This is a genomic window from Novosphingobium resinovorum (assembly GCF_001742225.1).
Taxonomy (GTDB): Bacteria; Pseudomonadota; Alphaproteobacteria; order Sphingomonadales; family Sphingomonadaceae; genus Novosphingobium; species Novosphingobium resinovorum_A.
This window is the reverse complement of record NZ_CP017075.1, coordinates 392443-449912: the sequence shown is the minus strand read 5'-3', so window position 1 is coordinate 449912 and position 57470 is coordinate 392443. Positions and strand designations below refer to the sequence as shown.

49 protein-coding genes and 2 pseudogenes (2 of these 51 only partly in view) are annotated in these 57470 nt (G+C 65.9%); 24 read left to right on the top strand and 27 right to left on the bottom strand.

Features of this window, described 5'->3' with window-relative positions:
* From BES08_RS02025 to BES08_RS02010, 4 genes are all read left to right on the top strand, one after another.
* Nucleotides 1-667, top strand: the 3' portion of a protein-coding gene (locus BES08_RS02025; RefSeq protein WP_008828843.1) for a DUF2490 domain-containing protein. The gene continues 14 nt to the left of window position 1, outside the view; only the last 667 of its 681 coding nucleotides appear in the window; its start codon lies beyond the left edge, outside the window; the stop codon is at nucleotides 665-667.
* Between the two features lie 217 nt (nucleotides 668-884).
* Complete coding sequence (locus BES08_RS02020) at nucleotides 885-1853, top strand: threonine ammonia-lyase (protein WP_069707564.1); 969 nt, start codon at nucleotides 885-887, stop codon at nucleotides 1851-1853.
* Between the two features lie 101 nt (nucleotides 1854-1954).
* The gene (locus BES08_RS02015; RefSeq protein WP_231958133.1) at nucleotides 1955-2167 is read left to right on the top strand and encodes a hypothetical protein; all 213 of its coding nucleotides are present in this window, start codon (nucleotides 1955-1957) and stop codon (nucleotides 2165-2167) included.
* 20 nt (nucleotides 2168-2187) lie between these two features.
* The gene (locus BES08_RS02010; protein WP_008828846.1) at nucleotides 2188-2448 is read left to right on the top strand and encodes a hypothetical protein; all 261 of its coding nucleotides are present in this window, start codon (nucleotides 2188-2190) and stop codon (nucleotides 2446-2448) included.
* On the opposite strand, the gene BES08_RS02005 is transcribed toward BES08_RS02010, so the two are convergent.
* From BES08_RS02005 to BES08_RS01975, 7 genes are all read right to left on the bottom strand, one after another.
* Nucleotides 2445-3704 (bottom strand): class I SAM-dependent RNA methyltransferase, encoded by a 1260-nt coding sequence (locus tag BES08_RS02005; protein ID WP_008828847.1) that lies wholly within the window; start codon nucleotides 3702-3704, stop codon nucleotides 2445-2447. The genes BES08_RS02010 and BES08_RS02005 overlap by 4 nt on opposite strands.
* A 145-nt stretch (nucleotides 3705-3849) precedes the next feature.
* Entirely contained in the window at nucleotides 3850-5247 is a 1398-nt protein-coding gene (locus BES08_RS02000) for a bifunctional ADP-dependent NAD(P)H-hydrate dehydratase/NAD(P)H-hydrate epimerase (protein WP_069707563.1), read from the bottom strand.
* Entirely contained in the window at nucleotides 5234-5599 is a 366-nt protein-coding gene (locus tag BES08_RS01995) for a hypothetical protein (protein ID WP_037518184.1), read from the bottom strand. Before BES08_RS01995 ends, BES08_RS02000 begins: the two co-directional genes overlap by 14 nt.
* A 417-nt stretch (nucleotides 5600-6016) precedes the next feature.
* Nucleotides 6017-7873, bottom strand: a complete 1857-nt coding sequence (gene ilvD, locus BES08_RS01990; protein WP_008832346.1) for a dihydroxy-acid dehydratase — start codon at nucleotides 7871-7873, stop codon at nucleotides 6017-6019.
* Between the two features lie 118 nt (nucleotides 7874-7991).
* Nucleotides 7992-8735, bottom strand: coding sequence for an N-formylglutamate amidohydrolase (locus BES08_RS01985; protein ID WP_008832347.1), 744 nt, complete (start codon nucleotides 8733-8735; stop codon nucleotides 7992-7994).
* 30 nt (nucleotides 8736-8765) lie between these two features.
* Nucleotides 8766-9575: a 4-(cytidine 5'-diphospho)-2-C-methyl-D-erythritol kinase gene (locus BES08_RS01980; protein WP_069709119.1), complete on the bottom strand. Its 810-nt coding sequence runs from the start codon at nucleotides 9573-9575 to the stop codon at nucleotides 8766-8768.
* A gap of 93 nt (nucleotides 9576-9668) precedes the next feature.
* Nucleotides 9669-11315 carry an electron transfer flavoprotein-ubiquinone oxidoreductase gene (locus tag BES08_RS01975; protein WP_069707562.1) on the bottom strand — a complete coding sequence of 549 codons (1647 nt, stop codon included), beginning with the start codon at nucleotides 11313-11315 and terminating at the stop codon, nucleotides 9669-9671.
* Nucleotides 11316-11406: 91 nt separating this feature from the next.
* On the opposite strand from BES08_RS01975, the gene BES08_RS01970 reads away from it, so the two are divergent.
* From BES08_RS01970 to moaB, 3 genes are read left to right on the top strand one after another with little or no spacing between them, the layout of a single operon-like run.
* Complete coding sequence (locus BES08_RS01970) at nucleotides 11407-12153, top strand: uracil-DNA glycosylase family protein (RefSeq protein WP_069707561.1); 747 nt, start codon at nucleotides 11407-11409, stop codon at nucleotides 12151-12153.
* Between the two features lie 59 nt (nucleotides 12154-12212).
* Entirely contained in the window at nucleotides 12213-14000 is a 1788-nt protein-coding gene (locus BES08_RS01965) for a lytic transglycosylase domain-containing protein (protein ID WP_231958132.1), read from the top strand.
* Nucleotides 13984-14511 carry a molybdenum cofactor biosynthesis protein B gene (gene moaB / locus BES08_RS01960; RefSeq protein ID WP_069707560.1) on the top strand — a complete coding sequence of 176 codons (528 nt, stop codon included), beginning with the start codon at nucleotides 13984-13986 and terminating at the stop codon, nucleotides 14509-14511. Before BES08_RS01965 ends, moaB begins: the two co-directional genes overlap by 17 nt.
* A 27-nt stretch (nucleotides 14512-14538) precedes the next feature.
* Here the strand turns inward: moaB and BES08_RS01955 are convergent, their stop codons facing one another.
* Nucleotides 14539-15387, bottom strand: a complete 849-nt coding sequence (locus BES08_RS01955; RefSeq protein ID WP_008830949.1) for an arylamine N-acetyltransferase family protein — start codon at nucleotides 15385-15387, stop codon at nucleotides 14539-14541.
* Between the two features lie 152 nt (nucleotides 15388-15539).
* Here BES08_RS01955 and BES08_RS01950 point away from each other — a divergent pair, with 152 nt between their 5' ends.
* Both BES08_RS01950 and malQ read left to right on the top strand, forming a co-directional pair.
* The gene (locus BES08_RS01950) at nucleotides 15540-16766 is read left to right on the top strand and encodes a glycosyltransferase family 87 protein (RefSeq protein WP_069707559.1); all 1227 of its coding nucleotides are present in this window, start codon (nucleotides 15540-15542) and stop codon (nucleotides 16764-16766) included.
* 33 nt (nucleotides 16767-16799) lie between these two features.
* Entirely contained in the window at nucleotides 16800-18788 is a 1989-nt protein-coding gene (malQ, locus tag BES08_RS01945; RefSeq protein ID WP_069707558.1) for a 4-alpha-glucanotransferase, read from the top strand.
* Here malQ and BES08_RS01940 read toward each other — a convergent pair.
* The 3 genes from BES08_RS01940 to BES08_RS01930 all read right to left on the bottom strand — a co-directional run bounded on the left by BES08_RS01940 (nucleotide 18785) and on the right by BES08_RS01930 (nucleotide 23156).
* Nucleotides 18785-19951, bottom strand: a complete 1167-nt coding sequence (locus BES08_RS01940) for an alpha-hydroxy acid oxidase (RefSeq protein WP_069707557.1) — start codon at nucleotides 19949-19951, stop codon at nucleotides 18785-18787. The genes malQ and BES08_RS01940 overlap by 4 nt on opposite strands.
* Nucleotides 19951-21255, bottom strand: coding sequence for an NtaA/DmoA family FMN-dependent monooxygenase (locus BES08_RS01935; RefSeq protein ID WP_069707556.1), 1305 nt, complete (start codon nucleotides 21253-21255; stop codon nucleotides 19951-19953). The genes BES08_RS01940 and BES08_RS01935 overlap by 1 nt, the downstream gene beginning before the upstream one ends.
* 266 nt (nucleotides 21256-21521) lie before the next feature.
* The gene (locus BES08_RS01930; RefSeq protein WP_069709117.1) at nucleotides 21522-23156 is read right to left on the bottom strand and encodes an alpha-D-glucose phosphate-specific phosphoglucomutase; all 1635 of its coding nucleotides are present in this window, start codon (nucleotides 23154-23156) and stop codon (nucleotides 21522-21524) included.
* A 218-nt stretch (nucleotides 23157-23374) separates the two neighbouring features.
* Between BES08_RS01930 and BES08_RS01925 the strand changes: the two genes are divergently transcribed.
* Nucleotides 23375-24355: a sensor domain-containing diguanylate cyclase gene (locus tag BES08_RS01925; protein WP_069707555.1), complete on the top strand. Its 981-nt coding sequence runs from the start codon at nucleotides 23375-23377 to the stop codon at nucleotides 24353-24355.
* A gap of 4 nt (nucleotides 24356-24359) precedes the next feature.
* On the opposite strand, the gene BES08_RS01920 is transcribed toward BES08_RS01925, so the two are convergent.
* Both BES08_RS01920 and BES08_RS01915 read right to left on the bottom strand, forming a co-directional pair.
* Entirely contained in the window at nucleotides 24360-25319 is a 960-nt protein-coding gene (locus BES08_RS01920; RefSeq protein ID WP_069707554.1) for a cytochrome-c peroxidase, read from the bottom strand.
* Entirely contained in the window at nucleotides 25316-25861 is a 546-nt protein-coding gene (locus BES08_RS01915; RefSeq protein WP_036523320.1) for a hypothetical protein, read from the bottom strand. Before BES08_RS01915 ends, BES08_RS01920 begins: the two co-directional genes overlap by 4 nt.
* Before the next feature lie 125 nt (nucleotides 25862-25986).
* Between BES08_RS01915 and BES08_RS01910 the strand changes: the two genes are divergently transcribed.
* Nucleotides 25987-28020: a TonB-dependent receptor plug domain-containing protein gene (locus tag BES08_RS01910; RefSeq protein ID WP_069707553.1), complete on the top strand. Its 2034-nt coding sequence runs from the start codon at nucleotides 25987-25989 to the stop codon at nucleotides 28018-28020.
* Here the strand turns inward: BES08_RS01910 and BES08_RS01905 are convergent.
* From BES08_RS01905 to BES08_RS01880, 6 genes are all read right to left on the bottom strand, one after another.
* A complete protein-coding gene (locus BES08_RS01905) occupies nucleotides 28017-28490 on the bottom strand; it encodes a JAB domain-containing protein (RefSeq protein ID WP_008830959.1) in 474 nt (157 codons plus the stop codon). The genes BES08_RS01910 and BES08_RS01905 overlap by 4 nt on opposite strands.
* 62 nt (nucleotides 28491-28552) lie before the next feature.
* The gene (locus tag BES08_RS01900) at nucleotides 28553-29083 is read right to left on the bottom strand and encodes a hypothetical protein (protein WP_069707552.1); all 531 of its coding nucleotides are present in this window, start codon (nucleotides 29081-29083) and stop codon (nucleotides 28553-28555) included.
* 36 nt (nucleotides 29084-29119) lie between these two features.
* Nucleotides 29120-29458, bottom strand: a complete 339-nt coding sequence (locus tag BES08_RS01895; protein ID WP_008830961.1) for a hypothetical protein — start codon at nucleotides 29456-29458, stop codon at nucleotides 29120-29122.
* 84 nt (nucleotides 29459-29542) lie between these two features.
* Nucleotides 29543-30118: a helix-turn-helix transcriptional regulator gene (locus BES08_RS01890; RefSeq protein WP_231958131.1), complete on the bottom strand. Its 576-nt coding sequence runs from the start codon at nucleotides 30116-30118 to the stop codon at nucleotides 29543-29545.
* A gap of 169 nt (nucleotides 30119-30287) precedes the next feature.
* Complete coding sequence (gene lepA / locus BES08_RS01885; protein ID WP_069707550.1) at nucleotides 30288-32090, bottom strand: translation elongation factor 4; 1803 nt, start codon at nucleotides 32088-32090, stop codon at nucleotides 30288-30290.
* A gap of 77 nt (nucleotides 32091-32167) precedes the next feature.
* The gene (locus BES08_RS01880; RefSeq protein WP_231958130.1) at nucleotides 32168-34891 is read right to left on the bottom strand and encodes an EAL domain-containing protein; all 2724 of its coding nucleotides are present in this window, start codon (nucleotides 34889-34891) and stop codon (nucleotides 32168-32170) included.
* A 170-nt stretch (nucleotides 34892-35061) separates the two neighbouring features.
* On the opposite strand from BES08_RS01880, the gene BES08_RS01875 reads away from it, so the two are divergent.
* Complete coding sequence (locus BES08_RS01875; RefSeq protein ID WP_069707548.1) at nucleotides 35062-36366, top strand: FAD-dependent oxidoreductase; 1305 nt, start codon at nucleotides 35062-35064, stop codon at nucleotides 36364-36366.
* Between the two features lie 70 nt (nucleotides 36367-36436).
* On the opposite strand, the gene dnaN is transcribed toward BES08_RS01875, so the two are convergent.
* From dnaN to BES08_RS01850, 5 genes are all read right to left on the bottom strand, one after another.
* Nucleotides 36437-37555: a DNA polymerase III subunit beta gene (gene dnaN, locus BES08_RS01870; RefSeq protein ID WP_008830966.1), complete on the bottom strand. Its 1119-nt coding sequence runs from the start codon at nucleotides 37553-37555 to the stop codon at nucleotides 36437-36439.
* Nucleotides 37556-37849: 294 nt separating this feature from the next.
* The gene (gene fabG / locus BES08_RS01865) at nucleotides 37850-38614 is read right to left on the bottom strand and encodes a 3-oxoacyl-[acyl-carrier-protein] reductase (RefSeq protein ID WP_008830968.1); all 765 of its coding nucleotides are present in this window, start codon (nucleotides 38612-38614) and stop codon (nucleotides 37850-37852) included.
* Nucleotides 38615-38697: 83 nt separating this feature from the next.
* A complete protein-coding gene (gene fabD, locus BES08_RS01860) occupies nucleotides 38698-39633 on the bottom strand; it encodes an ACP S-malonyltransferase (RefSeq protein WP_036523317.1) in 936 nt (311 codons plus the stop codon).
* 117 nt (nucleotides 39634-39750) lie between these two features.
* Nucleotides 39751-40278, bottom strand: a complete 528-nt coding sequence (locus tag BES08_RS01855) for a VOC family protein (protein ID WP_069707547.1) — start codon at nucleotides 40276-40278, stop codon at nucleotides 39751-39753.
* A 42-nt stretch (nucleotides 40279-40320) separates the two neighbouring features.
* Nucleotides 40321-41130, bottom strand: a complete 810-nt coding sequence (locus tag BES08_RS01850; RefSeq protein ID WP_036523314.1) for an LD-carboxypeptidase — start codon at nucleotides 41128-41130, stop codon at nucleotides 40321-40323.
* Nucleotides 41131-41188: 58 nt separating this feature from the next.
* Here BES08_RS01850 and BES08_RS01845 point away from each other — a divergent pair, with 58 nt between their 5' ends.
* Nucleotides 41189-42613, top strand: a complete 1425-nt coding sequence (locus BES08_RS01845) for a glutamate ligase domain-containing protein (protein ID WP_069707546.1) — start codon at nucleotides 41189-41191, stop codon at nucleotides 42611-42613.
* A 138-nt stretch (nucleotides 42614-42751) separates the two neighbouring features.
* On the opposite strand, the gene BES08_RS01840 is transcribed toward BES08_RS01845, so the two are convergent.
* Nucleotides 42752-43696, bottom strand: coding sequence for a DUF808 domain-containing protein (locus BES08_RS01840; protein WP_069707545.1), 945 nt, complete (start codon nucleotides 43694-43696; stop codon nucleotides 42752-42754).
* A 173-nt stretch (nucleotides 43697-43869) separates the two neighbouring features.
* Between BES08_RS01840 and BES08_RS01835 the strand changes: the two genes are divergently transcribed.
* Both BES08_RS01835 and BES08_RS01830 read left to right on the top strand, forming a co-directional pair.
* Nucleotides 43870-44694: a flagellin N-terminal helical domain-containing protein gene (locus BES08_RS01835; protein WP_069707544.1), complete on the top strand. Its 825-nt coding sequence runs from the start codon at nucleotides 43870-43872 to the stop codon at nucleotides 44692-44694.
* A gap of 357 nt (nucleotides 44695-45051) precedes the next feature.
* Nucleotides 45052-45381: a DMT family transporter gene (locus BES08_RS01830; protein ID WP_069707543.1), complete on the top strand. Its 330-nt coding sequence runs from the start codon at nucleotides 45052-45054 to the stop codon at nucleotides 45379-45381.
* Between the two features lie 28 nt (nucleotides 45382-45409).
* Here BES08_RS01830 and BES08_RS01825 read toward each other — a convergent pair whose 3' ends face one another.
* Nucleotides 45410-46084, bottom strand: a complete 675-nt coding sequence (locus BES08_RS01825; protein WP_231958129.1) for a glutathione S-transferase — start codon at nucleotides 46082-46084, stop codon at nucleotides 45410-45412.
* Between the two features lie 95 nt (nucleotides 46085-46179).
* Here BES08_RS01825 and phaZ point away from each other — a divergent pair.
* The 3 genes and pseudogenes from phaZ to BES08_RS01810 all read left to right on the top strand — a co-directional run.
* Nucleotides 46180-47166, top strand: a pseudogene (gene phaZ / locus BES08_RS01820) (polyhydroxyalkanoate depolymerase); the annotation flags it as partial.
* A gap of 186 nt (nucleotides 47167-47352) precedes the next feature.
* Nucleotides 47353-48687, top strand: a complete 1335-nt coding sequence (locus tag BES08_RS01815; protein WP_069707542.1) for an IS5 family transposase — start codon at nucleotides 47353-47355, stop codon at nucleotides 48685-48687.
* A 90-nt stretch (nucleotides 48688-48777) separates the two neighbouring features.
* Nucleotides 48778-49035: pseudogene (locus tag BES08_RS01810) on the top strand (polyhydroxyalkanoate depolymerase); the annotation flags it as partial.
* 143 nt (nucleotides 49036-49178) lie between these two features.
* Here the strand turns inward: BES08_RS01810 and BES08_RS01805 are convergent.
* Nucleotides 49179-51833, bottom strand: coding sequence for a M1 family metallopeptidase (locus BES08_RS01805; protein WP_069707540.1), 2655 nt, complete (start codon nucleotides 51831-51833; stop codon nucleotides 49179-49181).
* Nucleotides 51834-52213: 380 nt separating this feature from the next.
* On the opposite strand from BES08_RS01805, the gene rpsF reads away from it, so the two are divergent.
* The 6 genes from rpsF to BES08_RS01775 form a co-directional block, all read left to right on the top strand.
* Nucleotides 52214-52576 carry a 30S ribosomal protein S6 gene (gene rpsF / locus BES08_RS01800; protein WP_008832807.1) on the top strand — a complete coding sequence of 121 codons (363 nt, stop codon included), beginning with the start codon at nucleotides 52214-52216 and terminating at the stop codon, nucleotides 52574-52576.
* Nucleotides 52577-52581: 5 nt separating this feature from the next.
* The gene (gene rpsR, locus BES08_RS01795) at nucleotides 52582-52806 is read left to right on the top strand and encodes a 30S ribosomal protein S18 (RefSeq protein ID WP_007686754.1); all 225 of its coding nucleotides are present in this window, start codon (nucleotides 52582-52584) and stop codon (nucleotides 52804-52806) included.
* Between the two features lie 15 nt (nucleotides 52807-52821).
* A complete protein-coding gene (gene rplI, locus BES08_RS01790) occupies nucleotides 52822-53418 on the top strand; it encodes a 50S ribosomal protein L9 (RefSeq protein ID WP_008832808.1) in 597 nt (198 codons plus the stop codon).
* A gap of 307 nt (nucleotides 53419-53725) precedes the next feature.
* Entirely contained in the window at nucleotides 53726-54232 is a 507-nt protein-coding gene (locus BES08_RS01785) for a GNAT family N-acetyltransferase (protein ID WP_069709115.1), read from the top strand.
* 167 nt (nucleotides 54233-54399) lie between these two features.
* The gene (locus BES08_RS01780) at nucleotides 54400-55830 is read left to right on the top strand and encodes an AMP nucleosidase (protein WP_036523308.1); all 1431 of its coding nucleotides are present in this window, start codon (nucleotides 54400-54402) and stop codon (nucleotides 55828-55830) included.
* Between the two features lie 563 nt (nucleotides 55831-56393).
* Nucleotides 56394-57470: the 5' end (the start) of a TonB-dependent receptor gene (locus BES08_RS01775; RefSeq protein ID WP_231958128.1), read on the top strand. 1707 nt of this gene lie beyond the right edge of the window; 1077 of the gene's 2784 nt are visible here — the first part of the coding sequence; it begins with the start codon at nucleotides 56394-56396; the stop codon falls past the right edge of the window.

Here is a 57470-nt window from a genome sequence, read left to right as displayed (position 1 = left end):
CCATGGCCTATGCACGCTCGCGGTGGTCTTCATCGCCGCGCCCGCCTGCGCATCGGAGGATGAGCAGCTTTGGCTGGGCAGCACCGCGACGGTAAAGCTAGGCGACAAGTGGCGCTTTTCACAGGAAGTGATCGGGCGCTTCAGCGACGATCGCGACGGGCTCTACGAAGTCGAATCGAACTCCCTGATCGGCTACAGGGTGGCCGACAAGGTGACCGTGTGGGTCGGCTATACCCACGATCCGAACTACGAAGCCGGCCACTTCTCGGTGATGGAACACCGCGGCCGCCAGCAGGTGACCTTCGATAACATCGTGAAGATCGGCCCCGGGCAGCTGAGCGCCCGCCTGCGCGTCGAGGAACGCTGGCGCGAAGGCATCGGCGGCACCGCCTACCGGCTGCGCCCTTACGTCAAATATGTCCTGCCCTTCCGCAAGGACAGCAAGACCGCGCTTGTACTCAGCCACGAGAGCTTCATCGACCTCAACGAAACGAACTTCCAGCGCGTCCAGGGCGAGGAGCGTATGCGCAACATGATCGCCGTGACGACCCCGCTGGCGAAGAATGTGAACCTCGAGGTCGGCTATCTCCACCAGCATGGCTTCCGGCCCGATGCCGACGACAGCAACGACAATGTCGCCTCGGTTTCACTGGGGTTCAATTTCTGAAACGGGAGACGTGATGGAAAGATGCGGCCTTATCCTCCCTGTTCGAAGGAATGGGGAGGTGGCAGCCCACAGGGCTGACGGAGGGGTTTCTCCCCTTCCACCACCCGCTACGCGTGCGGTCCCCCTCCCCATTCCTGCGGAACAGGGAGGATAAGGTCCGTGCCTCAAGCTACCCCAAGCCCTTGCGCCCGGCGCCCCGCAGGCTAACACCCGCGCCATGACCCAGCGCACGCCCACGCCCGAAGGCATCGCCCTCGCCGCCCGCAAAGTGGCCGAAATCCTGCCCCGCACGCCGCTGCTCCCGCTCGAGGTTGATGGCCGGACGATCTGGTGCAAGGCCGAGAGCCTGCAGCCGGTCGGAGCCTTCAAGATCCGCGGCGCCTGGTACCGTCTGTCCGCGCTGAACGACGAGGAACGCGCATGCGGCGTCGTCGGCGTCTCCAGCGGCAATCACGCGCAGGGCGTCGCCTGGGCCGCGCGGCGCCTCGGCATCAGGGCGGCGATCGTAATGCCGGTGGACGCGCCCGAGGTGAAACTGTCCAACACGCGCGCGCTCGGCGCCGAAGTCGTGCTCTACGACCGCCCCGGCGGGGAGGACCGCGACGAAGTCTCGCAAGCCCTCTGCGCCGAGCGCGGCGCCACGCTGGTCCACGCCTATGCCGACCCGTGGGTGATCGAGGGACAGGGCAGCACGGGCCTCGAGATCGCGGCGCAACTGGCCGAGCAGGGCCTTGCCGGGCCGGACCTGATCGTCGCGCCTTGCGGCGGCGGCGGGCTGACGGCGGGGCTCGCCCTCGCCTGCCCCGATGCCCGGATCGTGCCGGTGGAGCCCGAAGGCTGGGACGACGTGTGCCGCAGCCTCGCCGCCGGAACCATCGTGCCGGTCGGCCCCGATGCGCCGCCCACCGCCTGCGACGCCCTGCAGACGCCCGCCACATGGCCGATCAACTTCGCGATCCTCAAGGACCGTTGCCCGTTCGGCCTGGTGGCGACGCCTGCCGAAGTCCGCGCGGCCCAGCGTCTCGCCTTCGCGAAGCTGCGCCTCGTCCTCGAACCGGGCGGCGCGGCGGCGCTGGCGGCGGTGCTGGCGGGCAAGGTGGAGTTGGGGGAGCGCAGCGCCGTCATCCTCTCGGGCGGAAATACCGATGCGGCGGCCTTCGCCAAAGTCCTTTCGTCCCGGGATTGAACGCCCGGTGCCGCAAACTCCCGATGGAACCGGCAACGGTTGCGCGATATATTCCCGATACAAGGATAAGAAACTTCGGGAGTATAGCCATGGAAAAGGGAATGCCCGTCCCTGCCTTGAAGCCGTTCAAGATCGTCTTCATCGGCGTGGAACTGTTCTTCATCGGCATCACGCTGGCAGCGCTGGCGGACGTCGTTCTCGGCGAAAACTGGGGACTGGGCTGGAGCGTGTTCTTCATAGGCTTCATCGCCAGTGCCTGGGGCGCGGTCGCCTATCCGGTGTTCTGCGGGTGCTGCGGCTGGAACCGCAGCTGAACCCCTGCTAGTACGGCACCATGGATTTCGACGACCAGCTGCGCCGCTACTTCGCCACCGAAGACCTCTCCACCGTCACCCCCGCCGCAATCGAGGCCGGGGTGGAGCGGATGAAGGTCGATTTCGGCATGGAGCAGGACAAGGGCCGCCGCTTCGCGCTCTGGACCTTCATGTACATCCTCGGCTCCGCGCCCGACCTCGACGTCGCGTTCGAGACCGAGGACGAACGCAACGCCGCGCGCGATTTCATGGACATGATGGCGCAAATGGGCGCGGATTAACCGCGCTCGAAATAGCTCGCCAGTTCTACGTGAGTGGACCAGCGGAACTGGCCGACCGGACGCAGTTCCACCAGCCGGAAGCCCGCTTCGACCAGCCGCGCCGCATCGCGCGACCAGCTTGACGGGTTGCAGCTGACATAGACCACGCGGCCAACGGTGGAATCGGCGATGCAGTCCACCTGCTCGCGCGCGCCGGCACGCGGCGGATCGAGAACGACGGCGGCGAAGCGGCTCAGTTCGTCGGGCTGCAGCGGATTGCGGAACAAGTCGCGGTGGACGCTGAACACCGGCAACTGCGCGCGGTCGGCGCCCGCCTTGCAGGCATAGTGCACCTCGCGCGCGGCTTCGGCTGCCAGCACCTTGGTTTCCGGTCCCGCCAGCGCGAAGGCGAAGGTGCCGAGCCCCGAGAACAGGTCCGCCACCGTCGGTGCACCCGCCAGCCATTCACGCGCGGCGCTCACCAGTGCCTCCTCGCCGTCGAGCGTCGCCTGCAGGAATGTGCCCGGGGGAAACGGCACTTTGACGCCGCCGAGCGTCACCGTGACGGGCACCGGCTCCCACACCGTCTCGAAGCCATAGCCGCCGTCCATCGTCAGGCGCGCCAGCTTGTGCTCGCGCGCGAAATCCAGCATCGCCTCGGTGGCCGCAAGGCCCTCGGCGGTGAGGCCCTTGACGCCGAGGTCGATGCCTTGGTCAACCAGCGTCATCTCGATGTCGGCGGCCATGCGCGCCTGCACCTTGCCAGGCGCGGGCCTGCCATGGCGCCCCTTCTTGACGGGCGCGGCCTTGCCCATGGTGATGAGCAGCTTGCGCAGCGGCCCCAGCAACGCGACGATCTCGGGCACGAGGACGTGGCATTCCTGCACTTCGACCAGCCGGTGCGACTTCGCCTCGCGGAAGCCGATCACCACGCGCCCGCCCGAGCTTTCCGCGCGCAGCGAGGCCCGGCGGCGCGACGACGGCGGCGAAAGATGCGGCGCGGCGAGCGCCTGCGTCCCCAATTCCTGCGAGGCGGCGGCATTGGCCACCCGCGCCTCGACGAAGGCCGTCAGGCTTTCTTCGTCGAGCTGCTGCAGCTGACACCCGCCGCACTGGCCGAAGTGCCGACAAGGCGGCTCGACGTGGTGTGGCCCCCATTCGAGCGTGTCGTCGATGCGCAGCTTGTCGCCGGGCGCGGCGCCCCAGGCGAAACGGCCGGACGCGGTGACGCCGTCGCCCTTGGAGGCGATGCGCAGGATCTCTTCGGATTCGGTCATGGTTCCCGCGCGTATGCCCACCCCCAGCCCCTCCCGCAAGCGGGAGGGGAGAATATGGGGCAGCCCCTCCCGCAAGCAGGAGGAGAGAAAGAGCGCGCTACCTGCTCCCCTCCCGCTTGCGGGAGGGGCCAGGGGTGGGCCTGTCCTACAGGCACGCCGCAAGCGCCAGCGGCACCGCCTCGGCCAGTTGCCCCGCCGTGAACGCAGGCGGGCAAAGCCTCGCCGCCTCGCCGTGTAGCCAGACGCCCTCGCAGGCAGCGTCGAACGGCTCGATCCCTGTAGCGAGGCGGCTGGCGATCACCCCTGCCAGCACATCTCCGGTGCCCGCAGTTGAGAGCCACGAGCTTGCCCGCACCGCGCAGGCGAGCCTGCCGTCGGGCGCGGCGATCACCGTATCCGGCCCCTTGGCCACGACCACCATCCCGCTCGCCTCCGCCAGCGCGAGAGCACGCTCGGGCCGCGTCCCCGCACCGTCGAGATCGAAAGCCCGCTCCAGCGCGACGAGTTCGCCTTCGTGCGGCGTGGCGATGACGGAGGCCTCGCGCCCTGCGAGGTGACGCGGCGCCAGCAGAACCAGCGCATCGGCATCGACCACCACCGGCACCCCATCCGCCAGAGCCACCGCCAGCCGTTCGCGCGCGGTCGCATCGCGCCCCAGGCCCGGCCCGACCAGCACCGCCGTGTTGCGATCGTCGGCCAACACCTCGCTCAGCGCACCCTGATCGACGACGAGGTCGGCAGGCACATTGCGCTTGCTCTCGGCGAAGAGCTTCACGTAGCCCGCCCCTGCCCGCTGCGCCGCGATTCCTGCGAGCACCGCCGCGCCGGGCATCGCCCCGCCGACGACCGCCAGCAGCCCGCGCCGGTACTTGTGCGCATCCGGTGCCGGAGCGCGCAACTGCGGTCGCGCGACTGCGAGGGCAGCCCCCCGCACCGCGTCGACGCCGATCGGCACGTGCTGGAGCCGCCCCATCCGGGCGCTAGAAGGCATCAGGAAATGCGCGAATTTCCATGCGCCGAGCGCGATGGTCAGGTCGTAGGCGGGCAAACCCTCACCCAGCAGCATGCCCGAATCGGACTGTACCCCACTCGGCATGTCCACCGCCACACAGCGCGGATGCGTTTCGGCCAGCCGCGTGAGCAAGGCGAGGTGCTCCTGAGACAACGGCCGCGTCAGTCCGGTGCCGAAAAGGCAATCGACCAGCACTTCGCCCTTCGCCTCGGAATCGGTCTCGACCACGTCTCCGCCGAACAGGGCGCGCGCCTTGCGGCAGGCGTCGGTGGCAGGCTCGGCCGCCGCGACGACGACGGCATGGCCACCCCGCTCGCGAATGGCCTCGGCAATGACGTAGCCGTCGCCGCCGTTGTTGCCCGGGCCGCAGAGCACCGTCACCTTGTGCCGCCCCACCATGCGCCAGATCCATTCGGCAGCGCCACGCCCCGCCACCTGCATCAGCGCATCGACGCTGGTGCCCGCGTCGATCAACGCCTGCTCCGCAGCACGCATCTGCGCGGCCGTAAGGATCTGCCTATCGCGGGGCATCGTGCTTCACCGTCGCGGGAAAGAGGTAGCGATCGGTGCCCACGGTAACGTCGAGCCGGTCGCCGGCAAGGCGCACCTTCGGCGGCGTGGCGCTGTCCTTGGTGGTCACTCCCGCACCGCCCTTCGCGACCGCGAACCGGCGATAACCACCATCGGGATGGTGCACGACAAGCGTGAGCGCACCGTCCTTCTCGACCCGCTCCACCGAGCAGGCGGGCTTGAGTTCGGGCTCTCCTCCCACGGCGCAGTCGATGTGCTCGAGCGCTACGGCAACGGGAGCGGGCTCGTCACTGCGCGAGCAGGCGGCGAGAAGGAGGACGGCACAGGCCAGCGGCGGGAGCTTGGCGGTCATGGCATAAATCATAACGCCCGAAACGCTCGGGGCAATGTCAGGCTGCGAGATCACCACATCGTCATTGCACAGCCGGCTCAGACATCCCGAACAAGCTCCCTGGCAAGCCCTTTCGTCCGCCATCCTCAATGCTGAGCCGAAACCGGCCTTTCCGGATGCGCCCCGTTGCGGGCCTTGTTGCATCCTCCCTGTTGCGAAGCAATGGGGAGGGGGACCGCTCGCGCAGCGAGTGGTGGAGGGGGGAAACCCCTCCGTCAGCCCTGCGGGCTGCCACCTCCCCATCGCTGCGCGACAGGGAGGATATATGGCAACTTTCTACCCATTCCTGCCATCGGGGTCATCGTTCGCACGCCCCGATAACCACAAACGGTCCAACCCCAAAATGTCCCCGCGCACCAGGCACGGGGCGCCGCGACCTCAGCCCCGCTTGAGCTGCGTCACGTCGCGCACCGCGCCCTTCGAGGCGCTGGTGGTCATCGCCGCGTAAGCCTGTAGCGCCGCCGAAACCTTGCGCGGGCGCGGGTGCACCGGCGACCATGCATCGGCGCCGCGCGCCTCCTGCTGCGAACGGCGGTGCGCCATGACCTCGTCCGAGATCATCAGGTTGATGGTGCGGCCGGGGATGTCGATCTCGATCGTGTCGCCGTTCTCGACCAGCCCGATCTCGCCGCCTTCCGCCGCTTCGGGCGAGGCGTGGCCGATCGAGAGGCCCGAAGTGCCGCCCGAGAAGCGCCCGTCCGTCAGCAGCGCACACGCCTTCCCAAGTCCCTTCGACTTGAGGTAGCTGGTGGGGTAGAGCATTTCCTGCATGCCCGGCCCGCCGCGCGGTCCTTCGTAGCGGATGACCACGACGGTTTCCGCCACGACTTCGCCGCCAAGAATGCCCGCGACCGCTGCGTCCTGCGATTCGTAGACGCGCGCGGTGCCGGTGAACTTGAGGATGCTGTCGTCCACGCCCGCCGTCTTCACGATGCAGCCGTCGCGCGCGATGTTACCGTAGAGCACCGCGATGCCGCCGTCCTGGCTGAAGGCGTGCTCCTTGGAGCGGATGACGCCGTTCTCGCGGTCGAGGTCGAGTTCCTTCCAGCGCGCCGACTGGCTGAAGGCGGTCTGCGTCGGCACGCCGCCGGGCGCGGCCTTGTAGAATTCCTGGACCGAAGCCTCGGTCGTACGGCTGGTGTCCCAGCGCTCGATCGCCTCGCCCAGCGTGCGGGTGTGGACGGTCGGCAGGTCGGTGTGCAGCAGGCCCGCCCGCTCCAGCTGGCCGAGGATCGCGTAGATGCCGCCGGCGCGGTGGACGTCCTCCATGTGGACGTCGGCCTTGGCCGGAGCGACCTTCGACAGGCACGGAACCTGACGGCTCAGGCGGTCGATGTCGGCCATGGTGAAGTCCACGCCCGCCTCGTGCGCGGCAGCCAGCAGGTGCAGCACGGTGTTGGTCGAGCCGCCCATCGCAATGTCGAGGCTCATGGCGTTCTCGAACGCCTCGAAGCTGGCGATGTTGCGCGGCAGCACGGAGGCATCGTCCTGCTCATAATAGCGCTGGCACATGTCCACCGCGACGCGGCCCGCCTCCAGGAACAGGCGCTCGCGGTCCGAGTGAGTCGCCAGCGTCGAACCGTTGCCCGGCAGCGACAGGCCCAGCGCTTCGGTCAGGCAGTTCATCGAATTCGCAGTGAACATGCCCGAGCACGAGCCGCAGGTCGGGCAGGCCGAGCGCTCGATCGTCTTCACTTCCTCGTCGGTGTAGCTCTCGTCGGCGGCGGCGACCATCGCGTCGACCAGATCGAGCGCATGTTCCTTGCCGCGCAGCACGACCTTGCCCGCCTCCATCGGCCCGCCCGAAACGAACACGGCGGGGATGTTGAGGCGCATCGCGGCCATCAGCATGCCCGGCGTGATCTTGTCGCAGTTGGAGATGCAGACCATCGCGTCGGCGCAGTGAGCGTTGACCATGTACTCGACGCTGTCGGCGATGAGGTCGCGGCTGGGCAGCGAATAGAGCATGCCGTCATGGCCCATGGCGATGCCGTCATCGACCGCGATGGTGTTGAATTCCTTGGCAACGCCGCCCGCCGCCTCGATCTCGCGCGCGACCAACTGGCCCAAATCCTTGAGGTGGACATGGCCGGGGACGAACTGGGTGAACGAGTTCACCACCGCGACGATCGGCTTGCCGAAGTCCCCGTCCTTCATGCCAGTCGCGCGCCAGAGCCCGCGCGCACCCGCCATGTTGCGGCCGTGAGTCGAGGTGCGTGAACGAAGGGCGGGCATTGTCGGAACTCCGATTGGTCATGGGCGCGGGTTTTCGCGCTGTGTTGGAGCCGCCCCTACACGGTGATTGATTTCAATTCAACGTGAGTTTTTGCAATTATATTTCTTCGAACATTCGTCATCCCAGCGAAGGCTGGGATGACGGGAGTTGGCCGACTACCGCCGCGCAGAGCCGCGTCATCACGTCGGCCCACTCCGCCTGTCCCGCTTCCTCGGCGATGAGGTCCTGCCGGATTTCGATGCTGAGATAAGGCAGCCCGTTAGGCTCGGCGTGGCGGTTCATCGATGCGTTGAGCAGCTTGCCCGAATACGGCTCCTGATCGCCGGTGACAAAGCCCTGCGCCTCCAGCCAGGGAATGGCGATGCGCGCGGCGCGCTCGTCCTGGTTGTAGAGGACGCCGACCTGCCATGGGCGCGGCTTTGTGCAGGTGGCGAGGCCCGGCGTGAAGCTGTGCAGCGACAGGATCAGCGCCGGAGGCGTCTCCCGCAACTGCGCCGCGAGTGCGTGGTGGTAGGGGTCGAACAGCCGGTCAACCCGGGCTTGGCGCTCCTCCTTCGTGAGGACGTTGCCGGGGATGAGGTAGCCGTCGCTGATTTCAGGCATCATGCCGGGGACGTCATGAGTGCGGTTGAAGTCGCAGACGAGGCGGCTGACGTTGCCGAGCCAAGCGGCGGTACCGGCTTCGACCATGCGTTCGGCGATGGCGGCGACGCCGATGTCGATAGCGATATGCTCGTCGAGCAGCGCGTCCTCTATGCCGAGGTCGATGTCATCCGGCACGCGGTTGGAGGCATGGTCCGATACGACCAGGACGCCGCCCGAAACGGGCGTGCCGAGCAGGCGGTGGTATTCGGTTTCCAAGTCTGCCTCCGAAGGTTGCGCGCCGCGACCTTACCGCAACTTGCCCGCCATTTTCCACCAGTGGGGTTGAGTTTCGGCCAGCTTATCCCACGCCGCCTGCAATTGCGCCTCGCTGTCGTAAAGCGCAAAGCATGTCGCGCCCGAGCCCGACATGCGGGCGAGGAACGGCTCGGTCGCCCGCAAAGCTGCCAGCATATCGGCCACGACGGGGCAGATCGCGATGGCCGGAGCCTCTAGATCGTTGCGGCCTTCCAGTGCAATCCGGCGGACGGAGCCGATGGGCATCTCGCCGCGATCGACGCCGTCCCAGGCCTTGAACACCGGCCCGGTAGGCACGCCCACGCGCGGGTTCACGAGCAGGACCGGGGTGCCGGTGAGGTCACTCTCGACGGGCTGGAGATCGGTGCCGGTGCCGGTGCCGATGCAGGTGGTGGACAGGACGCAGGCGGGCACGTCGGCGCCCAGCCTCGCAGCGCGCGTCTGCCAGTCGCCTGGAAGGCCCGCGCTGCGCTCCACCATGCGGAACACCGCGCCTGCATCCGCCGATCCGCCGCCGAGACCCGCCGCGACGGGGAGGCGCTTTTCGAGATCGACGGCCCAGCCTTTGCCATGAGGCAAGGTGGACAGCGCCTTGGCGACGATGTTGCCGAACGGGTCGTCGATCTTGGCGGCGAACTCGCCATGGGTGGAGAGGCTGTCGGCGTCGGCGAGGGAGCCGCTCAGCCGGTCGCCGTCATCGACGAAGGCGAACAGCGTTTCGAGTTCGTGATACCCGTCCTCACGGCGACGACGAACATGCAGCGCGAGGTTGATCTTGGCATAGGCGGTTTCGGTCAGCATCGCCCCTTCCATGGCGCGGCGGGGGGCAGGAGGCAAGGGATGCTACGCCCCGTCGTCCCGGACTTGATCCGGGACGACGCCAGCCTGACAACCTCACATATTCGGGTAGTTCGGGCCGCCGCCGCCTTCGGGCGTGACCCATTCGATATTCTGCGTGGGATCCTTGATGTCGCAGGTCTTGCAGTGGACGCAGTTCTGCGCGTTGATCTGCAGCTTGGGACCATCGCCCGCGTCGAGGAACTCGTAGACCCCCGCCGGGCAGTAACGCGCCTCAGGCCCCGCATAGACCGGCAGGTTCACCGCAGTCGGGATGCTCGGGTCCTTCAGCTTGAGGTGGACCGGCTGATCCTCCTCATGGTTGGTGAAGGAGTACGACACGCTGGTCAGGCGATCGAAGCTGATGACGCCGTCGGGCTTGGGATAGGCGATCGGCTTGTACAGGTCCGCGCGCTGGGTTTCCGACGCATCGGTGTGATGCTTCATCGGCTTGGCGAGGCCGAAGCCGAACAGCGTGCGCAGCCACATGTCGGCGCCCGCGAGGATCGTGCCCAGCTCGCCGCCCCACTTCGCCACCATCGGCTCGGCGTTCTGGACGAGCTTGAGTTCCTTGGCGATCCAGCTTTCGCGAACGGCGGTATCGTAGTCCTGCAGGGTGTCCTGCTCACGGCCCGCCTTGATGGCGGCGGCGATGGACTCGGCCGCCAGCATGCCGCTCTTCATCGCGGTGTGGGTGCCCTTGATGCGCGGCACGTTGACGAAGCCCGCCGAGCAGCCCGCCAGCACGCCACCGGGGAACGCGAGGCTAGGCACCGACTGCCAGCCGCCCTCGTTGATCGCGCGCGCACCGTAAGCGACGCGCTTGCCGCCTTCCAGGATCGCGCGGATTTCCGGGTGCTGCTTCCAGCGCTGGAATTCCTCGAACGGGTAGATGTACGGGTTCTTGTAGTCGAGCGCGGTCACGAAGCCGAGCGCCACCTGGTTGTTGGCCTGGTGGTAGAGGAAGCCGCCGCCCCAGGCGTCGTTCTCGCTCATCGGCCAGCCCTGGGTGTGGATCACGCGGCCGGGGACGTGCTTGTCCGCCGGGATGTCCCACAGTTCCTTGATGCCGATGCCGTAGATTTGCGGCTCGCAATTGGCTTCGAGGTCGTACTTGGTTTTGAGGCGCTTGGTCAGGTGGCCGCGTGCGCCTTCGCAGAACACGGTGTACTTGCCCAGCAGGTTCATGCCCGGCTGGTAGTCCCCCTTGGGATTACCCTCGCGGTCGACGCCCATGTCGCCAGTCTGCACGCCGATCACGGCGCCGGCATCGTCATAGAGTATCTCGGCGGCGGGGAAGCCCGGGAAGATCTCGATCTCCAGCGCTTCGGCCTGCTCGGCCAGCCAGCGGCACAAGTTGCCCAGCGAGCCGGTGTAGTTGCCCTTGTTCGACATGAAGGGCGGCTGGATGATGTGCGGAAGGGAGAACTTGCCCTTCTTCGTCAGGTGCCAGTGCCAGTTGTCCGTCACCGGCGTTTCGGCCAGCGGGCAGCCGTCCTCGCGCCAGGTCGGCAGCAGTTCGTCAAGCGCCTTGGGGTCGATCGTCGCGCCCGAAAGGATGTGCGCGCCGATCTCCGAGCCCTTCTCCAGCACGCAGACCTGCAGTTCCGGGTCCACCTGCTTGAGGCGGATCGCGGTCGCCAGACCGGCAGGTCCACCGCCGACGACGACAACGTCGTAAGGCATCTCTTCGCGTTCGATCATGGTAGCCCCGTGCATTCTTTTCGTGTTTAGTCGAGCGATTAAATTCACGAATGCCTTGATTGCTCCCGCGCATAAGGTCAAGACCCGCGCGATGGATCAACCGCCAAATCCGCAATTTCTGGACGATATCACAGGTGCGCTCGACTGGTGGCGGGACGCAGGGGTGGACTGCGACTTTCTCGACGAGCCGGTCGAATGGCTCGCCCCGCCCGAACTGGAAGGCGCCCTGCCGCCGCGCCGCCGCCCGGATCCAAAGCCCGATCCGGATGCCCCGCCGCCGCCCGCCAAGCTCGATCCCGCCAGCCTGCCCGCCGACCTCGCGGCTTTCGCACCGTGGTGGCTGAGCGAACCGCTGCTGTGCGAAGGCGGCCCCGCCGCGCGCGTCGCGCCGCAGGGCAAGGCCGGTGCCGAACTGATGATCGTCATCGAGGAACCCGAGGCCGAGGACAGCGAAACACTGCTCTCCGGCCAGCAAGGCAAGCTGCTGGACGCCATCCTTACCGCGTTCGGCACCGGGCGCGAGGACGTTTACCTTGCCAGCGCCCTGCCCCGCCATACGCCGGGCGCAGACTGGGCGGCAATGAGCGAGCGCGGAATCGGGCAGGTTCTGCGGCATCACGTCGCTCTGGTGGCTCCGAAGAGGCTGTTTGTCCTTGGTGGAAACGTCCTGCCGCTAATCGGCCACGAATCGCCGCATCGTCCTGCCATGTTAAGGACTTTCGATCATGAAGGGGGATCGATACCCCTGCTCGCCTCCTGGGCGCTGCCTGCTTTGCTCGCGCAGCCGCGTGCAAAGCCGGTGCTCTGGAGGGCCTGGCTGGATTGGACCGCGTCCTGAGAGATGCGGCCATCGGTCAGCCGGAGCAGGCGAATCGCACAGGATCGCGGGGAATACCTTTGAAACGATTTATCAGGGCCGGACTGTTTGCGGGCGCGTGTATCGCCGCCTGCGCATCGGCAGCACCGGCCTTCGCCAACAGCGCTGCTGTGGACTACTTCCGCACCCGCGCCGACCGTACCGCCGTCCCTTCGCTGCTCAGCCAGGACGATCGGACCTATTACAAGTCGATGTTCGACGCGATCGACGCGAAGGACTGGGCCACCGTTCAGAAGATGCTGGCCGACCGCCCCGATGGCCCGCTCCACCAGCAGGCCCGCGCAGAATACTACCTCGCTTCCGGATCGCCCAAGATCCAGCTGAACGACCTGCAGACATGGCTTTCGCAGGGCACCGAACTGCCCGGCGCCGACCAGATCAGCCGCCTCGCGCTCAAGCGCGGCGCTGTCGGCCTCCCCTCGCTCCCAGCCGAACAGAGCTTCGCGCGCCTGCCGACCATCGCCAAGCGGGTTCGCCCCTCCTCGATCGACGACGGCACGATGCCCGCCGGGATCGCGAACGGCATCAACGACCGCATCAAGAACGACGATCCGATGGGCGCGCGCCTGCTGCTCGACGGGATCGACGCCAACCTCTCGCCCTCCTCGCAGGCCGAGTGGCGCCAGAAGGTGGCGTGGAGCTTCTACATCGAGAACCAGGATGCCAATGCCTACCAGATGGCGCAGATCGCCGCGCTGGGGCAAGGCCCGTGGGTGGGCGAGGCATGGTGGACTGCCGGGCTCGCCGCATGGCGTCTGGGCGACTGCGACGGTGCTGCCGATGCTTTCACCAAGGCCGCACGCTCGTCCGACAATGCCGAACTGACCGCCGCCTCGCATTACTGGAACAGCCGATCGCTGGTGCGCTGCCGCAAGCCCGAGCAGGCGAGCGCCGCGCTGCGCCTTGCCGCCGCGCGCGACGAGACGCTATACGGGATGCTGGCCGCCGAGCAGCTCGGCCTCAAGCTGCCCGAGCAGCACGCCGCCGCTGACTTTACGCAGGCCGACTGGCAGGCCCTGCGCGCCAGCCCCAATGTCCGCACCGCCGTCGAACTGGCGGAGATCGGCAAGGACGGCCTTGCCGACGAAGTGCTGCGCCATCAGGCCCGCATCGGCGATGCCTCGCAATATGCCCCACTGACCCGCCTCGCGCGCGATCTCGGCCTGCCCGGCACCCAGCTGTGGATGGCCTACAACGCGCCGTACGGCGGCAAGCCGGAACCCGCGACGCGCTTCCCCACGCCCAAGTGGACCCCGGTGGGCGGCTGGAAGGTCGACCCTGCGCTGGTCTATGCGCACACGCTGCAGGAATCGGTGTTCCGCGCCGGAGCCGTCAGCCCCGCAGGCGCGCGCGGCCTGATGCAGATCATGCCCGCCGCCGCGCAGGATCACGCCGGATCTCTGGGCTACAACGGCAATGCCTCCGATCTCAACAAACCCGAGGTCAACCTCGCCTTCGGCCAGCGCCACCTCGAAACGCTGAAAAACGATCCGGGCACGCAGGGCCTGCTGCCCAAGGTCATGGCCGCCTACAACGCCGGGCCGGTGCCGGTGCGCCGCTGGGCCACCGAAGTGAACTGCCAGGGCGACCCGCTGCTGTGGATCGAATCGCTGCCCTATTGGGAAACGCGCGGCTACGTGAACATTGTGATGCGCAATTACTGGATGTACGAGCGTCAGGCGGGCGGCGCTTCGGAGAGCCGCATGGAACTGGTGCAGGGCATGTGGCCGACCTTCCCCGGCCTCGCTGGATCGGAAGGCGTGCGGATGAACCCCAATGGAGCGATCGTGCGTGGCCATCGACCCTGAGCGTACTTTCAAGCCGATCAATATCGCCCTGCTGACCGTTTCCGATACCCGTACTGCCGAAAACGACACCTCGGGCGATATCCTTGCCGCACGCATCGTCGGCGCGGGCCACGCGCTGACCCGCCGCGCGATCGAGCGCGACGATGCGCAGGGAATCGCGGCGCTGCTGAACACATGGATCGACGACCCGGAAGTGGACGCGATCATCTCCACCGGCGGCACCGGCCTGACGGGCCGCGACGTGACCCCTGAGGCGCTCGGCAAATTGGGCGGGCGCGAAATCCCCGGCTTCGGCGAGCTGTTCCGCTGGCTCAGCTACAAGACCATCGGCACGTCCACCGTGCAGAGCCGCGCGATGGCGGTCGTGGCGCGCGGCACCTACCTGTTCGCCCTGCCCGGCTCGAACGGTGCGGTGAAGGACGGCTGGGACGGCATTCTCGCCGAGCAACTCGACAGCCGCAACCGCCCCTGCAACTTCGTCGAACTGATGCCGCGCCTGCTGGAAAGCTAGAGGGCGCTCGGTCAGAGCCGAACTGCATCAGTTGAACAAGGGGAGTCTCGCAGCTTCCTTCTCGCTCAGCGCAATACCGAAGAGTTCGCGCAAGGCCACCGCGTAGTCGGCGGCGTCGATGATCTCACGCGTATCCGTCGTCCCGCCGCGATGGACGCGCAAAGTCCGCTCGCTCAGCGCCGCGAAACCGTCAGGCAGTACCACGCTCGCGACGTGCAGCGTGGTGAATCGCGTGCCGGGCCGGGTGGAAGTCCAGTGGTTGGCCATCTCCAGGTCGTCCGAAACCACTTCGGCAAGGTCGAAAACATACTGCGGCTGCCATTCGCCGTGCGGTGCCGGGCGGCCGTCGGTCGCCTCGACCGGCCCGGCGCGTTCGAGCAGCCATTCGCCGCCCTCTGCCCCTATCGTCCCGATCCGCCGCAAGCGGTGCGCCGCGCCGTCGCTCGTCTGCGCCTCGGCGCCGTCCTCCAGCGGGAGAGGCGGCACGAAGCTGCCTCCAAACCCCGCATCGGCAATCCACGCCCGCCCCGGCTCGGCCCGGACGAGCAGTAGCACATGCGTACGCGGCGGCAGAGGCGCATCTTCGGCCAGCCCCATGCGCACGCGCGCAAGAAGCGGCCGGTTCACCATGCCCAGAGCCATCAGCGCATCGCCATAGAGCCGGTTCTGCTCGAAACAGTAGCCACCGCGCCGCTGCACCACGAGCTTGTCGAACACGCTGCCGGAATCGATGCGAATGCCGTTCCCTAGCGGAATATCGAGGTTCTCGAAGCCGATCGCCTGCCGATGCGCGCGCTGCATCGCGGCGAGTCCTTCCGGATCCGCCGAAGGTACGTGGGCAAGGCCGATGCGGGCGAGGTAGCGATCGATATCCATGGCGCCGCCCTACCCGCTCTCGCCGGACGTGGGCAAGCCTGTGGATAAAGGCGGGATACCATGCTTAGAACCTGAGGATGAAGCGGGACAAGTTCTCTTCACCTCGGTAACCACCCGTCGCTATTCCGCTTTCAGACCATGGAGGAGGTGACGTGAACGAGACCGGCGCAAGATTGCCCGCCCAATGGCTCCCCCTCGGGCTGATCGCGCTGAGCGGACTGCTTATCGCCCATCATGTGATGGAGTTCGCCGCGGTGCTGCGCGAAGGTGCCGGCAAGGCGGCCCTGACGCTTGATTTCCGAACCTACATGTGTGGCGCGGCCAACCTCTCGACACCTTATGACATCTGCCACAATGGCGAGTTCGTCAGCGGCTTCGTCTATCCGCCGCCCTCGCTGATCTACTTCAACCTGCTCTCACGCCTGCCGATCGACACGGCGTTCCTCATCCACACCGCGCTGTGTCTCACGGTACTGGCGATGGCCGCGTGGATGGCGGTGCGGCTGGCTGGCGGCCCGCGTCTTGCCATTGGAGCCGCGCTTCTCGGCGCGCTGGCGATCGCCCCGATCGGGACTTCGCTGGCGGCGGGGCAAGTCAACATCCTGCTGATGGGGGCGGCAGTCGCGGGCATGTACTGCGCCGCGCGCGGACGTGCCTCAGGCGCAGGTATCGCCATCGCCCTGGGGTTCTGGCTCAAGATCTACCCCGGCCTCGTCCCTGCGCTGTTCCTGACGCCGCGCAAGTGGCGCGCCGCCCTCGCCACCGTGATCGCCAGCGCGGCAATCGCCTTGCTGGGGCTGCTCTGGGCCGCGCCGGGGCTCTACGCGCAGTATTTCCTGGAACTCCTGCCTCATGCGCAGGGCTACACGATGCCCGGTGTTGCGCAGTCGCTGGCCGGCATCGCCACGCATATCGAGGCGGGCGGAGGACAGCCGGTGCTGCATTTCGTACCGATCCCTCAGACCATTCAGCTTGCCTCCAAGGCGCTGCTGGCCTTCGGCATCCTTGCGGCCATGGCGCATCAAGCGATCACGCGCGAAAGCCGTCCGCTGGACAGCCTGAACCTGCTGCTCTGCGCCTCGCTGGTCGCTGCGCCCAATGCCTGGGGCTATCACTATGCGCTGATCTTCCCGGTGATCCTCGCCGCCGTCGCGCAGACGCTGGGCGACCCTCACCCGCTGCGCACACCGATGGTGCTCGCCTGCTGGATGGCGCTGGTGATCCCGGCTTGGACCGACCCGCCGCACCTGCTGGCACAATACCCGATCCTTAACGTTCCCTTCCGTGGCCGCTACGCCCTCGTCGCGGTCGTGCTGGCGGCGCTGATCGCATGGGACGCGCGCAAAGGCGAGATTGCCGCCGCCCCGCGCAGGCGCTAGCCTTCGCCCCATCAGCGAGGAGCCTCCCGACGGATGCAGGAATTGCACGCACTTGCCGAAGCGATCGGACTGCAGCGTATCTGGTGGGACGTCGACGGCAGGGAGCAGGTCGTAACCGACGCCTCGCTGCGCACGATAGCCCTGGCGCTCGGCTTCCCGGCGGCAACGCCCGAGCAGATCGCCGCCAGCCTCGCCCGGGTCGAAGCCGAGATGACAGCACCTCCGGCGATGATCGTCACCGACGTCGGCAAGGAAACGTCGTTGCCGACAAGCCTCGCCGGTGCTCAACTCACCCTGCCGGACGGCACGACGCGGCCTCTGGACACCGCGCGCTGGACGCTTCCTGCGATCGACACGCCGGGCTACTACCCGCTGACCGTGAACGGCCATGCCCTGACGCTGGCGGTCGCGCCGACGTCGTGCCCGACGGTCGCATCGCTGGGCAAGGGACGCATATGGGGTCCAGCCATCCAGATCCCGGCCCTGCGCGGCAAGCAGCCCCGTGCTTTCGGCACCTTTGGGGAACTGGCCGAAGCCGCCGAAGTCTTCGCCGCACGCGGGGCCGACGCCATCGCGATCAACCCGGTCCATGCACTGTTCGCAGGCTACGGGCACGATTTCAGCCCCTATTCGCCCTCGAGCCGCCTCTATCTGAACGGTGCCATGGGTGATCCCGCGCTGCTGGGGCTACCGCCGCTGCCCGACGATGCCGGTGGCGACGGCCCGCTGATCGACTGGGAAGCGGCGCTGCCCGCCCGCCTCGCCCGGATGCGTGCGGCTTTTGCCGGTCTCGACGCGCCGACCCGCGAGCGGATCGCTCACGACAACGCGCCCCATGGCGAGGGCCTGCGGCGACAGGCGCTCTACGATGCGCTCGACGTGCATTTCCGCAGCAAGGGCGCGAAAGGCTGGCAGGACTGGCCGCCCGCATTCCACGATCCCGACGGCGAGGCCGTGGCCGTTTTCGCTCGAGACAATGCGGCCGAAGTGGAATTCCACCTCTTCACCCAGTGGCTGGCGCGCGAAAGCCTTGGCGAAGTGCAGCGCCGCGCGCGAGCTGCGGGCATGGCGGTGGGATTGCTGGCGGACCTTGCTGTCGGCGTCCATACCGGCGGCGCGGATGCCTGGTCCATGGGCGACACCTTGCTGCAGGGCCTGACCATCGGCGCGCCGCCCGATCCGCTGGGGCCGCTGGGGCAGAACTGGATGCTCACCGGCTTCTCGCCGCGCGGGCTGGCGCGCAGCGGCTATGCGCCGTGGATCGCGACGATCCGCGCAGCGCTTTCCACGGCTGGCGCGCTGCGAATCGACCACGCGTTCGGTCTCGCCCGGCTATGGGTCGTGCCGGAAGGTCAGCCGTCCAGCGCGGGGGCCTACCTGCATTACCCCTTCGCCGACCTCATCCGCCTCGTCGCGCTGGAGGCGCATCTGGCGGGCGCGCTCATCGTCGCGGAGGATCTGGGTACGATGCCGCATGGCTTCGGCCCGGCGATCACCGAGCGCGGGATGCTGGGCATGCGCGTCCTGTGGTTCGAACGCGCGGCCGACGACGGCTTCATCGGCGCGGCGGACTACGATGCGCAGGCCGCCGCGATGACCGGCACGCACGATACGCCCACCGTCGCAGGCTGGTGGAGCGGGCGCGATCTGCAATGGGCGCAGCGCCTCGGCCGCCTGCCCGAAGACACCACCGTGGATGAAGCCGAAGCCCGTCGCGCGTGGGATCGCGGGTTGCTCTGGGCTTCGCTGACCCGCGACGCCGCACCGCGCCCTGCGCCGGACGATCCCGCTCCCGTGGTGGAGGCCGCCTTGCGCCATATCGGCAGCACCCCTTGCGGCCTTGCGATCGCCCCGCTGGAGGACCTTCTGGCGGAACCCGAACAGCCGAACCTGCCCGGCACCATCACCGAGCACCCCAACTGGCGACGCCGCCTCAATGCGCCGCTGTCGGACCTGCTGCAGGACCCGGCGACGGCCGCGCGGGTTCAGGCACTGGACGATGCCCGCAAGGGGGTAGCCTAACCCCTGAAGGTTCCTGGCATCAGGTAACTGCGGTCCAGTTTCTCCAGCCGGGTCACGCCGACCATCGCCATCGCCACGTCGATCTCATTGGCAAGCAGGTCGATCGCGTGGCGCGCGCCGTGCTCTCCCCCCGCCGCGCAGCCATAGAGCGTCGCGCGGCCCACCAGCACCGCCTTCGCGCCGATCGCCAGCGCCTTGATCACGTCCGCCCCGCGCCGCACGCCGCTGTCGAACAGGATGGTGGTGCTGTCCCCAACGGCATCGACGATCCCCGCCAGCACGTCGATGGCAGGAGGCGAGCTGTCAAAATTGCGCCCGCCATGGTTCGACACCGCAATGCCGTCCACGCCGTGATCGAGCGCGATGCGGGCATCCTCGGCACTGAGCACACCCTTCACGACCAGCTTGCCCGGCCAGCGGCGGCGCAATTCGGCAACGTCGCGCCAGCAAACCGAAGCGGAATTCGCCACACGGCTGACAGTGCCGGTCAGCTTGCCGCCGACCTCGCGCGGATAATTGGCGAACTGCGGCAACCCGCCTTCGAGATAGTAACGGCAGATCACCGAGGCGAACCACGAAGGCCGCTTCAGGAAATCCGATACCAGCGTCGCATTCGGGCGGATCGGATTGGACATGCCCGCGCGCTTGTTGAATTCGCGCAGCGGCCACATCGGCGTGTCGACCGTCAGCACCAGAACTTCCGCGCCGTTCTCTCGCGCGGTATCGACCACCTGCCAGGACAGGTCGCGCCGCTCCCAGAGGTACATCTGCATCCAGTGCCCGGCGGTGGCGCACTTCGCTATCTCGGCAAAGCTGGTCGTCGAGCTTGTGGTCTGGGTAAAGGGTATGCCCGCCGAGGCCGCCGCGCGCGCAATCGCCCGCTCGCCCCGGTGCCAGAGCAGATCGGATACACCCGTCGGCGCGATCACCAAAGGCAGCGGCTGACGGCGGCCAAAAAGCTCGATCCCGGCGGAGCGTTCAGCCACGTCGCGCAATGTCCGTGGCAGAAACTGCACCGCCTGCAACGCGGCAACGTTGCGCTGGATCAGCAGGTCGTCCTCGGTCCCGCGCTCGATGAACTCCCAGATTGCGCGCGGCAGGCGGCGCTTCGCCAGTGCCCGAACTTGCGCGATATTGTGGGCCTTCTTCGCAATCCCGCCCATTACAGTCCCAGGTTTTCGCGGAATGTCGTGCCTTCGTATTCGGTCCGGTAGACGCCGTTCTTCTGGAGGATCGGCACGACCTGATCGACGAAATCGGTGACCGAACTGGCCATCACCGTCGGCGTCACGTTGTAGCCGTAGCAGCCGGTTTCGCGCCAGATGCGCTCCATTTCGGCGGCAACCTGCTCGGGCGTGCCGACGATCTGCGGCTTGCCTACCGCGAGACCCCAGCGGATCGCGACTTCGCGCAAGGTCAGGGGCTTATCGCCCTCGATGTTGGCGAAGGCCTTCATCAGTCCCTGCGATGCCTGCGTCTCGATCTCGGCGAGCGGCTGGTCGAGGTCCATCCCGGCGAAATCCACGCCCATCGTGCCGGAGAGCCGCGCGAGGCAGCCGTCGATCGGCAGCTTTTCGACAAGGTCCGCCAGCTTGCGCTTCGCTTCCTCTTCGGTGCCGCCGACGATAGGCTGAATGCCGAAGCTGACGCCGGGCGTCGCCTTGCCCGCAACCTGCGCGGCCTCGGCCAGATTGGTCATGAAGCGCTTCATCCCCGCGACATTGGGCTGGATTGAGAAGACGACGTCGGCGTGGCTGACCGCAAACTGCTGCCCGCGCCCGGAACTGCCCGCCTGGAACAGCACCGGGTGCCCCTGCGGCGAAGGCGGCACCGGCGCGACGGTCTGGCAAGAGAAGAACTCGCCCGCGTGGTCGATGAATTCCACCTTCGCGGGGTCGGCGAACAGACCCGCCTCCCGGTCGGCAAGAATCGCGCCCGGCTTCACCGAGTTCCACAGCTTGTAACAGACCTCCATGTATTCGTCGGCGCGGTCGTAGCGGCGATCGTGGTCCAGTTGCTGCAGGCCAAGCGCCCGATGCTCGCCGCGCAAGTGGCCGGTGACGATGTTCCAGCCGATCCGCCCGCCGGAGAGGTAATCGAGGGTGCCCAGTTGCCGCACGATGGTCCATGGCTGATAGGCGCTGGTCGACATCGTCGTCGCCAGCCCCAGGTGCGTGGTCACCGCCGCGAGGGCCGAGAGCAGCACCACCGGGTCGAGCGAAGGCCAGCATACGCCGTACTTCACCGCATCCTCGTGGCTGTCGCGGTAGCGGTCGAAGACGCCTGGCGTGTCGGCGAAGAACATGCCGTCGAAGCGACCGCGCTCCAGCGTCCGCGCAAGGTCCTGCCACGCCGCGAGGTCGTGCAGCGCGTCAAGCCGGTTGTCGCCCGGCTGCGCCCAGCTCAGCACGGTGTGATTGATGGGCGAATTGATCAGGAAGCTGACCAGATGGATATGCTTGCTCATGCGGGGTGCCTCTCCTCCCCCGGTGATGAAGGGGGTGGAGAGCGTCCGCAAGAACAATGTATACACTAGTGGACGTCGACCTTCAGGAAATCGGCGATATTCAGCCAATTCGTGAGATCATCATATCCAATTCATCGCCTGAGCGTATCGTCGCCCCGGACTTGATCCGGGACCGCTGGCCATGAACAGCCTACTTTGAAGCGCGCCTCCAAGGTATGCCTAAAGACAGCCACCGGTCCCGGATCAAGTCCGGGACGACGCATGCCTCAAGTGATCACATCCGGCGCCGTCCGCCCCGTATGCGCCGCAATCCCGGCGATCGTCTCAGCAGCAGCGATCTGGTGCTCCAGCATCGCCGACGTCTCCGCGTCGAGATCGCCGAAGCGCGGCTCGTAACGTTCGAGGTACACGCGCAAGGTCGCGCCCTGCGTGCCGGTGCCGGAGAGGCGGAAGACGATGCGGCTTCCGTCCTCGAACAGCACGCGGATACCCTGGTTCGCACTGACCGAACCATCGACGGGATCGGTATAAGAGAAGCTGTCCGCATGGCTGACCGTCAACGGCCCGAAAACAGCGCCCGGCAGCGTATCCAATTGCGTCTTGAGCCCGTCCATCAGCGCATTCGCGCCCTCGGTGGCGATGCCCTCGAAGTCGTGGCGCGCATAGTAGTTGCGACCGTAACGCGCCCAGTGCTCCCGCGCGAGGTCGTCCACGCTGATGCCGCGCACCGCCAGGATGTTGAGCCAAAGCAGAACCGCCCAGAGCCCGTCCTTCTCGCGCACGTGGTCGGAGCCGGTGCCCGCGCTTTCCTCGCCGCAGATCGTGACCTTGCCTGCATCGAGCAGGTTGCCGAAAAACTTCCAGCCAGTCGGCGTCTCGAAGACCGGCACGCCCAGCCCTTCGGCCACGCGGTCCGCCGCGCCGCTGGTCGGCATCGAACGGGCGATGCCCGCCAGCCGCCCGCGATAGGCGGGGGCGATCTCGATGTTGGCGGCCAGCATCGCCAGCGAATCCGAGGGCGTGATGAAGCGCCCGCGCCCGATGATGAGGTTGCGATCCCCGTCCCCGTCCGATGCGGCACCCAGATCGGGCGCGTCTTCGGACATCATCAGATCGTAGAGGTCCTTGGCATGGATCAGGTTGGGGTCGGGATGATGCCCGCCGAAGTCCTCGAGCGGTACGCCGTTGACGACGGTGCCGGGCGCGAAGCCGAGGCGGCGTTCCAGGATCTCGACCGCGTAGGGCCCGGTCACCGCGCTCATCGAATCCATGCGCATCGTGAAGCCCGAGGCGACGATCTTGCGGATCGCGTCGAAGTCGAACAGTTCCTCCATGAGATCGGCGTAGTCGGCGACCGGGTCGATGACCTGCACGGTCATCGCGCCCACGTGCACCTCTCCAACGGCGTCGAGGTCGATGTCGAGCGCCTCCACCGTCAGCCAGCGATCGATCGTCTTCGTGCGATCCAGCACCGCGCCGGTGACGTTCTCGGGCGCGGGGCCGCCATTGGCGATGTTGTATTTGATGCCGAAGTCCTCGTCCGGCCCGCCGGGGTTATGGCTGGCCGAGAGCACCAGCCCGCCGCTGGCGCCGTACTTGCGGATCACATGGCTCGCGGCCGGGGTGGAGAGGATACCGCCCTGCCCCACCAGCACGCGGGCATAACCGTTGGCGGCCGCCATGCGGATCGCCTGCTGGATCACCGTGCGGTTGTGGTAGCGTCCGTCACCACCGATCACCAGCACCGCGCCGGGCTGCGGCTCGACGACGTCGAAGACCGACTGAATGAAGTTCTCGGCATAGCCCGGCTGCTGGAAGACCTTCACCTTCTTGCGCAGGCCCGAAGTGCCGGGTGCCTGACCGTCGAACGGGATGGTCGAAACTGTGACGATCTGGGTCAAGGACGGGGTCTCCAATGATACGGCAACAGGCATGTGCGCAATAGGCGACACTTTCGTGTCAGGACGCACATTGTCAAATGGTTGCTTGCTGCAATGCGGCAGGCGACGCAGGGTTGCAGTCGTTCCGAGTTCATTAACTATCGACTATGTAAATAGCCGAGGATCGAACCCTTGCCCCTGCGCCTAGGACCTCGGCGCGCCGCACGAGTACTTGCCGGATGCATGCCCAGACCGCCCTGGCCGACGAACCCGCCCGCCTCGCCGCCCTGCAACGCCTCGCCATTCTCGATACGCCGCGCGAAGAGGCGTTCGACAATGTCGTGAACCTCGTGCGCACGGTGCTGGGCGTGCCGATCTCCGCCGTCACGCTGGTGGACAAGGACCGCCAGTGGTTCAAGGCGATCGAGGGCATCGACGCCACCGAGACCCCGCGCAGCGAATCGTTCTGCGCCTACGCCATCCAGCAGCATGCCCCCTTGCTCATCCCCGACGCCACGCAGGACCCGCGCGTTGCCGACTACCCCGCAGTGCTGCAGGACCCGCACGTGCGCGCCTATGCGGGCGTGCCGCTTGTGACGTCCGACGGCTACAATGTCGGCGCACTGTGCGCGGTCGATACCAAGACCCGCGAATTCACCGACGGCGAACTCGACATCCTGCGCAACTTCGCCCGGATCGTCGTCAACGAGATGGAACTGCGCCGCATCGCCGAGCGCGACCAGCTTACCGGCGCCCTCACCCGGCGCGGCTTCATCGAGAAGGCGAACCAGGAGATCGCGCGGTGCCACCGCTATGGCCGCACCGCGTCGCTGGTGCTGATCGACGTCGATCACTTCAAGTCCGTCAACGACACTTGGGGCCATCCCGCCGGAGACGCCGTCCTGCGCGATCTTGCCGCGACGCTGGGCGCGGCGGGCCGCTCCGCCGATGTGTTAGGCCGTCTCGGCGGAGAGGAATTCGCGATGATGCTGCCGGAAACCGGCGTGGGCGAAGCGCTGGCCGCCGCCGAGCGGTTCCGCGCCGCGATCGAGGCGCGCCCGATCGTGGTCGCCCCGACGCGGACGATCGCAGTCACCGCCAGCTTCGGCATCGCTACACTGGATCACAGCGTGACGGTCGCCGAGGAATGGATCGCCCGCGCCGATGGTCCGCTTTACGAGGCCAAGCGCGGGGGGCGTAATCGCTGCGTCGTCGCCTGACCGATCAGGACGCCTCACAAGCCTTGCCCGGCCGGGTGTAGCGCGGGTCGGCGCCCACCGCCCTATCGGTCAGGGCATTGAGGAACGCTTCGATGTCCGTCGTCTCTGCGGGTGACAGCGTCGTGCCATGGCGCGCGATGGCTTCAGTCATGGTGTCCGCGCTGCCGTCATGGAGATAAGGTGCGGTCGGAGCGACATTGCGCAGCGAGGGCGTGCGGAACTTCCCGCGATCCTCCACCCGGCCAGTGGCACGCGCAAGGCCGAAGTCGCCGTTCGGAGGATCTGCCGGCGCTCCCGACAGGCGGTGGAAGGCAAGGTCGGTGAACTCGCGGCCCGAGTGGCACCCGGCGCACTCGCCTTTCCCGCGAAACAGCGCCTCTCCGCGCGCGGCTGCTTCGTCCAGCACCGGGCCGCCCGCAGCAGCATGGTCCCAGTCGGTCTCGTGGCTGACGATCGTGCGCTGAAACGCTGCCAGCGCGGCCGATACCGAGGTAAAGTCAATCCGCCCGCGCGTCGCCGGGAACGCCGCCTTGAACAGCTTGCGATAGCAGGGATTGGCCGAGAGGCGGCGCGTCAGTTCGACTTCCTGCCCCTTCATGCCCATTTCGACCGGGTCTTCGCCGGCAATCGGCACCAGCGCCTGCTGCTCGAGCGTGGCCAGCGAGGGATTGCCCCAGGTCAGCGGCGAAAAGCTGCCGACGTTCACCAGCGACGGCACGTTGCGCAGGCCCGGCTCGCCATGCGCGCCCGGGTGCGCGCGCACGCCGTCGGCAAAGCTGTGGCGCGGATCGTGGCACGTCGCGCAAGACAGCGTGCCGTTGATCGAGAGATCGCCATCATGGAACAGCCGCCGTCCGAGCGCGACTTGCGCATCGAGATTGCCCCGGCCGTCGCGCGCCATCCCTGCCCCGGCCGCAAGGACGAGGCTCGACAGCAGCAGCGCCCAGCCCCCTGTATGCCTCATCGGACGGGAGCGACCATCACCGTAAGCACCTGTTCGCCATTGGCCGCGATCTGCAGCAGATGGCGACCAGCCGGAAGATCGTACTCGACCATCTTGGCGATGCCCGAGCAATCCGGCCCATGACCATGCGCTACCGATGGTACCGCCTTGCCCTCGACGATCACATCGACCCATGAACGCCCGCTCTGCGCCACGCGGTAGCGACCGGCAGCAGCGACGTCGAACGCAAAGAGCCCGCCGAAACTGACAGAACCGCCCGGCTTTCCGGGCTCGATCACGTACGTGACCTTCGGCGTCGGCGCGAGCGCGGCATCGGCAGCTACGCCCTGCTCCAGCAGCGCCTTGGCCGCGCCGCTTGCCTTGATCGCCGCCTTCAACGGCCGATGCGCTGCACTCCATCCCGCAAGATCGGCCGGAACGGCAGCAGGCGCGGCGCAGGCGGCATGATCGTGGTCCGTCATCGCCCCGGGCATCGGCTCGGCCGCCTGCGCGGAACCCGTCGCCGCGATCGCAAGAAGAAGTGCGCCGAAGGTGCGTGTCATGATCATGGCTCCGTGCCCATTCTATGTTTCATGGAATATATTTGTGTACTGCCCGATGTAATTATGTACGGCGGGATACAGATTCGTTCCAAGCGCGAATCTTCAGAAGGTTCAAGGGGGATAATATGAAGTATGCGATCACCGCGGCGCTCGCCGCGTCGCTGGTCTGCGTGGCAGCGCCCGCATTCGCCGCTGATGACACCGACAATACTTTCGGCCTCGGCCAGATCGTCGTCACCGCGCCGCGCACGGGGAACGGCGACATTACCGCCTCCACCGTCAATGCCGAGGCGATCTACGATTTCTCGCGCGATACTCTGGATGAAGCGGTCAAGCTGATCCCCGGCGTCACCTCGGGCCTCTCGGGCAATTCGCGCAATGAGCGGCTGATCTACGTGCGCGGCTTCGACCGTTACCAGGTGCCGTTGTCGATCGACGGCATCCGCGTCTACCTGCCCGCCGACGGACGCCTCGACTACGGCCGCTTCCTGACGCCCGACGTCGCCGAAATCCAGGTCGCCAAGGGTTATGTCTCGGTGCTCAACGGTCCGGGCGCGATGGGCGGCGCGGTCAACCTCGTCACCCGCAAGCCGCAGAAGGAATTCGACGCCGAGGCGCGCTTCAGCCTGAACCTCGACAACGACGTGGACTATGCGGGCTACACCGGCTTCGTCTCGCTCGGCACGCGGCAGGAAAAATGGTACGCGCAGGCCAGCTACGCGCGCAACTTCACCGATCACTGGGACCTCTCGAACAAGTTCGATGCCACCCGCAACGAAGACGGCGGCGAACGTGATCTGTCGCGCTCCGAAGACTGGCGCGTAAACGCAAAGCTGGGCTTCACCCCCAACGCGACCGACGAATACGCGATCAGCTTCACCCGGCAGGAAGGCGAGAAGCTGGCCCCGCTCCATGTCTCGGACAGCACCGGCCTGCGTTACTGGACCTGGCCTTACTGGAACCTGCAGAACGTCTACTTCCTCTCGACCACGCAACTGGGCGAGATCGCGACGCTGCGCACGCGCGCCTATTACAACACCTTCAAGAACAGCCTCGACAGCTTCGACAATGCCAATCTGAACACCCAGACGCGCGGCAGTTCGTTCAACAGCGCCTATAGCGACCGTGCCTACGGCGGCTCCGCCCAGCTGGACCTCAACCCCAGCGAGGCCGAGCGACTGAGCGTCTCGTTCCACTACCGCAACGACCGCCACCGCGAGATCCAGCAGGGCTTCCCTTCCGGCACATGGGAACCCTGGCAGACCACGATCGAGGAAACCTACAGCGCCGCGATCGAGAACGGCTACAAACTGACGCCGCAGTTGGAACTGGTCGTGGGTGCCAGCTACGACTGGCGCGACCTGCGCCGCGCCGAAGACTACACCTCGGGCGCTTTCGTCTACTACGACCTGCGCAACGGCGATGCGTGGAATGCACAAGGGCAACTGCTCTGGACGCCCGATGAGGCGACCACCGTGCACCTGTCGGTCTCCTCGCGTGCGCGCTTCCCGACCATCTTCGAGCGCTTCAGCACCCGCTTCGGCGGCGCCACCTCCAACCCCGACCTCAAGGCCGAACGCGCCACGCAAGTCGAACTGGGCGGCACACGCCAGTTCGGAGCGTTGCGCATCGAAGCTTCGGGCTGGTACGCCAAGGTCGATGACGCGATCGTCTCGTTCCCGTTCATCTACCAGGGCCAGTCCACCGCGCAGAGCCGCAACGTCGGCTCGGGCGATTACTACGGCGCCGACATCTCCGCGACCGCGCAAATCGCCGAGACGCTGCGTGTCGGCGCCAACTACGGCTGGGTGCATCGCAAGCTGAACGACCCCACGCTGTCGCGGATCACCTCGTTCCACATCACCGGCGTGCCCGAACATTCGGGCTTCGTCTGGGCCGAGTGGTCGCCTATCCCGGCGCTGCGCATCCTGCCGAGCCTCGACGTCGCGTCGAAGCGCTGGACCGTAAACACCGCGGGAACGCGCTACTACCAGACCGGCAATTACGCACTGGCCAACCTGCGCGTGGACTTCGACGTGACCGAATGGGCCACCCTGGGCCTCGGCGGACGCAACCTGTTCGACGAGAACTACACCACCGTCGATGGCTACCCCGAGCAGGGACGCACCCTCTTCGTTAGCCTGCGCCTGAAGAACTAGAAAATCCCCATGGTCCTCATGCTGGCAACCGCATTGCCGGCAACGATGCAATGGTCGTCGAGCCGTATCTCCAGTGGCTCGACGATTTGCCTGAACCTGGCGGTGGCGGCGATGTCGTCAGCGCTGGGACGGGCTGCTCCGGACGGGTGATTATGCGCCAGTACGATGCGCCTGGCGTCGAGATCGAAGGCGCGGCGAACAGTCCGGCGCAGCGGGATCAGGCACTCTGTCCGTCTGCCGCCAGTGTAGAGGTCTTCGGCGATGTAGATGCCCTCGCCATTGAAATAGAAGACCTGCACGCACTCCTCGCGCCGGCAACCCAGTCGATTGACGAGGTAGCGCCTGAACTCGGCTGAACCGGTATCCAGTGGCAAGCCGCGCATCGCCTCGCGGGAAGCCGCTTCGGCAAGACGGCGGGCCGCCACGATCGCATCGGCGAGCCAGGCACTGGACGGGCCATCGTCGCCCATGGCCTGCCGCAGGGATTCGAGCGATGCGGAATAGATCGTACGCAGCGACCCGAAATGCCCGATCAGGCGCCCGGCAATATCCTCGCCGGCGTCTCCAGCGTAGGGAGCGAGGAGCGCCGCCAGGATGGATACTTGCCCAGCCTCGTGCGCCGCGACATGTGACATACCACGCCCAGCAGCATCGCCACGAACTGGATGTAGGAGGGCGTCACCGCCATGGCGTCGTAAGCGAAGGTGTTGATCTCCTCCAGCGCCAAACGGTAGAAATGCCCGAACATCGCTATGATCTGCGCACCAGCTATCCATAACGGATATATCCGGTTGGCATGAAGCGCGACGATGTACATGCCCGCCATCGCCAGCGCATCGATGCACAAGTGCCCGACGTTGGCATGACGCCAGATGATCGAGCCGCCAATCGCAAGGTGATGCAGCTTGTCGATTGCCCCCATGCCGAAGAGCGCCCCCGAAAGGACGCACTCCGGCGCAGGCATCCTGCGCGCCAGGCAGTAGAGGAAGAGCAGCGCATAGACGGCAAGCTGAATCTTGTCCTTGTGAAACCACAGGATTTCCAGCCAGGAATGCTCAGGCATGTCGCCTCCGCATTCCCGGCCAGACGGCATGGGATATCAGGCGCTGCGGAGCATCGGCTCTGCCACGGCGAGGCCGCTTTCCTTCGGGCAGGTGCCTGCGTCGTCCGTGATCGCCTTCACTTCGAGGCCGACACCGCGCAGTTCCTGATGGACACGGATCATGTCGTTCTGGCTTTCGATCAGCGTACGCTGAGCCTTGGCAAGGCGCATCAGTGCGGTCTGGCCAGTGAAGGTCTCCACCCCGTCCGCCTGACGTGCCAGCAGCATCGATTCCATCAGCCGCGCAGAAGCGAGAAGCGCGGAGTCGAGCGAAAGTTCGGCCTCGGGAAGCTGGCGGGCGATCCGGGCGGTAGCGGCAGCAATGGTCATCGACATGGCAATATTCCCCCTGACGCGGGACCGGCTCGGCGGACGCGCCACAAACACAGGTTTGGGGAGGCTGGAACAAGGCCGTTCCGATCAGATCAGATCGGCCAGCGCACGAACGACGCCAAGACCCACCATCGCCACCAGAAGCATACCCCCGGCGATGGCGACCATGGCGGCTGTCCGGCTTAGCCCGGCATTTGCCCCATCGAGCACCTCCGGGACGATCTGGCCGTAATTCTCGCGCTGCCAGGGCGCCGTGACCGTGTAGGTCATGGCATCCGAGAGAGCGAGGCTTGCCGCCGGTTCGTCCTGAGCCCTGACTGATGCATCGGGCAGCACTTCCGGAACCTGAGGAATCTTATCTGGTATTGGATTACAGGGTGCGTCCTGATCCAGCAGATATTGCCTGTAGGTCCGCGCCAGTTCGGCGCGCGGCGGAGAGCCGGCTCGGATACGCACGCCCTCGATCCGCTGGTTCACGGCGCTTTCGGAGATGCCCAGTTCCCAGGCGATTTCCTTGCTGGTCCGATTTTCGGATACGAATCGCAGCACTTCATGCTGCTTGGGGGTCAGTCCGGGGAAGACATGCTGAAGCCCTGCGCCCTGCACGCGATTCGCTCCATGCTCGTTGAGATTTCTGTCCGCCATACTTTGCCAGCGACCCACCCGGCTCCGCCTTAAAACTAACCAACGATACTACGCAGCCGCAATCATAAACATAGTTAGTCAATATTTTACCATAAAAACATCGGGTTCCGAGGTAACAACGCGAAAAGGCCCGGCAACCGCCGGTGCGGTTGCCGGGCCTTTTCGCGGCCTCTCCGTCAAGAGGAGCTTATTCCTCTCCCATGCGCAGCGCGGCAATGAAGGCTTCCTGCGGAATCTGGACGTTGCCATATTCGCGCATGCGCTTCTTGCCTTCCTTCTGCTTGTCGAGGAGCTTCTTCTTGCGGCTGATGTCGCCGCCATAGCACTTGGCCGTAACGTCCTTGCGCATGGCGCTTATCGTCTCGCGCGCGATGACCTTGGCGCCTATCGCGGCCTGGATCGGCACCTTGAACATATGACGGGGGATCAGTTCCTTCAGCCGCTCGACCAGCGCGCGCCCGCGCGGCTCGGCCTGACTGCGGTGAACGATCATCGACAGCGCATCGACCGGCTCGTTGTTGACGAGGATGTTCATCATCACGAGGTCACCCTCCTGAAGCCCGGTCTGCTCGTAGTCGAAGCTGGCGTAGCCGCGGCTGATCGACTTGAGGCGGTCGTAGAAGTCAAACACAACTTCGTTCAGCGGCAGGTCGTAGGTCACCTGCGCACGGCCGCCGACGTAGGTGAGGTCCTTCTGGATGCCGCGGCGATCCTGGCACAGCTTGAGGATCGAGCCGAGGTATTCGTCAGGCGTGTAGATCACCGCCTTGATCCACGGCTCCTCCATGAAGTCGATCTTCACGGGATCGGGCATGTCGGAGGGGTTGTGCAGTTCCTTGATCGAACCGTCGGTCATCGTCAGGCGATAGACCACCGAAGGCGCCGTGGTGATGAGATCGAGGTCGTATTCGCGGCTCAGACGCTCCTGGATGATCTCCAGGTGCAGCAGGCCAAGGAAGCCGCAGCGGAAGCCGAAGCCCAGCGCCGCGCTCGATTCCATCTCGAAGCTGAACGAAGCATCGTTGAGGCGCAGCTTGCCGATCGATTCGCGCAGCTTCTCGAAGTCGTTGGCATCGACCGGGAACAGGCCGCAGAACACCACGGGCTGCACTTCCTTGTAGCCCGGCAGCGCCTGCGTGGCGCCCCCCTTCACCGTGGTGATGGTGTCGCCGACCTTGGCCTGTTCGACTTCCTTGATCTGCGCGGTGATGAAGCCGATCTCGCCCGGACCCAATTCGGGAAGGTCAATGCGCTTGGGCGTGAAGCAGCCGACGCGATCGACGAGGTGGTCGGTGCCGCCCTGCATGAACTTGACCGGCAGGCCCTTCTTGATGACACCGTCGATGACGCGGACCAGAATGACGACGCCGAGGTACGGGTCGTACCACGAATCGACCAGCATCGCCTTCAGCGGCTTGTCGCGCTCGCCCTTGGGCGGCGGGATCTTCTTGACGACGGCTTCGAGCACTTCGGCGATGCCGATGCCCGACTTGGCGCTGGCCATGACCGCCTCGGAAGCGTCGATGCCGATCACTTCCTCGATCTCGTTGCGCACCTTCTCCGGCTCGGCTGCGGGCAGGTCGATCTTGTTGATGACCGGCACGATCTCGTGGTTGTGCTCGATCGACTGGTAGACGTTGGCCAGCGTCTGCGCTTCCACGCCCTGCGCGGCGTCCACCACCAGAAGTGCGCCTTCGCAGGCGGCAAGGCTGCGGCTGACTTCGTAAGCGAAATCGACGTGGCCCGGCGTGTCCATGAGGTTCAGCTCATAGGTCAGGCCATCGGAGGCGGTGTAGTTCAGGCGCACGGTCTGCGCCTTGATCGTGATGCCGCGTTCTTTCTCGATGTCCATGTTGTCGAGCACCTGCGCGCTCATCTCGCGCTCGGACAGGCCGCCGGTGGTCTGGATCAGACGGTCGGCGAGCGTCGACTTGCCGTGGTCGATATGGGCAATGATGCTGAAGTTACGGATCTGCGCGAGTTCGGTCATGGAAGCGCCGTTAGAGCATTTTACGCCGGTGTGAAATCACCTCCGGGGCGGGAAAATGCGAAAAAGTGCGCAAGGCGTCACGCTGTACGGCGTAGCGGTGCCGTCTCCGACTTCTCGCGCCTCGGCCGGACCGGCGTGAACAGGACCGCGCCATTGCCGTCGAGTTCCAGCGGCTGCCCGAACTCGAGCCCCATGCGGTCCTCCTTGCACCAGCGCGAGGTCGCCATGACGACATAGTCATCCGCCAGATGCACACCGAATGTCGTTCCCACCGGCACGTTCCACAGGCCCTCGATCATCGCGCCGTGCTGCGAGATGTTGCGAATGGTGCCTTCGTAACTGTGCGGTCCATGTTCCAGCGCGACCTTGCGCAGCATCGTCTGCCGCGTCGCGCGGGCCGAACGCGGGCCTTTCGCCACGGCTATGAGGCCGTCGGCCAGTTGCGCCAGAACGCTCTGTGCATTGAGTGGTCGCTCGTAGATGTAGCCCTGCACGTGACTGCAGCCCAGCATGCGCACGAGGTCCAGTTCGTCCAGCGTTTCGACGCCTTCCGCAGTCGTCTCCATGCCGAGCGCCTCGGCAAGGTTGACGATCGAGGAGATGATCGCCCCGTTGCGGCTGCCCTGGATGGTGGCGCCCCGCACGAAGCTCTGGTCGATCTTGATCTTGTCGAACGGCGCCTTCTTCAGATAGCCGAGCGAGGAATAGCCCGTCCCGAAGTCGTCGAGCGCCAGCCGCACGCCGAGGTTCTTGAGCGCGGAGAACATTGCCTCGGTGGTCCTGTCGTCGCCGAGGAACACGCTCTCGGTGATCTCCAATTCCAGGCGCCCGGGCGAGACGCCTGCAGCGGCGATCGCGCTGGTGACGATGGCCGGCAGTGCGGGGTTGGCGAACTGCAGCGGCGAGACGTTGACCGCGACGCGCACCTCTTCCGGCCACTTTGCAAGATCGGCGCAGGCGGTGCGCAAGGCCCACTCGCCGATCTGCGCGACGAGGCCGGTCTCCTCGGCCACCGGCACGAACTTGGCCGGCGAGATATAGCCGTGCACCGGATGGTTCCAGCGCAGCAGCGCCTCGAAACCGGTGATCTTCTCGCTCGTGGTGCGCACTTGCGGCTGATAATGCAGTTCGAGAGACCCGCTGGCGATGGCGTCGCGCAAGTCCTGCTCAAGCTGTTGGCGCTCCTTGGCGTCGGAGTGCAGGTCCTCATCGTAGAAGTGATGCCGCCCGCGTCCGCCGCCCTTGGCCGCGTAAAGCGCGAGGTCCGCGTTGCGGATGAGTGCATCCGAGGTCATGCCGTCATCGGGGCACAGTGCGATGCCGACCGAGGCGCCGATGGTCACCCGCGCACCTTCGATGGTGTAGGGCTGCGACAGGTTCTCGATAATGCGGCGCGCCAGATGAGCCAGACCCTCGCGGTTCTGCGCGCCGTGGAGGATCACCTGGAACTCGTCGCCACCGAGGCGCCCGACGCGGCCGCGATCGCCCACGGTATTGCTCAGTCGTTCGGCGACCTGCTTGAGCAAGGCGTCGCCCGCCGGGTGCCCCATGGTGTCGTTGACCGCCTTGAAGCGGTCGAGGTCGAGCAGGAATACCGCACAGGCGCGGGTCTCTATGCGCGGGCTGGTCAGGATCTTCTCCAGCCACTCCGACATCTGGAAGCGGTTGGCCAGCTTGGTGAGCGAATCGAACCGGGCTAGCTGCGTGACGTGTGCCTGCGAGCGACGCTTTTCGGTCAGATCCGTGCCCGACCCACGGAAGCCCATGAAATTGTTGAACTGGTCGAGCACGGGGCGACCGGAGATCGACCACCAGCGCTCGTCCTTCTCGCCCGTCGCAGCACGCACGCCCAGGTCCTGGAACGAGGAGCGCGTGTTGAGATGGAACACCAGTGTGCGCTCCCCCTCCTGCCCCGCAGCTTCCAGCATGAACATGCCGGTGAAGGGCTTACCCTCCATCTCGGACACGGTGCTGCCCAACAAGGCGGCGATGCTCCGGGTCACATACGTGATCTTGCCCTGACGGTCGGTCTCCCAGAACCAGCCTTGCCCGGTCTGCTCGTACTCATGAAGCAATTGTTCGGCGCGGCGCTGCTCGCGCTCGCGCTCTGCATGGCGATTCGATTGCGACGACGCGGTACGCGCCTGCCGGATCGCCATGAGCAGGCCGATCACCGTGCCTACCGTCAGCAGTGTGAACGAGGCCATCGAGCCAGCGTGGAGCGAGCCGCCCCCCCATAGCCCTATCGTCGCGGCAATGATCGAGGTCAGTCGATTCTCCAGCAACGCCGTCGCCATCAACACGACGATGACGAAGATATTGACCGTCACCTCCCAGCCAAGGTGCGGGTGCAGGTTCGTCCAGCGCGCCGCTCCGAAGCCGAACAGCATCATCGGCAGCAGGATCGCGACGAACAGCAGCGGATAGCGCTGCCATCCATTGTGAACCACCCTGCGCTCCATGCGCGCATAGATCGAAGCAGGCAGGCACAGCGCCATGCCGAGGGCCATGCACAGGCCTGCCACCATGTCCGGCAATGTCCCGGATATAAGGCCCATCAGTAGCGCACTGACAAGCAGCGCCGGCCCCATCAGGACCCAGCGGCGACACGTGAAATAATGGAGGCAGTCTCCGGCATCGGGCCGCCCGCTCCATCGGGCGAACCCCGCGAAGGGGGAGGACGCAGCGGGTGCGGCATTGCCGTGCGAATCGTTCTTCGCCTCCTGCGCTGCGGGCAGAAGCCCTCGCTCGGCGCCCGAATGCGCCGCCTGTCGTTCGCCACGCAGACCCGGTTTCTTCATGCCCGCAACCATGCCTTTGCCGCCGTTGCGAAACCGTTAAGCGAGACGACCGCAATCGATCGGGCAACGATCCGGAATCCGAAGCATTTCACTTGATACCGCTTCGTCGCCGTGCTTGCTTCCATTCAACCGGCCGGCAACGAAGTCGGCCAGATACGGGAGACATAGCCATGCGGCACATCGCCATCGTCGGATCCGGCCCGGCGGGCTACTACACCGCCGAAGCCGCACTCAAGCAGTGGGGCGACGAGGTGCACGTCGATATATTCGACACTTTGCCCGTGCCCTTCGGTCTGATCCGCACCGGCGTCGCGCCCGACCATCAATCGATCAAGGCGGTCGCCCGTCGCTATGAAAACACGGCGCTCACCCGCAACGTCCGATTCGTCGGCAACGTGATGCTCGGCCGCGACGTGACGGTCGCCGAATTGCAGGACCTTTACGACGCCGTGGTCCTGGCCACCGGCGCGCCGCACGATCGCAAGCTCGGCCTCCCCGGTGAGCAATTGCCGGGCGTCTTCGGCTCCGCCGCGTTCGTCGGCTGGTACAACGGCCATCCGCAGTTTACCGGACTCGACCCGCAACTGGACCACGACACCGCCGTCATCGTCGGCAACGGCAATGTCGCGCTCGACGTGGCGCGTATCCTCGCCAAGTCGGAGGCGGAGTTCGCGGGGTCTGACATCGTCGCCCATGCCCTCGCCGCCCTGCACAATTCGGCGGTGCGGCGCATCGTGATCCTCGGGCGACGCGGACCGCACCAGATCGCGATGACACCCAAGGAACTGGGCGAACTCGCCAAGCTGGAACGTGCGCACCCCGTAGTGGATCCCGCCGACCTGCCTCCGCTGGAAGCCGACGCGGGCCTCGATACGGGGCTTCGCAAATCCCTCGGTCTGCTGCGCGCCTTCGCGACCAACCAGAACCCGCGCGCCGATGACGTCACGGTCGAATTCGACTTCTTCGCTGCCCCGAAGGCCATCCTCGGCGACACCCATGTCGAAGCGGTGGAAGTGGAACGCACCCGCCTGGAGAACGGCAAGGCCATCGGCACGGGAGAAACCTATCGCATCCCTGCCGGGATCGTCGTCGCCTGCATCGGCTATCAGACTTCGCCGATCCCCGACGTGCCCTATGACGAGCAGGGCGGCCGTTTCGCCAACATCGAAGGCCGCATCGCCCCCGGTCTCTACTGTGTGGGCTGGGCAAGGCGCGGGCCGACCGGGACGATCGGCACCAACCGCCCGGACGGATTTGCCATCGTCGAGAAGATCGCGGCGGACATGAAGGGCGATTCCGGCAAACCAGGCCGCCCTGGCTTCGATGCCCTCGCGGAACAGCGCGGCATCCAGGTCGTCAAGTTCACCGACTGGCAGAAGATCGACGAAGCCGAAGTCGCCGCTGCCCGCGATGGCGCCCCGCGCGAGAAGTTCGTCGAACTGGAAAAGATGATCGAGGCCACCGGACGGGCCTGAACCCTTAGCCATGACAAAGAAAAAGGGCCGGAGCTTTCGCCCCGGCCCTTTTCTTTGCCTGCCGTGAAGGTCAGACGCGCATCGGCATCAGCACGTAGAGCGCGGGGCTCTTGTCGTCCTGACGGATCAGCGTCGGCGCGGCCGCATCGGCAAGGTGGAGTTCCACCGTGTCGCCGTCGATCTGACCGAGGATGTCCTTGAGGTAATTGGCGTTGAAGCCAATCTCGAAGCCTTCAGCGGCGTACTGCGCGGGCACTTCCTCGGCCGCCGTGCCATTGTCGGGCGAGGTGACCGACAGGGTGATCCGGTCGCTGTCCAGCGCCATCTTCACCGCGCGGGTCTTCTCGGTGGCGATGGTCGCCACGCGGTCCACGCCCTGGAAGAAGCTCTTGGGATCGACCTTGAGCAGCTTGTCGTTCCCCGTCGGGATGACGCGGGTGTAGTCCGGGAAGGTGCCGTCGATCAGCTTGCTGGTCAGCACCACACCGTGCTCGCCGCCCAGCGTGAAGCGGATCTTGCTGGCCGACAGGTCGACGAGGACGTTGGTGTCCAGCGCCTCTTCGAGCAGCTTGCGCAGTTCGCCTACGCATTTGCGCGGCACGATCACGTCGGGCATGCCTTCCGAGCCGTCCGGACGGGCGATGGTGAAGCGCGCCAGACGGTGACCGTCAGTGGCGGCGGCCTTCAGTTCCTCGTCGCTGACGTGCAGGAAGATACCGTTGAGGTAGTAGCGCGTCTCTTCGGTCGAGATCGCGAAGCGGGTGCGGTCGATCAGCTGAGCCAGGGTGGCGGCGGGCACCTCGAAGCTGGTCGGCAGTTCGCCTTCCGCGATCATCGGGAAGTCGTCGCGCGGCAGCGTCGGCAGCTGGAAGCGGCTGCGACCGGCCTTCACGACCATGCGGTTGTCCGCCGAATCGAGGCTGACTTGGCTGCCCTCGGGCAGCTTGCGCGCGATGTCGAACAGCAGATGCGCCGAGACGGTGATCGCACCGGCCTGCTCCACCGAAACCGCGCTCAGCGTTTCCACGACCTGCAGGTCGAGGTCGGTCGCCATGATCTTGAGCGCACCGCCGGCGGCGGCCTCGATCAGCACGTTCGAGAGGATCGGAATGGTATTGCGGCGCTCGACGACCGACTGCACGTGGGAAAGGCAGCGCAGCAGCGTGGAACGTTCGATAGTGGCCTTCATGACAGCCTCAAGTCCCCCTTGGTCGGGCACGGGATAAGGATATCCCTTAAATTCGGACGACTATCTCTAACGGGAGTCGGGGCAGCGGCAAGCTGGAAGTGGCCGAAATACGGCGAATCTGGGGATAAATCGGGGGTTTGCGGCCCAATCGATCCCGCTAGTTGCCATATAGACGTCATTGCGAGCGAAGCGAAGCAACCCAGGGCAGCATTGGGCTGCCCTGGGTTGCTTCGCTTCGCTCGCAATGACGAATGAGGTTGCGGCGAGGAGACAAGGCCCCTCCCCGGCCTCATATCACACCATCACCATGCCGCCGTTGACGTGCAGGGTCTGGCCGGTGACGTAGCCCGCTTCCTTGCTGGCAAGGTACACGGCGGCGGCAGCGATCTCGTCGCCCTCGCCCATGCGGCCGATCGGGATGCGGGCGTTGAGCGCGTCCTTCTGCGCGTCGGGCAGCACGTCGGTCATCGGCGTGCGGATGAAGCCCGGTGCGATGCAGTTCACCGTCACGCCGCGGCTGGCGATTTCCTGCGCGAGGCTCTTGGACATCGCGGTGATGCCACCCTTGGCCGCGCAGTAGTTCATCTGGCCGGGGTTGCCGGTAGTGCCGACCACCGAGGTCACGTTGATGATGCGGCCATAGCGCGCCTTCATCATCGGCTTGGTCACGGCGCGCATCAGGCGGAAGGTCGATTCGAGGTTGATGCGGATCACCTGATCCCACTCCTCGTCCTTCATGCGCATCGCGAGGTTGTCGCGCGTGATGCCGGCGTTGTTGACGAGAATGTCGATCTTGCCCAGCGACTCGAGCGCGGCGGGGACCAGCTTCTCGACCTGCTCGGCATCGCCCAGGTTGCAGGCGATGGAGACGTGGTCGACTTCCTGCAGATGCTGCGGGGTGTGCTCGTCGAGTTCTTCGCGGAAGGCGCGCAGCTTGTCGGCATTAGAGCCCGAAATTGCGAGGCGCGCACCTTGCGCCGCCAGAGCGCGGGCCACGGCCGAACCGATCCCGCCGCTTGCGCCGGTCACCAGGGCAGTCATTCCGTTGAGGTTGAACATGGCAAAACTCCTAGATCGCCATCCCGGCGATGCTTAATCAGACGGCGCATGGCCCCGGGTCAAGCCCGGGGCCATGCGGAAAATCAGAGGCTCTTGGCCAGCTCCTCGATCTCAGCCATCGAGATCGCGGCCACGACGTCCACCTCGCCCGCCGAGCGCTTGATCATCGGGCCGACGACCTTGCCGCCGATCTCGACGAAGCGCTCCACGCCCGCCGCGTGCATCGCGATGGCGCTCTCGCGCCAGCGGACACGGCCGGTGACCTGCTCCACCAGCAGACGCTGGACTTCGGCCGGGTCAGTCACCACCGCCGCTGTCACGTTGGCGAACAGCGCGACGCGCAGCGCGCCCGGAGGGGTCGCGGCGAGCGCCTCGGCCATGGCGTCGGCGGCGGGCTGCATCAGCGGGCAGTGGAACGGTGCCGAGACCGGCAGCGCGATGCCGCGCTTGATGCCGTGATCCTTGACCAGCGCGATGGCGCGCTCGATTGCTTCCTTGTGGCCCGAGATCACGACCTGCGTGGGGTCATTGTCGTTGGCGACGGTGCAGACCTGACCCTCGGCCGCCGCTTCGGCGAGCGCAGTGGCCTTCTCGATGTCGGCGCCCAGCAGCGCGGCCATGGCGCCCACGCCGACCGGCACGGCGGCCTGCATCGACTGGCCGCGCAGCTTCAGCAGGCGCGCGGTGTCGGCAAGGCTGAAGGCCCCTGCGGCGCAGAGCGCGGTGTACTCACCCAGCGAGTGACCGGCGACGAAGTCCGCCTTGTCGGCGAGGCTGATGCCGCCTTCCTTCTCCAGCACGCGCAGCACCGCGATGGCGTTCGCCATGATCGCAGGCTGGGCGTTCTCGGTGAGGGTGAGCTGGTCCTCGGGGCCTTCGCTCATGATGCGGAACAGGTTTTGGCCGAGAGCTTCGTCGACCTCCTGGAAGACCTCGCGCGCGACGGCGCTGGCCTGTGCGAGTTCGGCGCCCATGCCGACCTTCTGGCTACCCTGTCCGGGGAAAACGAATGCACGCATCTGCGACCGCTCCTTGGCTTGCACGGCGGGCGGGGAGCCTCTCGCCGATTGCGAATCGATTGTGGCGCGGCGGGTTATTGACCTTGGCCGCTCAGGGCAAGCCCTGAGACACGCACGTCACCCGAAAGCGATGTCCTGGGTAACGCCCTTCGAGAAGTCGCCCGCTTTGCGCCGCACGTATTCGTAGAAGCCCTTGAGGTTGTCGGTCGGCTCGTACAATTCGAGCATGTGCCCGTAAGTCGCTATCGTATCGAGGAAAACGTAACGGAACCCGTTGGTCATCTGCGCGTCTAGCGCCAGCGTAGCCCCTCGCCCGGTGAAGTCGGCGACGGCTGCATCCAGATTATCGACGAACAAGGCTACGTGATGCAGTCCCTCCCTCCCCGAGCCTTCCGGATAGAGGTCATGAAAGGCCGAAGGGCCGGGATTGTTCTGCTGGCAGAACTCGATCATCACTTCGCCCCACTGGCCGTAGGCGCTGGAGTGATCGAGTTCGCGCTCCACCCCGCGATGGACGGCGCGGGTCAGCGCGATATGGTCGGCCACGTAGTAAGGCCCGGAGCCGAAGGCCGCGGAATGTGCCTGCGCAGCGGCACGCACATCCGGCACGAAGTAGGCGATCTGGCGGATCGGCAAGGGCGCCATCAATCTCTCCCGTTCTGTTTGAGCTGGAGAGTGGCGTCTTCGTCAGCCGAAGGGAACTATCTTATTTGCGGCATCGTGACCGATGTCCGCCACGCCGAGGAAAGCGATCGCGTGGCGTTCGCACCAGTAGCGCGCGATCTGCTCGGCATCGGTGCCGAAGGGGCGGTCGTTCTCCGGCACGTCGCTGACGCGGCCGAGGCGAAGGCCCGCGATGCCGCCGAGATGCGCGGTCGCGTGGAAGAACAGGCGGTCGACGGCGTAGAGATATTCGGAGACTTCCTCCACCATGACCACGTGGTTGGCGAGCCCCGGCATCAGCCGCGTGCCACCAAGCATGGCCAGCGTCATCAGGTTGAAGGCGGCGACGGCGTGGCGCTCGCCGCCAAGCGAGGGTTCGAGGCCCTGCTTGTCACCCGCGAGGTAGGCGAGCGCACGGCGCACCGCATCGGCGCCACCTGCGCGCCGAATGTCCGCCAGCATGGGGCCGTGGACGGGCTTGCCGATCCGCTCGCGATAGAGCCCGCCAAGCAGATAGCCTGCGTCCGAATAGCCGAGGTAGGTCTTGCCGACCGCCGCATGACCCATCTGCTCCAGCGCGGCCTCCGCAATCCGGCACGCACCGTAGCCGCCCCGCGCGAACCACACGGCATCGACGGATGGATCGTTGGCGCACTCCAGCAGAGCACCGAGGCGTTGTTCGTCAGTTCCGGCGAAGTGCCCCTCCTGCGCGAAGCATTGCTCGTGAACGACGAGTTCCACGCCGGGAAACTCGGCAGCGGCGAGCGCGCGGACGGCCTCGGCATCCTCGCGGGTGATCGGGGTGGACGGTGCGCAGACGGCGATACGTGTCATGCCATGCATTCCTATCGAGGTTGTCACGGCGGGCAAGGCCGCATACGGCTTGCGGTCTATGACCGACCTGCCAACACCCTCCAGCGACCTCACTACTCACCCCTGGTTCTTCTGCGGCATCGGCGGCTCCGGCATGCTGCCGCTGGCGCTGATCCTCAAGGGCCACGGCGCGAGCATCGGCGGCTCGGACCGCAGCCGCGACCAGGGCCGGACGCCCGAGAAGTTCGCCTGGCTCGAATCGCTGGGCTTCGAACTGTTCCCGCAGGACGGCAGCGGCGTGATCTCGGCCGAGCAGACGCTGGTGGCCTCGGCTGCGGTGGAGGACACTGTGCCCGAAGTGGTACGGGCGACGCAGCTCGGGTGCCCCCGGATGAGCCGCGCGCAACTGCTGGCGACACTGTTCAATGCCGCGCCCTTCGGCGTGGCCATTGGCGGCACCTCGGGCAAATCGACCGTCACCGGCATGACCGGCTGGATCATGACCGCGGCAGGTCGCGATCCGACGATCATGAACGGCGCGGTGATGAAGAACTTCGTCCGCCCCGATGCGCCCTTTGCCAGTGCCCGCGTCGGACAGGGTGATGCCTTCGTGTCAGAGGTGGACGAAAGCGACGGCTCGATCGCGCTCTATCGCCCCAAGGTGGCGGTGCTGGGCAACGTCAGCCTCGATCACAAGAGCCTCGAGGAACTGCGCGAGTTGTTCGGCGACTTCCTCGCCCGCGCCGAAGTATCGGCGATCAACCTCGACGATGCGGAAACCGCCACGCTGGCCCATCGGGCGCGCTCGCTGGTGACCTTCGGGATCACTTCGCCCGAAGCCCAGATCGCCGCGATAGACGTGGTCGAGGGGCCGACTTCGCTGTCCGCCACGATCCTCGACAGGCGCGACGGCACCGAGCATGCGCTGACGCTGAAGGTGCCCGGCCGCCACAACCTCTACAATGCGCTCGCCGCGATCGCTGCCGCCAATGCCGCCGGCGTGCCCGTTGCCGAGGCGGTGGCCGCGCTCGGCAGCTTCGCGGGGCTGGCGCGGCGCTTCGACGTGGTCGGCACCTCGCCCTCGAGGATCGCGGTGATCGACGACTTCGGGCACAACCCGGACAAGGTCTCGGCGACGCTCTCGACGCTCAAGGTGCATCCGGGCCGCGTCATCGCGTTCTTCCAGCCGCACGGTTATGGCCCTTTACGCCAGATGGGTGCCGAACTGGCCGAAGTCATCGCAAGGCTGCTGGGGCCGGACGACCTGACGATCCTCTGCGACCCGGTCTACTTCGGCGGCACCGTGGATCGCAGCGAAGGCTCCGAACGCATTGTCCGGCTGATCGAAAGCCACGGCGGCAAGGCGGAATACGTGCCCAGCCGCGCCGACTGCGGGAAGCGGATCGCCGAAATCGCGCAGGCAGGCGACCGCGTGGTCATCATGGGCGCGCGGGACGATACGCTGACGGTGTTCGCGAAGGATGTTCTGGCCGCCCTGCCCTGACGTCGTCCCGGACTCGATCCGGGATCGGTGGCGGTCTTCAGGCGAGGGCTATCGGCAGGGCGCCCCGCTTCGATCCGGGCTGTCCACGGCCAGCGGTGCCGGATCAAGTCCGGGACGACGCCGCCTTCAAACTCCGCCTCAGTGTCCCTTGCCGCGCGCCTTGGCGACGAGGTGCACCACCACCGCTACCACCGCGCCCAGCACCAGCCCGACCACTGCCGAAGCCACAGCGTAGCCCAGCCAGCCGAACACCGGCCCCAGCGGCCCGGTCGCCTCGGCCAGCGCATGCTCGACGCTATGCGCGACGTGTGCGGGCGCGGGCAGGCCCAGTTCCTCCAGCCCGTGGAGGATAATCCCGCCGCCGACCCACAGCATCGCCACCGTGCCGACGCTGCCCAGAACCTTGAGCACGATCGGCATGGCCTTCAGCAGCCCGCGCCCCAGCGCCTGCGCGCTCGCGCCCGGCTTCTTGGTCAGGTGCAGGCCGACGTCGTCCATCTTCACGATCAGCGCCACCGCGCCGTAGACGCCGATGGTGATGAGCACGCCCACCACCGCCAGCGCCACGGCGCGGGCGATGAAGCTGGAATCCTCCACTTGCGACAGCGCGATCGCCATGATCTCGGCCGAGAGGATCAGGTCGGTGCGGATCGCCCCGGCAACGCGGGTCTTCTCGAAAGTGGCGACATCGCTCACCGGATCGTCCAGCGTCTCGCCGTGCTTCTCGCCGCCGAGCTTCTCCAGCACCTTCTCGGCGCCCTCGAACGCGAGGTAGAGGCCGCCCGCCATCAGGATCGGGGTGATCGCCATCGGCAGGAAGGCGCTCAGCAGCAGCGCCACCGGCAGCAGTATCACCAGCTTGTTGAACAGCGAGCCCTTGGTGATCTTCCAGATGATCGGCAGTTCGCGATCGGGCGTAAAGCCGGTGACGTAGCCCGGCGTCACCGCCGCATCGTCGATCACCACGCCCGCCGCCTTGGTGCCGGCCTTGGCCACCCCCGCCGCCACGTCGTCCATGGAGGCGGCAGCGGCACGAGCGATGACCGCAACGTCGTCAAGCAGGGCGACAAGGCCGGAAGGCATTCTATTTCCTTTTGTTTGCAAGTGCGAACGAAGCCGCTGCATGCGGGGTAATCAGCCTGTGATCAAGCGAAAGCGAAACGGACTTAAATCCTGCGCGCACCCGCCGTTCTTCTGGACATGTGAAGAGCGCTCCACTTCCGGGGCCGCTCGAAAGGCTTACCGGGGTTCAACACATGTCAGTCATCAACACCAACATCAGCGCGATCCGCGCCTCGAACGCATCGAATTCGGCCAACAAGGCTCTCGGCACCGCGATGGAGCGCCTGTCGACCGGCAAGCGCATCAACTCGGCCAAGGACGATGCGGCGGGCCTCGCGATCTCGACCTCGATGACCTCGCAGATCCGCGGCATGAGCCAGGGCATCCGCAACGCCAACGACGGCATCTCGCTGGCCCAGACCGCCGAAGGCACGCTGTCGGAAGTCGGCAACATGCTGCAGCGCGTGCGCGAACTGGCGATCCAGTCGGCATCGGGCACCTACCAGACCTCGGACCGCGCGGCGATGCAGCAGGAAGTCACCGCGCTCACCACGCAGATCAACGACAGCTTCACGCAGGCCAAGTTCAACGGCAACACGCTGATCTCGACCACCGCAGGCGCTGACCTGACCTTCAACATCCAGACCGGCTCGCAGGGCGGCCAGCAGGTCGTGCTGACCTCCAAGGCGATCGACGGCACCAAGGTCTCGGCGACTGCCCTCGACGTGACCGATGCGACCAAGGCGGCGACCACGCTTACCAACGTCGATGCGGCGCTATCGGACGTCAACGCCACCCGCGCTTCGCTCGGTGCCGGCCAGAACCGCCTCGAATCGGCGATCAACAACCTGACCAACACCACCACCAATCTGTCGGACGCCCGCAGCCGCATCGAGGACGCCGATTACTCGGCCGAAACCACCGCGATGGCCAAGGCGCAAATCCTCAGCCAGGCATCCACCGCGATGCTGGCGCAGGCCAACCAGAGCCAGCAGAACGTCCTCTCGCTGCTGCGCTGATCCAACGCTTGCACTGCCTTCCTCCCCCGGAAGGTCCGGAAGCCCGGCGGTCGTTTCCCCCGACCGTCGGGCGTTTCCGTGTCTGCACAAGGTGACAGGTTTACACGGTTGACACGGTCCAGAGGGCAAAGGTGTCACCTTAGGCCGGAAAGTGTCACCTTGCGGGCGCAAGGTGACACATTTTGCACGAGATGTGTCACCTTGCGACCGGCAGGTGTCAACTTGTGGTGTAACCTTATGGGGGGCGGAGCGGTTCGACCGGGCATTGGCGCAAGGTATCGGACCGGGCGGGGTGTAGGAAAGCGGGCGTTCGGTTTGCCCAAATCCCGCCATACTCCATGTGCTACGTGGGCAGGCATGAACTATATCATGCTGGCCATTGCCATTCTCACCGAAGTGTTCGCCACGACTGCGATGAAACAGTCCGAAGGCTTCACCCGCCTGCCTTGGGCGGCAGCGACCATCCTCGGCTATGCCGTCGCATTCTATTGCCTGTCGCTGACGCTGCGCACGATCCCGACCGGCGTTGCCTATGCCATCTGGTCCGGGGCGGGGATCGTTCTCATTTCAGCTGCGGCGTGGGTCTTCCAGGGCCAGAAACTGGATACCGCCGCCGTGATCGGCATGGCCCTTATCATCAGCGGTGTCGTCGTCATGAACACCTTTTCCTCGGCCTCCGCGCACTGACGGGCATGCCGGGCGGCGGCCGTCCTCATCAGAACTCGACGTCGAGTTCTTCCATTTCTTCCGGCTCGGCCTTTGCAGCCGCGATCCATTCGCGCATCGGGTCCCATTCGGCGATGGTCCGGCAATAGGCCTCGCACGGCTCCGGCAACGCCACCGCGTAGCTGACGAAGCGCGTCGTCACCGGGGCATACATCGCGTCCGCCACGGTCGGCTGCGCCCCGAACAGGAACGGGCCGCCGTAACGATCGAGGCACTCGAGCCAAATCGCCTCGATGCGCTCGATGTCCGGACGCGCGCCGGAGAACACAGGGAACTTCGCATGGCGCACCTTCAGGTTCATCGGCAGCGCCGAGCGCAAATTGGTGAAGCCCGAGTGGATCTCCCCCGAGATCGAGCGGCAATGCGCCCGTGCGATCGGGTCTTCCGGAAGCATCTGCGCGCCGGGGAACTGCTCGTTGAGGAACTCGGCGATCGCCAGAGTGTCCCACACGCTCGCTCCCTGCCACGTCAGGCGCGGCACCAGCACCGAGGGCGAGAGCAGCAGCAGTTCCGCGCGGTTGGCGGCATCGTTGGCGACCATCTTCTCGGTCACCTCCAGCCCGGCAAGGCGGCACAGCAGCCAGCCGCGCAGCGACCACGCCGAATAGGTCTTGCTGGAGATCGTCAGCGTTGCACCGGAATCGACCATGACCTGCCCCTTCATTCAGCTTGCTTAACGTTATGATGCAGCGCAGCATGATTGTACAACCGTTTGCGTGCACACTCGCCGAATCGCGAGGTGCCTGAGGGATATTGCGGATGCTCTATGACGCCTACCAGGCTTATTGCGACGTCCTGACCCCGGCGCGCCTGACCGCACGCGCGGCGACCGGTTTTCGCGACAAGTTCCTGGGCGGGGCGAAGACGATGCCGATGGCGCGCCGCCTGTTCGCTCTGGCCGAGACGTTCGACAAATCGACGATCACCCACAAGCGCCCGCCTTACGACATCGATGAAGTGCTCTGCGGCAATACCATGACGCCGGTGGTCGAGGACGTGGCGCTGGCCCTGCCCTTCGGCGATCTGCTCCACTTCGCCAAGCCGGAGGTGACCACGCCGCAACCCAAAGTGCTGGTGGTGGCGCCGCTTTCGGGCCACTTCGCCACGCTTCTGCGCAATACGGTCGCGACGCTGCTGCGCGACCACGACGTCTACATCACCGACTGGAAGAACGCGCGCGACGTGCCGCTCTCCGCAGGCAAGTTCGGGCTGGACGAATACATCGACTACGTCATTCGCTTCCTGCAGGAGATCGGCGATCCGGCGGCAAGGCGCGGCGCCAACGTGCTGGCGGTGTGCCAGCCTTGCGTGCCGGTACTGGCGGCCGTGGCGCTGATGGCACAGGACGACGACCCGTGCCAGCCGCGCACCATGTCGCTGCTTGGCGGGCCGGTGGACGTACGCGAATCCCCCACGGTGGTGAACGAGCTTGCCAATGCGCAGAGCTACGACTGGTTCGAGAACAACCTCATCCACACCGTTCCGTGGCGCTACAAGGGCGGTGGACGCAAGGTCTATCCGGGGTTCATCCAGCTCACCGCGTTCATGTCGATGAACATGGGGCGGCACAATGCGCAGTTCCGCAAGCTCTACCAGCACCTCGCCGACCTGGAGATGGACGAAGCGGCGAAGATCGAGGACTTCTACGACGAGTACCTCGCGGTGCTGGACATGACGGCGGAGTTCTACCTCGAAACCATCGACCGGGTGTTCCAGCAGGCGCAGCTGGCGAAGGGCGAACTGGTCGTCTGTGAAAAGCGCTGAAGCCCGCAGGGAGGCGTGGGTTTTGGTGGATATGAAGTAATCGAATTTGCAAGGTTTTGGGGAAATCGGACGAAAAGCTTGCGATTACGCGCGCCCGTGCACGTAGGGGCTTTCCTCGCAAGTCGGGTCGTGATTCATTGAGTTGGACGAAACGAAGAGGTTTTGCCGATGCCTCCGAAGAAGCCCGCGCAGCGCAGTGACGAGTTGTTCCGCAGTCAGCTCGACAACATGGTCGACATGGAACACGCGCTGGTGAAATTGGCGGGGCTGATCGACTGGTCACGGTTCGATGCGGCCTATGGACGGTTCTACCATGAGAAAGGCCGCCCTGGGCTGTCGACGCGGCTAATGGCAGGCCTGCACCTGCTCAAGCACATGGAGGGCCTGTCGGACGAAGCCGTCTGCGCCCGCTGGGTCGAGAACCCGTACCACCAATTCTTTTGCGGTGAGCAGTACTTCCGCCACAAGCTGCCACTGGATCGCTCGTCGATGACGCGCTGGCGGAACCGGATCGGGGCCGACAAGCTGGAACTTCTGCTCGCCGAGACGCTGCGCGTGGCGATGGAAACAAGGGCAATGCCGCCGCAGGCCTGCGAGCGGGTGACGGTGGACACGACTGTACAGACCAAGGCGATTGCCCATCCCACCGACAGCCACCTGCTGCTACGCGGCATCGAGTGGCTGAACCGGATTGCCCGCAAGCACGGTATCAAGCTGCGCCAGTCATTCCTGCGGGTGGGCCGCCAGGCTCGGCGCGATGTCTCCCGGCTGATCCACGGGCGCGGTCACAAGCAGGCGATGCGTTGGGTGCGCAAACTTCGCACCTGGCTGGGCCGGCTCGACCGCGACATCGGCCGCAAGATCGCCGGAAATGAGGAACTCGAGGCCGCCTTTGCCGTCGTCCGCGAGCGGGTGGCGAAGATCCTCACCCAGAAGGCTGGCAGCACGGACAAGCTTTATGCCCTGCACGCGCCCGAGGTGGAATGCATCGCCAAGGGCAAGGCGCGGACCCGCTACGAGTTCGGGGTAAAGACCTCGATCGCGGTGACAAACGCCCGCACCGCCGGCGGCCAGTTCATCGTCGGCATGCAGGCGTTGCCCGGCAACCCCTATGATGGCCACACCCTGTCCGGGCAGATCGAGCAAGTCGAGCGCCTGACCGGCGTCACCGTTGAGCGGGCTTATGTCGATCGCGGCTACAAGGGGCACAAGCATGGCGGGCAGGCCAGGGTCTATATCGCCCACACCCGCGGGATCACCTCACCCACGATCAAGCGCGAGCTCAGGCGACGAAATGCCATCGAACCGATCATCGGTCACACCAAGTCCGATGGCCTGCTCGAGCGCAATCACCTCGCCGGTGCCACCGGCGATGCCATCAACGCCATCCTGGTCGCCGCGGGGCACAATCTCAGGTTGCTCGTCGCATGGCTGACTGCGCTTTTGCGCGCCCTCATCGCCGCCTGGCTATCCCCAGTCCTGCCCAAAATGGCCGCTGCCTGAAAGCAGCCTACCAGTTCGATAAACCCCTCACGGCACATCGGACGCAATCTACCCGTCGCCGAAACGAACATCGCATTGTTCACGGCCGACGAACTGGTGCACCGCAGCCGCCGGGTGGACTGCGCGGCGATCCGCAAGACCGCGCTGCTCACCGTCGAGGGCGAGCGCGACGACATCTGCGCGGTGGGCCAGACGGCGGCGGCGCACCTGCTGTGTACCAGCCTGAGGCCCCACCTGAGGCGGCACCACCTGCAGCCGGGCGTGGGGCATTACGGCGTGTTCTCGGGCTCGAAGTGGGAGCGCGAGGTCTATCCGCAAGTGCGAGCCATGATCCTGGCGATGGCCTGATAGCCAAATCCTCCCTGTTGCGAAGCAATGGGGAGGTGGCAGCCCGCAGGGCTGACGGAGGGGGCGTCAGCTCCCCCTCCACCACCGCCTGCGGCGGCGGTCCCCCTCCCCATCGCTACGCGACGGGGAGGATGAAGCGCTCCTTAATACCCCTGCTTCGCCAGCCAGGCGTCCACTTCCGGCATGCGGGTCTGGCCGACCTGGATGCGGTTCTGGATCTTGGCGATCGCCTCGTCCACCGGACGGCGCGAACCGGCCGCGAGGCGCTGCTTCGCATAGGCGTCCAGCTTGGCCGGCATCGCCGGATCGGAACTGCCGGTGGCCAGACGCCCGACGTAGCGCGTCGCACCCGAGCTATCGACGCGGCTCATCACCGCATCGTAGTTGGCGAGGACGAAGTCGAACGCCTGCTCGGGATGCTCGCCGCCGACGGCGCTGACGATCACCGGGCTGGTGGTCACGCCCGGCTCGTCGGTGAGCGACAGGGCCAGCGCCTTGTCGGCCAGCGCCTTGTCGTTGGCGCGGCCCAGCAGCGAGTAGAGCGTGGTCTTGACCTGCGCCGAGGTCTCTTCCTGCGCCATCGTGTGCAGCTTGTCCCAGGTCGCCGCGTCCGCGTTCTTCGCGACGACGGTGAGCACCGCCACCTTCACCGAGGGATCGATCGAGGCCGGATCGGCGAAGCGGCGACGTGCCTCGGCGACCACCGAGGGTTCGCCCAGCGCGCCCAGCGTGTCGATCAGCGTGGCGCGCAGGTCGCCGGCGGTGGCCTGCTCGTCCGCCTTCGGCTCCCAGCCCAGCGTGTTCAGCACCGGCAGCAGGCGCTTCGTGGCGAAGCGCGAGAGAGCCGCCTTGCGCTTCGCGTTGTCCTTGGCGAAGTCGGCTAGGCCGCCGATCACCTTGGCCGCGCGCTCCATCACCTGCGGCGAGGCATTGGCGGGCAGGTTCTTCACCACGTCGAGCATGTCGGCCATCGGCTGGTTGCCCGCGTAGCCGAGCGCCACCGCATCGTTGAGGATGCCGAGCTGGTCGACCGGCTGCACCGAAGCGATGCCCTTGACCAGACCCGCGAAGGTCTTCGCATCATAGAGCACGCGGTAGTAGCCCGACTGGCCCGCATTGACGACGACCGGACCGCAGCCCGCGACCTTGAGCGAACCCTTGCCCTGCAGCAGCGTCTCGGCCCTGGTGTCGTCCGTGCCCGCAGCGCTGACCGGCACGCGCCAGGCGAGCGGCTGCTTGTCGGCGCGGTCGCGGGTGAACTCGCCCTGCTCCAGCGCCAGCGTCGTCGAACCGGCGGCGCACGAGGACGTCACCTTCACCAGCGGAATGCCCGGCTGCAGCGTGAAGTCGTGCGCGATCTGGCTGATCGGCTTGCCCGAAGCCTTGTCGATCTCGCGCCACAGGTCGTCGGTGACGGTGTTGGAGTGCTTGTAGCGCGCCATGTAGGCCTGCACGCCCTTCTGCCACTCGTCCGAACCGGCATAGGCTTCGAGCATGCGGATCACCGCCTCGCCCTTGGCGTAGGTGATGTTGTCGAAGGCCTGGCTGGCTTCTTCAACGGTCGCGATGTGGTGGATAATCGGGTGCGTGGTGACGTAGGCGTCCTGGTCCATGGCGCGCTCACGCTCGCCGGTGGCGGTCAGTTCGGGGTGCCATTCGGGGTGGAACTTCGCAGCCGCGCGGCTTTCCATCCACGAGGCGAAGCCCTCGTTCAACCACAGGTCGTCCCACCACGACATCGTGACGAGATCGCCGAACCACTGGTGCGCCATTTCATGTGCGACGACCGTGAAGATGCGCTGGCGCAGCGCGTTGGACGCGATCTTGGGGTCGAGCAGCATCGCGTTCTCGAAGTAGAAGATGCCGCCCCAGTTCTCCATGGCGGAGAAGAACTGGCTGCGCCCCGGCGCCGCGATGTGGTCGAGCTTGGGCAGCGGGTACTTCTCGCCGAAGTATTCGTTCATCCACGGCAGCAGGTCGGCCGAGGCGCCCAGCGCGTAATCCGCCTGCGCCAGATCGCCCTTCTTGGTGAGCACGCCCACTTCGGTGTCCCCCGCCATCTTGGTCTTGCGCTCGAAATCGCCGAGGCCGAAGAACAGCAGGTAGGTCGACATCTTGGGGCTGGTGCCGAAGGTCACCAGCGTCTTGCCGCCCCCCAGATCCTTGCGGCTTTCCACCGGCAGGTTGCCGACGGCGACTTCCTCGGTCGGCACGATCGTCTTGAGGCTGAAGGTCGCCTTGTAGAACGGCTCGTCCCACGAAGGCATGAAGCGGCGCGCGTCCGAGTTCTCGAACTGGGTGAACAGCGCGCGCTTGGCCGAGCCGTCGGCCGCCTTGTAGTCCAGCGCGAAAAGGCCATAGGCCTGCGTATTGATCTTGCCCGCATAGTCGATCGACAGCACGTAGCTGCCCGGGGCGATGGGCTTGGCGAACGTGAAGGTCGCGGTCTGCGCGGCCTCGTCGAGCGAAACGGTGGGCGTACCGGCCTTCTTGCCGCCCTTGGTGAGCGCTGCCTTGGCGATCGTCAGCTCGGCCGCCTGCAGCGTGATGGTCTGCGTCGCCTCGACCACGTCGACCGTGATCGCCGCCTTGCCCGCGAAGGTCATCGCCTTGGCATCGGGAGTGACGGTGATGTCGTAGTGGCTGGGGCGAACGCTGCGCGGAAGCTGCGTGGTCACCGTCTCCGCCGTGGCGCCCTTGGTCGTGGAAGCAGTGCCAACTTCCTGCGCTGAAACGGAAAACGGAAGGGCAACGCCGGCGAGAAGCGCCAGCGCGGCGCGACGATACGGTTTCTTCATGGACGACTCACACCAGATGGGGGGATCACGCCTTGCTAACGTCCTGTCGCGAGCACGCAACAATTTACCTGTTGTGTGCAATTTTAAACGCTGCGGGAGTCACAGGGCCCACCCCGTCCGGCTAGGCAGCAAGCTGCCAAGCCTTCCGGCCCTCCCGCGAGCGGGAGGGCTGACCTCACTTCTCCCCTCCCGCCTGCGGGAGGGGCCGGGGGTGGGCTTCCCCCTTCTCTGCCCACACCGCGCTTGCATTCCGTCCAAAATCCGCTAAGCGCGCCCCTTCCCCAAAGTCCGAGGACACAGGGAAACCCAAAGAAAGCCGGAGGGGCCTCGCAATCCCGCGAGTCGCCAGCGATCGGTTAGACTAGATAAAGGAAGCTGCCGTGGCTCTATATGAGCACGTGTTCCTGGCACGCCAGGACCTCAGCCAGGCGCAAGTCGATGCGCTTGCTGCCGCCGCCACCGAGATCGTCGAGTCGAACCAGGGCAAGGTCGTCAAGACCGAGACCTGGGGCCTCAAGAATCTCGCGTACAAGATCAAGCGCAACCGCAAGGCTCACTTCGTGATGCTGAACATCGAGGCTTCGGGCGACGTCGTCGCCGAGCTCGAGCGCCAGACGCAGATCAACGAAGACGTCATCCGCTACGTGACCATCCGCGTCGACGAGCACGAGGAAGGCCCTTCGGTCATGATGCGCAAGACCGACCGCGAGCGTACTCGCCGTCGCGAACGTGAAGGGAACTGATTTCCATGGCACGTGCATTCTTCCGCCGCCGCAAGTCCTGCCCGTTCTCGGGCAAGAACGCGCCGAAGATCGACTACAAGGACGTTCGTCTGCTCCAGGGCTTCATGTCCGAGCGTGGCAAGATCGTCCCCAGCCGCATCACCGCGGTTTCCGCAAAGAAGCAGCGTGAGCTGGGCCAGGCTATCAAGCGTGCCCGCCACATCGGCCTGCTTCCCTTCATCGTGAAGTAAGGGAGGGACCTACCCATGCAGATCATCCTCCTGGAACGCATCGAGAAGCTCGGCGCCATCGGCGACGTCGTCTCGGTCAAGGACGGTTACGCCCGTAACTACCTGCTTCCGAACAAGAAGGCCCTCCGCGCCAACGACGCGAACAAGAAGGTCTTCGAAGCCAACCGCGCCAAGATCGAAGCCGACAACGCTGAGCGTCGTTCGGCTGCCGAAGCCAACTCGGGCAACGTCGAAGGCAAGCAGATCGTCCTGATCCGCGCCTCGTCGAACTCGGGCCAGCTTTACGGTTCGGTCTCGGTCCGCGACATCGTCGACGGCCTGAACGCCGAAGGCGCGAACGTGTCGAAGCAGATGATCGTGCTCGAGCGCCCGATCAAGACGCTCGGCATCTTCGACGTCAAGGTTTCGCTGCACCCCGAAGTTGCGGTCAACGTCAAGGTGAACGTCGCCCGTTCGCCCGACGAAGCCGAACTGCAGTCGCAGGGCGTGGACGTGATGGCCGCGATGTTCGAACAGGACGTCTCGGGCTTCACCGAAGCCTACGACCCGAACGCCGAACCCGGCGAAATCGCGGTCGAGGAAACCGAGGAAGAGGGCGAGGCCCAGGCCTGAGCCTTTCCTTCGGTTACCGAGGAATAGCAAAGCCCTCGTTCCCCAGCGGAACGGGGGCTTTTCCTTTTGGCACAATGCTGGTTCGTGCCCATGGGGCTTCGACAAGCTCAGCCTGAGCGGTGTTGAGAGCAGGCTCTCAGAGCATCCGATGCCCCCTTCGTCATTGCGAGCGCAGCGAAGCAATCCAGGGCAATTCAGCGCCGCTCTGGATTGCTTCGCTGCGCTCGCAATGACGATCAATGAAAATCCAAATCCCGCTCAGGCTGAGCTTGTCGAAGCCCCCTCGGCCGGGCAGACCCGGAAAACCATGATCCACTCCGTCACCCCCGCCGACTACCGCACCGACGCATCTCTGCGCGGCGCGATGCTGGCGCTCAACAACGCCCACGCCGTCGCACTCTCCTTCGCCGACGAAGCGCGCATGGCGATGCTGGTGGAGGAGGCATTCCTCGCCGCGCGGATCGGAAGCCTGGACGCCCTACTCCTCGCCTTCGCGCCCGGGGCCGCATACGACAGCGCCAACTACCGCTGGTTCGAACGGCGCTATGCCAGTTTCGTCTACGTCGACCGCGTCGTCGTCGCCCCGGAAGCGCGCGGTCGGGGCCTGGCTCGCCAACTCTACGCCCGCCTCTTCGAAGCGGCCCGCGCCGCGGGCCACGAGCGCGTGGTCTGCGAGGTCAATTCCGATCCGCCCAACCCGGCTTCCGACGCCTTCCATGCCGCCCTCGGCTTCACGCCCATCGGCGAGGCGCTGCTGGAGAACGGCAAGACGGTGACGTATCTCTCGCTGGAGCTGTCGTCGTCCCGGACTTGATCCGGGACCGCTGGCGGTCTTTAGGCACGATCTTCCAGTGCGCGGAAAGCTGGGTTGTTCACGGCCAGCGGTCCCGGATCAAGTCCGGGACGACGCAAGGACACCGTCATCACCCTGCCCATATCGCCCCCTATTGCGCCGCAGCACGGAATGCGTAATAGATGGCCATGCAGAAGATGAAAGAAACCATCGCGGAATTGGTCCGCGTTTACGAAGCCGCCGTTTCCACTCTCAAGGCCGATATCGCCGCCTTCGTAGAGAACGGCACCCTCCCCCCAGCAGATCGCCGCGCGAACCGCCTCTGGACATATCCTGAGCTGCGGATCACGTATCGCGGCACCGAACTCAACGCCCGCGCCTCGCGCGCGTTCGGGCGGCTCGAGATGGCCGGCACATACGCCACTACCGTTACGCGCCCACATCTCTTCGCCTCCTACCTCGAGGAACAGCTCGCGCTGATCGAGGCCGAGTACGAAGTGGAATTCGAGGTAGCCGCCTCCACGCAGGAGATCCCCTTCCCCTACGTGCTCGAAGGCGTCTCGGTCGGCAGCGTCACGCCGCAGGAACTGGCGAGCCACTTCCCCAGCACCGAACTGGCGATGATCGGAGACGAGATCGCCGACGGCACCTTCCTCGCCGCCGAGGACGAACCGCACCCGCTGGCCCTGTTCGACGGCCTGCGCACCGACTTCTCCCTCGCGCGCCTGGCGCACTACACCGGCACAAGCCCGGACCACTGCCAGCGCTTCGTGCTGTTCACCAACTACCACCGCTATGTGGACGAGTTCGTGGACTGGGCGGGCACGCAAGTCGGCTCGGACGGCTATGTCGCGCTTTCGGGCGCCGGCGGCCTCTATCTCGACGCGCCGGTTGAGAACGCGCGCGCACGCCTGTCCGACACCGCATGGCGCCGCCACCAGATGCCCGCCTACCACCTCATTCGCAAGGACGGTTCGGGCATCACGCTGGTCAACATCGGTGTCGGCCCGTCCAACGCCAAGACCATCACCGATCACCTCGCGGTGCTGCGCCCCGAGGCGTGGCTGATGATCGGCCACTGCGGCGGCCTGCGCGAAAGCCAGCGCATCGGCGACTACGTGCTCGCCCATGCCTATCTGCGGGACGACCACGTGCTCGACCCGGTGCTGCCGCCCGAGATCCCGCTGCCCGCCATCGCCGAAGTGCAGCTGGCCCTGGCGCAGGCGGCCGAGGTCGTCAGCGGCGAAGGCGGCGCGAACCTCAAGAAGCGGATGCGCACCGGCACCATCGTCACCACCGACGATCGCAACTGGGAACTGCGCTACACCGAGTCCGCCAAGCGCTTCTCGCTGAGCCGCGCGATCGGCATCGACATGGAAAGCGCCACGATCAGCGCGCAGGGCTACCGCTTCCGCGTACCTTACGGGACGCTGCTGTGCGTCTCGGACAAGCCGCTGCACGGCGAACTCAAGCTGCCGGGCCAGGCCAACCGCTTCTATGAAGAGGCGATCGCCAGCCACCTCAAGATCGGCCTCATCACCTGCGACCTGCTGCGCGAACAGGGTGACCGCCTGCACTCGCGCAAGCTGCGCGCGTTCAACGAGCCGCCGTTCCGGTAGGAAACAGCCTACCGGGCCAGAACACGAAGCCGACCGTCGCGACCTGAGCGGCGGTCGGCTTTTTCGTTGCGCCTGCAGAAAAGCGGCGGACGGCTACTCTCCCTCGCGGGATATATTCGTGATACGCCGCTTAACACGCAGAGAGCCTGCAGAATTTCGCTACGCGCACTCGCGCGAATGTTCTGGTGGTTGGTAATTTTATGCCCGCGTTCCGAAACGACGATAGGCTCAAGCGCAATCTTATTCCCAATGTCATCGCAAGCCTTCCAAACGGCCACAGAACATTTACTTTCGCGAATAATCCTGCATTCAATATAGAAACTGAATTCGATTAACTTATTTTCAATGAAACATATGTGAAATGAATTTCAGGTATATTTCACGTTTATTTCCAATATTGAAATAGATGTGATCGATATACAACGCCATCAATTCATTATCCGCACATCGATGATTATATGATGACAGTCTGATCCTTACGGGAGCAGACGCACTCGCCTGCTTCCGGCGTCGAGGATTTCGCACCGCCGGAATCTGCGAAAGGAGCATCAATGACCCCCCACATGAAGCGTCTGCTTCTGGCCTCGACCCTGCTGATGGGCCTGCCCGCGGCAGCGCACGCGCAGGACGAAGCGCCCTCCGCCACGGACGCGGCCGATACCGGCGACGCGATCGTCGTCACCGGCTCGCGCCTGCGCAATGCCAACCTCGAGCAGGCCGCGCCGATCATGGCCGTGACCGCCGCCGAGATGAAGGCGACCGGACAGGTCAACGTCGAGAACGTTCTGAAGGAAATCCCGCAGCTGGTCCCCGACCAGACCGGCGCCTCGAACAATCCGGGTGACGGCGTCGCCACCGCAAACCTGCGCGGCCTCGGCGCCCAGCGCACGCTGGTACTGGTCAACGGCCGCCGCTACGTCTCGTACGACACCAACCAGATCGTCGACCTGAACACGATCCCGACCGCCCTGCTGGAGCGCGTCGACGTGGTGACCGGCGGCAAGTCGGCCGTCTACGGTTCGGACGCGGTCACCGGCGTCGTCAACTTCGTGACGAAGCAGGACTACGACGGTATCCAGGCCAACGCCAACTACCGTTTGACCGACGCGGGTGACGGCGCGCAGTACACGGGCGGCATTCTGGCGGGTAAGAACTTCGCGGACGGCCGCGGCAACATCACCGTCTACGGCGAGTACAGCCAGCGCAAGGCGATCACGCAGGCATCGCGCAGCTACACCAAGACGGCCATGACCGACGGCGACGATGGCACCCTCGTCGCGGGTGGCTCCTCGTCGATCCCGGCGACGCGCATGAATCTGGGCGGCACCAACTACAAGTTCGGGCAGGACGGCAGCTATTCGGCCTACGACAGCAGCACCGACGCTTACAACTACGCGACCGAGAACTACCTGCAGGTCCCGCAGAAGCGCGAACTCGTCTTCGCGCAGGCGCACTTCGACGTCAGCGACGCGCTGACCCTCTATGCCGAGGGCCAGTACGTCCACAACCGCGTCAAGAACCAGCTCGCGCCGACCCCGGTGACCGGCAGCTTCTCGATCGACAACGACAGCTCGTTCCTCTCGGCCGACAGCCAGGCGTTGCTGCAGGGCTACGACACCGACGGCGATGGCTACACCACC

Bases quoted from the DNA above. Each gene is read 5' to 3' on its own strand.
- BES08_RS02020 (WP_069707564.1), top strand. From the start codon at position 885: ATGACCCAGCGCACGCCCACGCCCGAAGGCATCGCCCTCGCCGCCCGC.
- BES08_RS02015 (WP_231958133.1), top strand. From the start codon at position 1,955: ATGCCCGTCCCTGCCTTGAAGCCGTTCAAGATCGTCTTCATCGGCGTG.
- BES08_RS02010 (WP_008828846.1), top strand. From the start codon at position 2,188: ATGGATTTCGACGACCAGCTGCGCCGCTACTTCGCCACCGAAGACCTC.
- BES08_RS02005 (WP_008828847.1), bottom strand. From the start codon at position 3,704: ATGACCGAATCCGAAGAGATCCTGCGCATCGCCTCCAAGGGCGACGGC.
- BES08_RS02000 (WP_069707563.1), bottom strand. From the start codon at position 5,247: ATGCCCCGCGATAGGCAGATCCTTACGGCCGCGCAGATGCGTGCTGCG.
- BES08_RS01995 (WP_037518184.1), bottom strand. From the start codon at position 5,599: ATGACCGCCAAGCTCCCGCCGCTGGCCTGTGCCGTCCTCCTTCTCGCC.
- ilvD (WP_008832346.1), bottom strand. From the start codon at position 7,873: ATGCCCGCCCTTCGTTCACGCACCTCGACTCACGGCCGCAACATGGCG.
- BES08_RS01980 (WP_069709119.1), bottom strand. From the start codon at position 9,575: ATGCTGACCGAAACCGCCTATGCCAAGATCAACCTCGCGCTGCATGTT.
- BES08_RS01975 (WP_069707562.1), bottom strand. From the start codon at position 11,315: ATGATCGAACGCGAAGAGATGCCTTACGACGTTGTCGTCGTCGGCGGT.
- BES08_RS01970 (WP_069707561.1), top strand. From the start codon at position 11,407: ATGGATCAACCGCCAAATCCGCAATTTCTGGACGATATCACAGGTGCG.
- BES08_RS01955 (WP_008830949.1), bottom strand. From the start codon at position 15,387: ATGGATATCGATCGCTACCTCGCCCGCATCGGCCTTGCCCACGTACCT.
- malQ (WP_069707558.1), top strand. From the start codon at position 16,800: ATGCAGGAATTGCACGCACTTGCCGAAGCGATCGGACTGCAGCGTATC.
- BES08_RS01940 (WP_069707557.1), bottom strand. From the start codon at position 19,951: ATGGGCGGGATTGCGAAGAAGGCCCACAATATCGCGCAAGTTCGGGCA.
- BES08_RS01935 (WP_069707556.1), bottom strand. From the start codon at position 21,255: ATGAGCAAGCATATCCATCTGGTCAGCTTCCTGATCAATTCGCCCATC.
- BES08_RS01925 (WP_069707555.1), top strand. From the start codon at position 23,375: ATGCATGCCCAGACCGCCCTGGCCGACGAACCCGCCCGCCTCGCCGCC.
- BES08_RS01920 (WP_069707554.1), bottom strand. From the start codon at position 25,319: ATGAGGCATACAGGGGGCTGGGCGCTGCTGCTGTCGAGCCTCGTCCTT.
- BES08_RS01915 (WP_036523320.1), bottom strand. From the start codon at position 25,861: ATGACACGCACCTTCGGCGCACTTCTTCTTGCGATCGCGGCGACGGGT.
- BES08_RS01910 (WP_069707553.1), top strand. From the start codon at position 25,987: ATGAAGTATGCGATCACCGCGGCGCTCGCCGCGTCGCTGGTCTGCGTG.
- BES08_RS01905 (WP_008830959.1), bottom strand. From the start codon at position 28,490: ATGGGCGACGATGGCCCGTCCAGTGCCTGGCTCGCCGATGCGATCGTG.
- BES08_RS01900 (WP_069707552.1), bottom strand. From the start codon at position 29,083: ATGCCTGAGCATTCCTGGCTGGAAATCCTGTGGTTTCACAAGGACAAG.
- BES08_RS01895 (WP_008830961.1), bottom strand. From the start codon at position 29,458: ATGTCGATGACCATTGCTGCCGCTACCGCCCGGATCGCCCGCCAGCTT.
- lepA (WP_069707550.1), bottom strand. From the start codon at position 32,090: ATGACCGAACTCGCGCAGATCCGTAACTTCAGCATCATTGCCCATATC.
- BES08_RS01880 (WP_231958130.1), bottom strand. From the start codon at position 34,891: ATGAAGAAACCGGGTCTGCGTGGCGAACGACAGGCGGCGCATTCGGGC.
- BES08_RS01875 (WP_069707548.1), top strand. From the start codon at position 35,062: ATGCGGCACATCGCCATCGTCGGATCCGGCCCGGCGGGCTACTACACC.
- dnaN (WP_008830966.1), bottom strand. From the start codon at position 37,555: ATGAAGGCCACTATCGAACGTTCCACGCTGCTGCGCTGCCTTTCCCAC.
- fabG (WP_008830968.1), bottom strand. From the start codon at position 38,614: ATGTTCAACCTCAACGGAATGACTGCCCTGGTGACCGGCGCAAGCGGC.
- fabD (WP_036523317.1), bottom strand. From the start codon at position 39,633: ATGCGTGCATTCGTTTTCCCCGGACAGGGTAGCCAGAAGGTCGGCATG.
- BES08_RS01855 (WP_069707547.1), bottom strand. From the start codon at position 40,278: ATGGCGCCCTTGCCGATCCGCCAGATCGCCTACTTCGTGCCGGATGTG.
- BES08_RS01850 (WP_036523314.1), bottom strand. From the start codon at position 41,130: ATGACACGTATCGCCGTCTGCGCACCGTCCACCCCGATCACCCGCGAG.
- BES08_RS01845 (WP_069707546.1), top strand. From the start codon at position 41,189: ATGACCGACCTGCCAACACCCTCCAGCGACCTCACTACTCACCCCTGG.
- BES08_RS01840 (WP_069707545.1), bottom strand. From the start codon at position 43,696: ATGCCTTCCGGCCTTGTCGCCCTGCTTGACGACGTTGCGGTCATCGCT.
- BES08_RS01835 (WP_069707544.1), top strand. From the start codon at position 43,870: ATGTCAGTCATCAACACCAACATCAGCGCGATCCGCGCCTCGAACGCA.
- BES08_RS01830 (WP_069707543.1), top strand. From the start codon at position 45,052: ATGAACTATATCATGCTGGCCATTGCCATTCTCACCGAAGTGTTCGCC.
- BES08_RS01825 (WP_231958129.1), bottom strand. From the start codon at position 46,084: ATGAAGGGGCAGGTCATGGTCGATTCCGGTGCAACGCTGACGATCTCC.
- BES08_RS01815 (WP_069707542.1), top strand. From the start codon at position 47,353: ATGCCTCCGAAGAAGCCCGCGCAGCGCAGTGACGAGTTGTTCCGCAGT.
- BES08_RS01805 (WP_069707540.1), bottom strand. From the start codon at position 51,833: ATGAAGAAACCGTATCGTCGCGCCGCGCTGGCGCTTCTCGCCGGCGTT.
- rpsR (WP_007686754.1), top strand. From the start codon at position 52,582: ATGGCACGTGCATTCTTCCGCCGCCGCAAGTCCTGCCCGTTCTCGGGC.
- rplI (WP_008832808.1), top strand. From the start codon at position 52,822: ATGCAGATCATCCTCCTGGAACGCATCGAGAAGCTCGGCGCCATCGGC.
- BES08_RS01785 (WP_069709115.1), top strand. From the start codon at position 53,726: ATGATCCACTCCGTCACCCCCGCCGACTACCGCACCGACGCATCTCTG.
- BES08_RS01780 (WP_036523308.1), top strand. From the start codon at position 54,400: ATGCAGAAGATGAAAGAAACCATCGCGGAATTGGTCCGCGTTTACGAA.